Consider the following 57,671-nt stretch of genomic DNA (forward strand, 5'->3'; position numbering starts at 1 on the left):
ATCGGTTTCTGTTGGTGCTATTTAACAGGTGAATGGCAACATGATCGAAAAAAAGCGATAAAAATAAAGAAGCATGGACGACTTTCAGTCAGTTTATTTCGATACGGTTTAGACTATGTTCAGATGGCTATTCTACGTTTGATTGGTTTTGGAAAAAAAGAAGAATTTAAGAAAGTGCTCGCAATTTTAAGAAAGAAAAAGCCTGATAGGACAAGGGCTCTATGAAATTTGTCGTGTACAGAGTCAAATTTATTATTTTTATGTCCATATTGACTTACTTATGGATTGTTCATTTTATATGGACACTTATGGAGTATCGATAAGAGTAAAACCTTTTTGCATTGATTTCATAACATTTCTCCAATGATATAAATTTTTATGAGCCTTTATTCAGCTACTTTGTATTTAGCATGTTCTATGCCAATCTTTAGCTTAGCCAATTTTAACTCAAAAAAACAGAGACTTAAAAGAATATTATTGTAGATTATTTTTAACGCAATTATCACCCTTTATGGCAATAAATGACAAAAAAAGTCACCTTTCACGACTTATTTTCAAATCTTGTATGCATTAAGCATGATTTCTATCGAAGAGGCGTAAAATTGAGCGAAACAAATCACATAAAAAATATGAATGTTTACATGACCGTTTATCGGAAGATAAAAAAAATTTTAAGAAATAGCCTTTTATAGAGCTATTTACTTGATAAGCGTGCTCTAGATGTGTCCAAAAAGATCATAAAACTATTAAATCGTTCAATTTAGAATGATAGGCTCGTTTGGCAATTCATTTTTGTTATCTATCTTCGAATTAGAATAATAATGATCTAATACTTGACCAATCTCTTTAATTCCGTTTTTGAGGGCTTCTAAATGTTGTTTTTGAGCAAGTTGATAGACAATACGCTGACAAATCTGATTCCAAATCTCAGTTTGAGTCGCATTTTTAAGACCACGATCAATCACAATCTCAACTTTGCGCTCACATAGGTTCAAATAAAGCAAAACTCCACTATTCAATTCAGTATCCCATACACCTAATTCGGCAAATAGCTGCTGAGCACGTAGCCGTGTGTTTTGATGATAAGCCTGTGAACAGGGTATATGGCCTTCTATTACCACTTGAATTTCACCGACATGCCCTTTCTCGGCTTGCTGAACAGCTTGCGCAATCTCTAAGCGGTCTTTTTTATTAAAAAAATGATGTGCAGAAGAAATATAGAAAAAATGTTTGAACCAGCGCTTTAAGCTTGGTTGAACCTGCTCATTCAGCTTAGGCTGGGTAATAATCTGTGTTGTATCTGTCTTTGTTACCATGAGCCTGATGCTCCTCCCCCGCCAAAGCTGCCACCACCGCCACTATAACCACCTCCACTGCCACCACCAAAGCTTCCTCTACCACCCCCTCGTCCACCACCCGACAAAAAGGCTTGAAAAATAAGCTGTGCCAATGAAGTAATCAGTAGAAAGAAAATTCCGATGCCTAATAACAGGCTCATCACAAGACCAGCACCATTGACTAGTCCCGCAACAGTTGCAGCTACTGCCGCAGTGGAGGCACTTAAACGGTTACCAACAATGAATGAACCGACAACACCAGCAATCAGGATGAATAGCGCCATAGTTAGCGTATTATCTTTCGATTGTTGCTCACGTAAAGCTTGTTCATGACGGTCTTTTAATTCTTGGGCAGCCTGTTGAGCAATTTCTGGATCTTGATTCACAATACGGCTAATTTCATCCAAACCTGATGAGATTCCTTGTGCATACTGACCTTGTTTAAAAGAGGGTGTGATCTGATTACGAATAATGCGGCTCAGTACCACATCAGGTAAAACACCTTCGAGACCATAGCCTGTTAGAATCTGAATTTTGCGATCATTGACTGCAATTGCCATCAACAAACCATTATCACGTTTAGCAGAACCTAATTGCCATTTTTCAGCTGTACGTAAAGCAAAATCAAAAATAGCTTGCTGTCCAGTGGTTGGTACAATAATCACCCCAATCTGAGCTTTACCCTGCTGATACAAGGTCAGTATTTTTTGATTGAGTTGCTGTACTTCAGCCTCGTTCAATATCTTAGCCTGATCAATCACAGGTTGGTTTAAAGTCGGTAAACCACGTATGGATTCACTCTCAGCCATATCATTGGCAACTTTCGGTAAAATAGGTGCGTGTTGTGCTGTAGTGTTTGGCTGTGATTGATTTTGTTGTGGCTGCTGAATCATTTTACCTGCAACAACTAAATCAGTTTCATCTGTTGCAGTTGCAACCTCAGCCCAAACTGTATGTTGAAAAAATAGTGTTACAAAAACAATCATGAGAACAGCCGAAAGCTGCTTAAGTTTCTGTGTAATTTCTTCCAACATATGGCAACTCCAAACCCATCAAGAACAATTTCAAATCTTAATTAAATGAAACTGTTGGCGCTTGTTGCGCAGATTGCTCTGCTTTAAAGTTCTCTTTGGTTTTCATACCAATGACTTTTGCTGTCATTGCTTGTGGGAACTGACGCACATATGAATTGTAATCTTGCACGGTCGTAATATAGCGATTACGAGCAACCGCAATTCGATTTTCTGTACCTTCCAATTGTGCTTGTAAATCACGGAATTGTTCATTGGCTTTTAAATCTGGATAATTTTCTGAAACCGCAATTAAACGAGATAATGCACCTGTCAATTGACTTTGTGCTTGTTGATATTTTTCGAATAGTGCTGGGTCTTCTAAAACTTCTTTATCTACTTTTAAACCTGCCACATTGGAACGAGCTTGCGTAACCTCTGTGAGGACTTGTTCTTCATGTTTAGCATAGCCCTTAACCACATTTACAAGATTGGGAACAAGGTCAGCACGTCGCTGATACTGGTTTTGCACCTCAGACCATGAAGCACTCACAGCTTCATCTTTCACTTGTAAAGTATTATATCCACAACCTGTGAATAACAATGTGCTTGCCAATACGGTTGCCAAAGCGGTGTGTTTGATCATTTTCATAAAAATTTATCCTCAAGTTTTTCTTTATATTTTTTGCAATAATTCATTGTAATGTGATTTTTTGTTCGCTGTGTAACATTTATTAAAGTTACTTTATACGTATTTAAATAAAAAAGACATTACTGAATGACCTTGAGTAATGCCTTGTTAAGCACAACATTTATGTTTGTAAAAAATGAATTAACTATATAATTTTGAAAATTTTTCTTCTTGAAAACTGACCATACGATACTCATCTACCATACGTGCGTTCCAATAATTCACTAATTTCGTATAGTCATGTTTCGCAGGATGAAAATCTGCTTGATAATAAGACAAGTATTCTGGAATCAGTTGAATAAACATTTTTCCAAGACCAAAAAATAAGATGAAAAAAATAAAGCCTGCTTGAGCAGGCTTTATCGCAATCAAACTATAAAGATGAATTAGACACCTAAATAATCTAAAATACCTTCTGCTGCTTGGCGGCCTTCCCAAATTGCAGTCACAACAAGGTCAGAACCACGCACCATATCTCCGCCAGCGAAGATTTTTGGATTAGATGTTTGGAATTTAAATTCTTGTTGTTCTGCCGCAACGACACGACCTGAACCATCTAAACTTACATTTGCAGAACCAAACCAATCAGCAGGACTTGGACGGAAACCAAATGCAAGTAATACCGCATCTGCTGGTAAAATTTCTTCAGAACCCGGAACAGGTTCAGGGCTACGACGACCACGGCTATCAGGCTCACCCATTTGGGTAGTGACCACTTTAACACCAGTCACTTTTCCATTCTCGCCCACAATCTCGATCGGTTGGCGATTGAATAGGAATTTTACACCCTCTTCATAGGCATTCTTCACTTCGCGCGCAGAACCCGGCATGTTGCTTTCGTCACGACGGTAAGCACATGTCACATCATGCGCACCTTGGCGTAATGAAGTACGGTTACAGTCCATTGCAGTGTCACCACCACCAAGAACAATCACTTTCTTACCATCAACACTGATGTATTCGCTTGGATTTTTTTCCCAACCTTGGCAACGATTGACGTTAGCAATTAAGAAATCTAGGGCATCGTAAACACCATCAAGATCTTCGCCAGGGAAACCACCTTTCATGTAGGTATAAGTTCCCATCCCCATAAATACGGCATCGTATTCAGCAAGGAGTTGTTCAATCGTTACATCAACACCGATTTCAGTATTTAAGCGGAATTCGATACCCATCCCCGTGAAGATTTCACGACGACGTTTCATCACATCTTTTTCCATTTTAAATTCTGGAATACCAAATGTAAGTAAACCACCAATTTCAGGGCGTTTATCAAATACAACTGGTTTCACACCGCCACGGGCAAGAATATCAGCACAGCCTAAACCTGCTGGACCCGCACCAATAATGGCCACTTTTTTATTCGTCCATTTCACGCCAGACATATCTGGACGCCAGCCTAAAGCAAAGGCAGTATCGTTGATATATTTTTCAGCATTACCAATCGTTACTGCACCAAAGCCATCATTTAAAGTACAAGCACCTTCGCATAAACGGTCTTGTGGACATACACGACCACAAACCTCTGGCAATGTATTGGTCTGGTGGCAAAGTTCAGCTGCTTGAAAAATTTGACCTTCAGCAATCAGTTTTAACCAGTTTGGAATGTAGTTATGTACAGGACATTTCCATTCACAATATGGGTTACCACACCCTAAACAACGATGAGTCTGGTTTGCAGCCACTTCCGCTGTAAAAGGTTTATAAATTTCCACAAACTCTGCTTTGCGGACAGTAATATCTTTTTTCTCTGGATCTTGACGTGGTACATCCAGAAATTGAAAGTCATTATTGAGGCGTTCTGCCATGTCTCTCTCCGTGGGTAGGTGCAGTGGTGTCCTTCACCTCTGCACCTGCCTATGTCTTTGCAGTCGTGGAATTATTGTGGATCAGCTTGGGTTGTTTTCAAAAGCGATTGCAAATTAGCAGCTTTTGGTTTTACAAGCCAGAACTTACGACTATAGAAGTCGAACTCATTACGGATTTTGTATGCCCAAGCACTACCTGTTTCTTTGATATGTTCATCAAGGATACGCAGTAGATTTTCTTTGTGATCTTCCATCGACTCGGTAGAGATACGATTTAGGTCAATCAACTCATGGTTGTAGTAGTCTACAAAGTCATTATCAAGGTCAAGGACATAAGCGAAACCGCCTGTCATACCCGCACCAAAGTTATGACCAACTTTACCTAAGACAGTTACCACACCACCTGTCATATATTCACAGCAGTGATCGCCAGCACCTTCAATGACCGCAAAAGCACCTGAGTTACGAACAGCGAAACGTTCACCCGCAGTACCCGCAGCAAATAACTTACCGCCAGTCGCACCATACAAACAAGTGTTACCGATGATTGCAGTATTTTGTGTTTGGAACGGTGAACCTTTTGGTGGGAAGATCGACACACGACCACCCGCCATACCTTTACCCACGTAATCGTTTGCATCACCTTCAAGTTTGATATGCAAACCACCAGCGTTCCAAACACCAAGTGACTGACCAGCAGTACCTACAAGATTCATGACTACTGGACTGTTTTCCATACCCAAGTTGCCATAACGACGTGCAATTTCACCAGAAATACGCGCACCAATCGAACGGTCACAGTTACCGACAGTGAAGTTAAACGAACCACCTGTACCTGCTTCAATTGCTGGTAACATCTCAGCCACCATTTTCTCAGCTAAAACACCTTTATCAAATGGTGCATTACCTTGAACTTGGCAATACTGAGCTTTGCCTTCAGCAGCAGGATGTGATGTCAATAATGCACTGAGATCAAGATGCGCATGCTTTTCAGTTTCGCCTGGTAAAACCTCAAGCAAATCAACACGACCAATCAAATCTTTGAGTGATGCAACACCTAAAGCAGCCAACCATTCACGTGTTTCTTCAGCAATAAACTTGAAGAAGTTGATTAGCATTTCTGGTTCGCCAATATAATGCTCTTGACGTAAATGGTCTTGCTGTGTTGCGACACCAGTTGCACAGTTATTCAAGTGACAGATACGTAGGTATTTACAACCTAACGCGATCATTGGCGTAGAACCAAAACCAAAGCTTTCAGCACCTAAAATTGCAGCTTTAATAACATCTAAACCTGTTTTTAAACCACCATCCGTTTGAACACGAACCTTACCACGCAAGTCATTGACACGAAGTGCTTGATGCGCTTCACTTAAACCAAGTTCCCAAGGCGAGCCCGCATGGTGAATCGATGAAAGTGGAGATGCTGCTGTACCACCGTCATAACCTGAAATGGTAATAAAGTCAGCGTATGCTTTTGCCACACCCGCCGCAATCGTTCCAACACCTGGCTCTGATACTAGTTTTACCGATACCATCGCTTGAGGATTGACTTGCTTCAAGTCAAAGATCAATTGTGACAAATCTTCAATTGAGTAAATGTCATGATGCGGAGGCGGAGAAATCAAAGTCACACCCGGTACTGAGTAACGTAAACGTGCAATTAAGCCATTCACTTTACCACCTGGTAACTGACCACCTTCACCTGGTTTCGCGCCCTGTGCCACTTTAATCTGCAACACTTCAGCAGAGGTTAAGTACGCAGGAGTTACACCAAAACGACCTGATGCAATCTGTTTGATTTTCGAGTTACGAATCGTACCGTAACGTGCAGGATCTTCACCGCCCTCACCAGAGTTCGAACGACCACCAATCGTATTCATCGCAATTGCAATTGCTTCATGTGCTTCTGGAGATAATGCACCCAAAGACATTCCCGCAGAATCAAAACGCGGTAGAATCTCTTCAATCGTTTCAACTTGATCAATCGCAATCGAATCGGTTGTTTTTAACTTGAATAAGTCACGAATCGTAGCAACTGGACGGTTATTTACTAGCTCAGCGTATTCTTTAAAGTCTTGATATTGACCTGAACGAACCGCTTTATGCAATGAGTTAATCACATCAGGGTTGAACGCATGGTACTCTTTACCAAATACGAATTTGAGTAAACCACCCTGATCAATTGGCTTGCGATTTGACCAAGCTGTGCTTGCCAATTTTTTCTGGTCATTTTCTAAATCAGCGAAAGTCGCACCTTGGATACGGCTTGGTACACCAAGGAAACATTTATCCACGACTTCAGATGACAAACCTACTGCTTCAAACAGTTGGCCGCCACGATAAGAAGCAACTGTCGAGATCCCCATTTTAGAAAGAACTTTTAATAGACCTTTCTCAATCCCTTTACGGAAGTTTGCTTGCGCATAAATCGGGTCACCCAATAATTCGCCTTTCGCAACCAAATCATTAATCACATCATAAGCTAAATACGGGTAAATTGCTGTCGCACCAAAACCTAGTAGTACTGCAAATTGATGTGGATCACGTGCGAAACCTGTCTCAACCAAAATATTTGCATCAGTACGTAAACCAACTTGAATTAAGTAATGATGTACTGCACCAGTTACCAATACTGAGTTTGCTGGCAAGAAACCTTCGCGAATATTTTTATCGGTCAAAACGATTAAAGTTTTACCATCACGAACAGCTTGTGCAGCTTCTTCACAAATACGTGCAACTGCGGCTTGTAAACCTTCGGTTTCTGCATAATTCAGATTGATATCAGCAACAGCATAACCCGCACGTTCTTTTTCAACATCACGAAGCTGCTGCATTTTTGAATGTGACAATACAGGGCTTGAAATAATGATGCGGTCAGCGTGTTCAGGACCCTGTTCAAACACATTTTGCTCACGACCCAAACATGTTTCCAATGACATTACGATCGATTCACGTAATGGATCGATTGGTGGGTTAGTCACTTGCGCAAACTGTTGACGGAAATAGTCTGATACATGGCGAACTTGACGAGACAAGACTGCCATTGGCGTATCATCACCCATTGAACCAACAGCTTCCTGACCACTTTCTGCGATTGGACGCAAAATCTGATCACGCTCTTCAAATGTCACCATAAACATTTTTTGAGCCGCTTTTAATGCATCACCAGTTAAACCCTGATCACTCAATTGTTCTTCAAGCTGAGGATCTGCTTTCAAACGAATCGCATGGTCACGCAACCATTCACGATACGGACGCATGTTTTTAAGGTGATTGCTGACATCTTTCGTATCAAGCACTTTGCCTGTCAAAGTATCTACAACTAAAATTTGACCAGGACCAACACGACCTTTAGACACAACATCTTCTGGTTCATAACCCCATACACCAATCTCTGATGCAAGCGTGATGTAATCATTTTTGGTGATCACCCAACGTGCAGGGCGTAAACCATTACGATCCAACATACAAATCGCGTGACGACCATCTTGGATCACAAGACCTGCTGGACCATCCCAAGCTTCCATATGCTTAGAGTTAAATTCATAGAATGCACGTAGATCAGCATCTAAAGTTTCAACATTCTGCCATGCTGGTGGAACCAACATACGAAGTGCACGGAATAAGTCCATTCCGCCACCAACAAGAATTTCAAGCATATTGTCTAGGCTTGATGAATCCGAACCAGTACGGTTTACAATCGGATTTAACTCAGTTAAACCCGGCAGTAATGGATTTTCAAACTTTGGCGTACGAGCCAATGCCCAGTTACGGTTTGCTGTAATGGTGTTAATTTCACCATTATGCGCAAGATAACGGAATGGCTGAGCCAATGGCCAACGTGGCAAAGTATTGGTTGAGAAACGCTGATGGAATACCACAATATGCGATTTTAGACGTTCATCAGCCAAGTCGGTATAGAAGTCAGCAATTGCTGCTGGCATCATCAAACCTTTATAGCTGATGACAGTTGTTGCAAGTGTGGTCACATAGAATAATGGGTCGTTTTGTAATTGTTGTTCTGCACGGCGACGAGCTAAAAATAACTTGCGGTTAAATTCAACTTCAGTCAAACCCATTGGGCAGTTAACTAAAATTTGTTCAAATGCTGGGAGTGATTGTAATGCAATTTCACCTAAAGCATCATTATTTGTTGGTACAACACGCCACGCAGCAACCGTTAAACCTTCTGCTGCAATTTCTTTATTTAAAATATTCTTTGCATTTTGAGCTAAAGCAGGGTCAATATTCAAAAATACTGTGCCTGCAGCAAAAATCTCAGTTAGATTACTGCCTAGCTTCTGAGCTTCTTCACGGAAAAATTGTTTTGGCATTGCCAATAACAATCCGCAACCATCTCCTGTTTTACCATCCGCGGCAATACCACCACGGTGCGTCATGCAACTTAAACTGTGAATCGCAGTTTCGACCAGATGATGGCTTGATTCACCCTTCATATGGGCAATCAGACCAAAACCACAGTTATCCTTAAACTCATCAGGCTGATATAAGCCTTGAGCGGGAGCTACAGTATTAGGCGATGGCATGTGCATAGCGTACCCTTCTTTCAACATGGCTCTTTCGAGCAACAAACAATCAATTCATTTTCTGCGATATTGCCGATCAACTCATATAAAGTTCAATGCTTCGCAAAAACATTTTTCCTGGCGGATTTGCAATATACGCCTTTCTTTAAGAAGAAACAGCGTACTCAAGCATATAAAGTGTTTTCAGTTATTACACCTTCACCAATATTTGTAAAGCACAAAAACTTTCCATTTCACTAAATTAATTGGGTGTTTAGTGTAAAAAAGTGCAATGAGCAGATAAATTAGCACCACAAGGAAGCAAAAAACATACCAATTAATTGTAAATTTACTAAATCATTAAAAAAATTAAAATAACCTTAATTTATAATAGGCTAAAGCTATATATTATTAGGTTTTTTTGCACCAAAATAAGTCATTTCGCCTTAAAAAAGCGCCAATGATGCTCAAAATTAGTGCAATACTAGTTGAATGGATCTACCACATCGCGTTTAGAAGAATCTGAATTTTCTTTCAATTTTTCAGGGTTTTGTGTTGAAGATTGGCTTTGTTTGACGTTTACCACGTTACCTTGAGCATCACGCTGTGTGACTGTTGTCTGAGTTGCTATTGCAGGATCAACTGCTGGCTTTTCTGAACTAACACCCAAACTACCTTGTGAAACCACCGCCCCTGCAGCCAACAAACTCTCGTCCACTTTAGGTAGTGCTGCGGGTTTTAACTGAATATCATAAAGCTGATTTGTCGCTGTTTTTAACTCATCAAACCCTAAATCATTCACAAACTCTGCATATTTTGATAATTGCTGGGCTTTAGGTTGCACGGATTGCGGAAGTACCAAATTCAATTGAGCAAACTGACGATTTGCTTCCTCCATATTCGGCGACATTCCATAAGCAAGAACATATTGTTCTGCCTGATCCTCACCAGTTAAGCGGAAATAAATAAACTTTTTCCGATCTAATCGACTCAACAAAAAATTTTTAACAATTGCTTCATCTGAACTACGAAAAATTTCCATCGTCCATTTTTGCTGATTTTCTTTAATAAATTTAGTGCCACGAAATTCTGGTGCATGCTCATTAGAAACAACAACTCTGGTTGTTAAATCTAGCGGCTTCACCTCATTAGAAAAGGCACCTAGATGAGCAGTTGCAGTCACTTTCTCAGGTTGAATTTGAACTTCAGTTTTAGCTGGTTGATCTACCTCAACCAAAGCATCGCCATCGGTAATTCCCCAAAAGACCAATGCAGCAATCAAGCATACAATTGCAAGCGTGAGCCAGCTGTATTGTTGAATATTTTGCCAGATTGATCTAGAAATAAGCATATTTTTCTCAATATATTGATTATAAAGATTGGTTCGCAAGAATCATTTGCTTCATTAAATCCACATCAAAATCTTTGGTAATTATCGCTTGGCCTAACTTTTTAAGTAAAACCAAACGTAATTGGCCATCGAGCACTTTTTTATCATGCGACATATAAGCCAAAAATTCGTCGAGTGGAATCTGTGGACATGATATCGGTAAATGGGCACGTAGAATAATTCTTTTTGTACGCTCAACATCTTCAGCAGATATCCAACCTAGACGGTGTGACAAATCTGCCGCCATGACCATACCTGTTGCAACCGCTTCACCATGTAACCATACCCCATAACCTAGATAGGATTCGATTGCATGCCCAAAAGTATGCCCTAAATTTAGAAGTGCACGCTCACCCTGCTCTTTTTCATCATTAGCCACAATTCTAGCTTTATGTGCGCATGAGCGATAGACTGCTTCTGCGAGTAAATTCGCATCACGTGCAACAAGCGCATCCATGTTCTGTTCTAACCATACTAGAAAATCCACATCACCTAGTAATGCATATTTAATCACTTCAGCCAAACCAGCAGAAAGTTCACGGTCTGGTAAAGTATCAAGCTGTGCCATATCCGCTAATACAACTTGAGGTTGCTGAAACGCACCCAACATGTTTTTACCTAAAGGATGATTGATTCCTGTCTTCCCACCCACACTTGAATCAACTTGAGATAATAATGTAGTTGGTACTTGAATAAAATTCACTCCGCGCTGGAAACAAGCTGATGCAAAACCAGCCATATCACCAATGACTCCACCACCTAATGCAAGCACTGTGCAATCACGATTAAAACCTGATTCCAAAAGCGCATCAAAAATTAAATTCAAATGTTCAATGTCTTTAAATTGCTCACCGTCGGGTAAAATACATTGTGCAATCTGTTTATCTAACTGGCGTAATCCATCAGCATAATGTTGCAAATATAATGGTGCGACGGTTGTATTGGAAACCAACATCACTTGTCGACCATGAATATATGGCGCTAGCAAATCACTGGGATTTAAATTACTTCCAATAAAAATAGGATAGCGACGATCACCCAATTCAACATGTAGTGTTTGCATAAAATTAGACCAACAAGAAAATTACTAAATTTGTTTAGATAAAATAAGCTGTAGAATTTTTTGCGCTAAATCTCGCGCTGCACCCTGATTTGTTTCAACAATGAAATGCGCAACCTCACGATAAAGTGGATCTCGCACAGTTAACAAATCTCTTAATTTCTTTTCTGGGTTTTCTACTTGCAACAATGGACGATTCTTATCGCGATGAGTTCGCTGTAGCTGAAGCTCTACAGGAGTATATAGATAAACAACGATACCTCGCTGTTTTAAAAACTTTCGATTTTCCGATTGTGTTACCGCACCACCACCAGTCGCCAAAACAAGGGCAGAACGTGCAGTTAGGTCATTTAACACATTAGTTTCACGTGCTCGAAAACCAGATTCACCCTCTTTTTCAAAAATCCAAGGGATTGTAGCACCTGTTTTACGCTCAATTTCATGATCACTATCAATGAATTCACGCCCCAACAATTCTGCTAAATGTCGACCAACTGTTGTTTTCCCTGCCCCCATTGGCCCTACCAAATAAATATTTGGTAGGGTTTCAAACGCTTTGCCTTGCAACGCGCCACCTATATTAATTGCGATTATTCGAAATATATTAATGATTTCTAGTCAAAGTGTCATTAACAATTCTTGGTGTCACAAAAATAAGTAATTCGCGTTTCGTATCAGTCTTTCTATCATTTCGGAAAAATTTACCCAAATAAGGTAAATCGCCTAAAAAAGGGACTTTAGTTTGCGAGTTAATATTTTCTTGTTCAAAAATACCACCCAACACAACCGTTTCACCATTATCGACCAATACATTAGTATTTATTTCATTTTTATTAATGGTCAATTGACCTGTTGGAGTAGGGTTACTCTGCGAGTCTTTAGTAATATTCAGCTTCAACATAACTTTACCGTCTGGGGTAATACTAGGTGTTACATCTAAACTCAATACCGCATCAACAAATTCGGTTTTTGGTCCATTATTCCCACTAGATGTTGCATAAGGGATACGTTTACCAGAGGAAATTTTAGCTGACTGCTTATCAGCTGTCATAACTTTTGGCGTAGATATCACTTCGCCATAGCCATCAGCTTGAACTGCGGACAACTCCAAATCCAACATAAAATCAGATAAACTAATCAAACCGAATGCAATCCGGCTTGCACCAGGTGTTACAGCCCCCAAATCTACATTCAAGTTATCCGGGCGTTCGATCTCATATTTCCAACCACCAGTGTCACTATCTTTAGTAGGCTTTCTTAAGTTCCATAAAGTAGTATCACTACCACCTACTAACAAATCATTATTACTGGTAATACCTTGCGATAGAATCCCCCATTTAACACCCATTTCTTTCGTAAAATCGGTACTTGCACTTACAATACGCGCCTCTATCATAACTTGTTTTACTGACACATCTAACAAATCAATCAATTTTCTAATCTTGTCAATATTTAAAGCAGTATCATTAACAATTAAAGTATTTGTACGTGTATCTGCGACAGCACTCCCGCGTGAGCTCAATAGGCTTTCTAAAGCTAAAGAATCTGAATTAGTTGTTCGGTTTGAACCCGCCCCTTTACTATCGCGAGAGTCCTCTATAAGTTTTAAGATATCCGCAGCTTTTGCATAACTTAATTTAATATATTCTGTTTGAATTGGAGCCAGTTTAATGCTTTGTGCGATTGCTTTAGCTTCCTCTTCTTCAGATTTTATTAATTCTGAGACTGGGGCAATCCACATTACATTGCCATTACGGCGCTTATCCAAATTCTTGGTTTTTAATACAATATCCAGAGCTTGATCCCAAGGCACATCTTTCAACCGCAGCGTAATATTACCTTGTACGGTATCAGCTGCCACCATATTTATACTGGTAAAATCAGCCAACAGCTGCAGAACTCGACGCACCTCAATATCTTGAAAATCTAATGAAATTTTATTCCCAGTATAGACTTGGGCTTTAGCTTTCGGAGAAGATTTATCTTCTGGGCGCTTAAGACTAATCGTTAATTTATTTTGCGCTTGATAAGCCATATATTCATAACTACCAGCAGACTGAATGGTGATCACACCATTTCCTTTGTCATTATAGGCGTCAACACTTGCTACAGGGGTGGCAAAATCATTGGTATTTAGACGACGCGCCAAATGGGCTGGAATTTTGTTCCCCATTGTTCGCACCACAATCTTACTACCTTGCTGCTGTACATCGACAGGTGTGTTATTTCCCAACAGGTCAATAACAACCAACCCCTCGCCATCCTTACCGCGCTGGAAACCAATATTTGATACACCTTGCTGTGGTTGTCTGACAACCGTAGCATTACGAACAGCGTTTACTGGTTGAACTGCATTTATTTTAAGAATAAACGTGTTCCCTTCAACACGTGTCGTAAATGCTCCTGCTTCCTTTAAATTAATAACTAGACGTGAACGCTGATCATCAGCTGCAACATCAATTGTTGATGCTTCATTAGTTGATACTGGTATTGATGCCTGTTTCAAATTTTGTTGCGTTTTATCAAAATCTAAAATCAATCGAGAAGGTTTTTCCAATTGATATGCCTGCGGTTGTGGAGGCAATCCATTAAACATCACACGAATTTCTGTACCTTGATCAGCCAAACTCATTGGAACAATATTCGTCATACTCACTTGTGCAGATGCAGCTTGCATAATTGCAATCGCGACTGCACCCATTGAAAATTGACGGAATGCATGGCTCATAGTCTTGACTTCCCCAAATAAAGAATTTTTAAACTGTTTTTTCATTGTTATTCCCTTAATCCTAAGATATTGGCCCAATTAAAACGAGCGTCCGTGGTCTTTCAACATAACCCTCTCGCCCATCTGGCACAATCTCCACTAAATCAATTTGAGTCGGGTTGATCTTAATGATTCGCCCTTGGTTCATACCCAAATAACTACCAACCTGTACACGCTCAATCTGACCATCTGGTGTTTGAATCAAGGCGATCGTGTCATTTTGCTTACCACGCATACTACCTTTCATATTCAAGGCCTCAAGAGCATAACTCTCTAATGGCTGTGGCTGACGATTAAAATTAGGATAAACACGCTTACCTGCCATAATCTTAAGTTCAGCAGCCAGAGAACTTGGCATAAACGGGCTTTTTAACTGATGTGCCGCATAGTTAAATAATGGTACAGGTGTAAATATAGGTGCAGGTTCAATCGGTAAAGGTGGCTGATTGCGAATTTCTGCCATCTGCTGATTGACTGCATCAATACGGGAATCACACCCGACCAATCCAACAGCGAATATCAATCCCAGGAAAATTTTATAATTATTCATTAATGTTGCCCCCCTTGTGCAGGTGGAGTACTTGTAGAATTGGTTACACTTGTAGATGGATTGGCATCTGCTTGCTCATCCGCACCGACATAGCGATAAGTTTTTGCTTTTACCGTATAATTAATGACTGGAATATCAGATTTTTTCTGAGTATCTTCTTTTGCTTCAACCGTAAAATCATGCAGGGTCACAATACGTGGCAGGGCGGCAATACCTGTCGTAAATGCACCAAAAGCATGATAATCCCCCGTAGCTTCAATACTAATGGGCTGCTCTATGAAGAACTCCTGCTTCACTTCATCTTCTAGTCTAATATTTTTAAATTTCAGCCCTGAATTGACACCAGTTAAATTGATATCTTCGACTAAACTTGGAATTTCAGTTTCTTTCGGTAATTGTTCAAGTTGCTGATTAAAATTTGCTTCCATTTCTTGTAGCTGAGCTTGGTATTGCTGCAAATTACGTAACTTAGAATCCTTTTCCCTAAACTCATTTAACAAACTTTGCTCTTGTGCTTGAGCATTTGCAATATCATCAAGTTGACCTCTAATTACGACAAAATACCCTAGAGCGAGCACTACCAAAAAAACAAAAATCCAACAGGTAATTTTTACAGAAAGTGGCCACCCTCCATAATTATTCATATCCAATGTATTAAATTGTTGAAAAAATTGCTCTAATGTCATTTTTTTCTTTTTCGAAGCAACAATCTCTTGATCAAATTCGTTTAAATCTTCTTGGCTCATTTCACCACCCCTGATCCTGATGCAACTGCTTCTAAAGTTGGGTCAGCCTCAACTGTTGTGCCTATTTCCCCCAAATCAACAGTTACCACAAAACTTCCATAGTTTTCTTCAACACGTGGCACAAGAGATGCTGCTGTTTTATCTTTTTTCTCTTCAGCTGCCAGAAATGAATTCATAAAGGCATTGCGATACCAAGGTGATGCCTCAAGATTACGCAACAGTTCAGCCACTGTATTTGGACTTTCTGCTTTACCCTCAATGCTAAATTTATCACCTGTACGGGTAAATTTTGTCAAATACATTGTAGGTGGTGTTACTCGCACTAGCTCATCAACTAAACGTACTGTAATAGGACGCTGTCCTTGTAAGCCTTGAATCAACTTCATACGCTCAATGATTGCATTACGTCGTTCTTGCAAACCATCTAATGACTTAAGTTGAGTATCTAAATTCTGGTTAGTACTTACAATTAGCTGATTTGCCTGTTCTTGATCATTCAACTTATGGTCAAAGTACATCCACCCAGAAAAAACTGATACTACGCCTAATGCTGCTACCCCAGCACAAAATGCAACAAACTGTTTCTTTTTTTGTTCTCTTAGCTCATCACGCCAAGGGAGTAAGTTAATCTTTGCCATTAATCAAAACTCCTCAATGCTAAACCACATGCAACCATCAATGAGGAAGCATCATTTTCAATTTTTTTAATATCAATCTGCGGAGAAAAGCCCATTTGTAAGAATGGATTGGAAATAGTGACGCGATAACCTAGTTTTTGTTGTAACAACTTGGCTAAACCAGGAATATTGGCATTACCACCTGCCAATAAAATATGGTCAATCTCATTGAACTGTGATGATGAAAAGAAAAACTGAAGTGAGCGAGCTGCCTGTTGAACTACGGCATCTAAAAAAGGTTCGAGCACTTCCGTATCATAGTCGTCAGGCAGTGTTCTTTCTTTTTTCGCACGCCCAGCCTCTTCAAAAGACAAACCGTAACGGCTCTGAACATCCTGGGTTAGCTGTCGACCACCAAATACCTGTTCACGTGTATAGATAATTTTACCTTTCTGCATGACAGATAAGGTGGTCATAGTATGACCAATATCTAAAATACCAACTGTGTTTGCACCCATTGGCAAAGTATCTGCGAATACACTGAAAGCACGTTCCATGGCATAACTTTCAACATCAGCAATTTTTGCAGATAAATTAGCCAGCTCAAGAACTTCTACACGTGTGTCAACATTTTCTGTACGCGTTGCCACTAACAATACATTTACACGATTTGGGTTTGCTAATTTGTCAGATAAGACTTCAAAATCTAGACTTACTTCATCCAATGGGAACGGAATGTATTGCTCAGCATCCATACGAATTTGAACTTCTCGTTCATCGGCTGTCATATCCGCATCCATTTCAATGATTTTATTAATCACCATTGAAGTTGGCACAGCTATAGCCACATTCCTCGTATGCGGATTAGCAAGGTTAACGACTCTTTCAAGCGCGTCACCAACTGCTTCTGGATTGAGAATGCTTTTTTCTACGACACTGTTTTCAGGCAGTGGCATCACAGCATAGCTTTCAACCCAATATCTACCGTTCTTTACAGAGAGCTCCAATAACTTAACAGTTGTCGAACTAATATCGACACCCACTAACCCCTTAATTGGTTTACGATATAACCTGAGCACAGTACATTCCTATTTATTTTTTTATCCCCAAAAATACAACTCACTAATTTGTTTTGGTCTTTAATTGATACGGATACAATATCTCATCTAACAATCCGTAAGGCTAAAGGATATACTGACCATAATTAGTTTGCCATTCGCTCTTATTAAAACTTACTTATTATGAAAAAGCTATCCAGTTCTGGTATTGTTCGTCCATTTTTTTTGATGCTTATTATTATATTAGTCTCACTTCCAATGGGATTTTATGGCATGTATCTCTATCTAGCACCCTCTTTGCCTGATATGAGTTCATTAAAAAAGGCACCTTTACTAAAACCATTGCAAGTTTACACGGCAGATAATAAGTTAATTGCAGAATATGGCGGCAAACTTTCCATTCCAGTGAAATACGAACAGATTCCACCAGCGTTTATCCATGCATTTCTAGCAGCAGAAGATTCGTCATTTTTTGAACATAATGGGATTAGTTTTAAGGGCTTGGGGCGAGCACTAACAGAATCTATTACAGGGTCAGATGTACAAACTGGTGGTTCAACCATTACCATGCAGGTAGCAAAAAACTATTATTTGAGTCCAGAACGAACACTTAAACGCAAACTAACTGAAGTTTTTCTCGCTCGCAAAATCGAGCAAAATCTCACCAAACAAGAAATTCTAAGCTCATACGTCAATAAGATCTTCTTAGGCAAAAATGCTTACGGAATTGCTGCAGCTGCACAAATCTATTACAACAAAAATATTAATCAACTTACCATTGCGCAAATGGCAATGATTGCAGGATTACCGAAAGCACCATCAAAATACAACCCTGTCGTCAATCCTGAACGCGCACTTGAACGCCGAAATTGGATTTTAGGGCGTATGCTACAACTTGGCTATATTAATCAGAGTCAATATCAAAAAGCTGTTGCTGAGCCAATCAACCTGAATATGATTGATCGCTCTGTCAGTAATGTTTTCCCGTACGTTGGCGAAATGGTTCGTTCAGAATTGGTTGAAAACTTTGGCGAGCAAGCAATTGATTCAGGATATAAGGTATATACAACGATTGATAGTAACCGTCAACATTACGCTGAAGAATCAATTCAAGACGGTTTAGAAGCCTATGATCGCCGCCATGGTTGGCGTGGACCAGAAGCACATGACAAACCTCTTAACCAGTTTGTCCCATATGCAAATACCTATCCAGCACAAGTCATAAAAGTGCATAACAATTCTTTTGATGCTTTGATGCAAGATGGCTCAACAGTTACGGTAAATTGGGCAGGAATGTCATGGGTTCGCCCTTATCGGAATGCGAACAGTGTAGGCGGCGCTATGTCGAATGCTTCACAAATCGTTAAAGTGAAAGATATTATTCGATTACGCCCCAATGAAAACAAAACCGTTTGGTCTTTAGTACAGGTTCCTAAAGTTCAAGGTCAATTGATTGCATTGAATCCAAATGATGGCTCCATAGAAGCTGTTGTTGGCGGCTATAGTTTTTATCAATCGAAGTTTAACCGTGCGTTACAAGGGTGGAGACAACCAGGTTCAACTATTAAACCATTTGTTTATGCATTGGCACTTGAACGTGGCATGACACCTTATAGCATGGTGAATGATAGCCCCATCAGTATTGGTAAATGGTCTCCAAAAAACTCCGATGGACGTTACTTAGGCATGATTCCTTTACGTCGTGCATTATATTTGTCAAGGAATACGGTTTCTGTCCGTTTATTACAAACTGTGGGAATTGAACGCACACGCCAACTATTTATGGATTTTGGATTACAAGAAGATCAAATTCCTCGTAACTACACAATCGCATTAGGAACACCTCAAGTACTCCCTGTGCAAATGGCAACAGGCTATGCCACTTTTGCAAATGGCGGTTATCGCATTCAGCCCCATTTTATTAAACGAATAGAAGATGCTTCAGGCAAAGTAATTTATGAAGCAAATCCAGAATATGCTTGTATCCCATGTATTAGTGATCCAAATGCCTATGCAACAGCCGATGCTATTCAAGAGCAAGATGCTGTAAATGAAATCACCAATGAAACTTTAGATGATGTATCTGCCGCATCTAAAACTGTTACATCTAACTCTCAAACAGCCGCAACGACAAATAGTAATTATCGCCAAGCGCAACGCATTTTAAAATCTAGCTCAGCTTATGATATGGCTAATATTTTACGCGATGTGATTCAGCATGGTACGGGACGAGCAGCACTTAAAATCGGTCGTAACGATTTAGGTGGAAAAACAGGAACAACCAATGATGCCAAAGATGCATGGTTTGCAGGGTTTAATGGAAAATTAGTTGCAATCGCTTGGGTTGGTTTTGATCAACCTCGTACACTCGGTCGACGTGAATATGGCGGCGTTGCTGCTTTACCAATTTGGACGAATTTCATGGCGAATTCGCTTAAAGATACGCCATCAGCTTGGGTACATTTCGATAAAGACGCGAAAGATCCAATTTCATTCGACAAATTACAACTGGAGAAAAATGAAGGGCAAAAAGAATATCGTGCTTCCCCACCGTTGGCACGCCCACTTTATCGTCCTGCTCCTGTTGCACCAACTCGCTCCGCGCAAACTGACTTCTCAGATTTACCAGATACAGCACCATCTGATGAAGAGCAAATTATTGTTCCAGCGATGGAAACAGCATCACCCCAAAAAGAACATGATGGTATTGAAAATTTAATTAATAATATTCAATAAGTAAATTTAAAAGAAGCCATTAAATTGATGGCTTCTTTCTTTTTTGGAATACATAAATAGGACTTACGCACTATTATTTATAGATTCTCTGTGGTAGGAGATGATTTTTATCGAGAATAAAGTCATCAATGAAGTCTTTGATGATTGGTCTAAATAATTTCTTCTGCCAACGATATACATTTTCAAAGATCCGCTCAAACTGGTTCTTTTGTATCTCGACGTAGGCCATCAAGGCTGCAAAAATATGATTCAAAATCAGTTTAGATCGTCTTACTTGAAACTTTTCAATATGACAAACCTGTTTAATCACTCGGTGATATTGCTCTATTTTCCAATGACTTGAATGTAATTCATGAAAACCCTCAAAGGACAATAAATCATCTTCATCTTGATGCACAATATAAAACCTCTGCTGTTCTTTTAACTGAGTCTTAAATAATTGTACAAAGCCAAAATCTTTGAGCCAGACCACTTGACCCTGATGAAAATCTGGCAATAAACGCAGTTGAAACCATTGTCCTTTTTCTGGGGAAACCTTACGGTTACAGTCGATACCAAACATAAATCGAATACCATATTTTCTTATGGTTTTTAGATTTCCAGTCGATGAATACCAACTATCACCTGTAATAAATTGAATCTTTGCACCCCAACTAAGTACTTCACTTAACATATCCATAAAGTAATCATTCTTGGTTTTACCCTCAGATTTGTCATAAATTCGGAAATTAATTGGAATATTTTGACCATTCTGATCTGTCGCATACAGGGTAATGAGATTAATCCCCTTGACGGATCGGTGGTGTTTGCCTGACCAAAAATAGCTAACCAAGTCCATATGTTGACTATATGGTTTATCTAAAACAGTATCATCAATACTGACTATAAGTTTATTATTATCAATATGTTGAATTGCTTCTTGATATAGGTCGTGAGGTGTGTAGTCTTCACGCTCCAGAAAGCGATTTACACTATCATGCGAGATATTATAAGTCTCGGCAAGTTGTGTGCAGCTAATAGAGTTCGGTTCTGTCATGAGAAAGCCCATATAAATGGGTAATGTACAAGTTGCTGTAGAAGCATGTTTAGTTCGTCTGATCACAGATACTTTATAAACTATTTTAATACTTTTTTGAATCCGTCAATGCGTAAGTCCTAATAAATTTGAAAAGCGGCTGTCACTAAGAAATGCTGTTCTTGTTCTAAAATCATTCTTCGTTCAGGATTCGCTTTATAAGCATAAGGTGTCATAGCAATCAAATTTTTTAGCGCTTGTTGATCTAACTCGATTGCACTCTCGACAAGTTGTTGTTGCTGTAATTCAAATTGACCATCTAACTGTTCTAAAAATTTTTCTGGTTCGTGTAAATTTACTTGCTCAAATAAAGCTTCACGCAACCTATAGAGATGTCGAGGTGCAGGTGTCACCACAATCAGATGACCATTCTCTTGAAGAACACGTGTGATCTCTTCTTGTGGAATTGGACTAAATAAACTAGTACATACGTCGATTGAATGATCCTGTACGGGCAATGTTGCACCCGTCCCAACAACCCAAGTGACTTTGGAGTTGAGTTTTGCAGCGCGTTGTACAGCTGTTTTAGCAATATCCACACCTATACAGTGTTGAGTATGTGCTTGCATCGCACTGGTGTAATAACCTTCACCACAACCAATATCTAAAATAGTTTTCGGCCTGAGCCGCTGCAACAGTTCAACAATCGCCTGCTGTAACGGCTGATAAGCACCTGTTTGCAAAAATTCACGACGAGCCAATACCGACTCTGCAGTATCCCCTGGTGTCTTACTATGCTTATGTTGTACGACATGCAGATTGACATAACCTTGTTTGGCGACATCATAATGATGACCTTTTTCACAACGCCAAGAACGCTCAACCAAATTCAATGATTGGCGACAAACAGGACACATCAATAAATTCATCTATTTTCTCCAAACATAAAAAAAGCTGGTGATCACCAGCTTCTTTTTGAATCATGGTTTAACGCAACTTTAAGGTCATTAAGCCTAACACAACAAGGAAAATGGTAATAATCCAAAAACGAATAACAACCTGTGTTTCCTTCCAACCTTGTTTTTCATAATGATGGTGTAACGGTGCCATCAAGAAAACGCGCTTATTCCGCATTCGTAATGAACCAATTTGTAAAAACACAGAAACGGCTTCCATTACAAAGACACCACCCATAATCGCAAAAACGATTTCTTGGCGGACCATAACAGCAATTGTACCTAGCATCGCACCAAGTGCCAAGGCCCCGACATCACCCATGAATACTTGAGCAGGATGCGCATTATACCAAAGGAAAGCCAAACCTGCGCCAACCATGGCTGAACACACCACCACCAGTTCAGAGGTATATTTTACATAGGAAATATGCAAATAATTGGCAAACCGAATATCACCTGATAAATAGGCAAATACACCCAAACCTGCTGCAACCATGACAATTGGCATAATTGCCAATCCATCCAATCCATCCGTCAGATTGACTGCATTTGACGCCCCATTAATCACTAAATAAGTGAAAACAATAAATGCTAAACCAAACGGCACCGCTGAAAGTGGAATGGAGAGATTCTTAAAGAATGGAATCAGCAAATCTAGCATATTTGCAGTATTGATTGGATTATCTTGTTGTTTTGCAATTAGATATAAAGCAATACCAGCACCTAATGATGCTACAGAAGTCCAAAAGAATTTTTTACGTGCAGGTAAACCCGCATTATCTTTATAACGAACTTTAATCCAGTCATCTGCCCAACCAACAGCACCGAAGACCACCATAACACCCAATACAATCCAAACATAAGGGTTTGATAAATCAGCCCATAATAAGGTACTAATACCAATTGAGAGCAGAATTAAGATCCCACCCATCGTTGGTGTTCCCATCTTCTTCGCATGATTTTCAGGAGCAAATGAGCTTACTGCCTGACCATATTTTAAGGCTTGTAATTTACGGATCATCACAGGCCCTAAAGCCAAGCCAATGGTCAAAGCAGTTAATACACTCAACAAAGAGCGTAATGTTAAATAACGAACCACTTGGAAAGAGCTGTTATAGCCTGCCAATTGTTCAAATAACCATAACAACATTTAAATCTTCTCCATCAAGTCAGCCATCAACGTTTCCATATGGGTATAGCGAGAACCTTTAAATAGGAAACTCATGTGCTGGGGTTGATGTGTCTCTACTAAACTCATTAAAAATGACAAAGCTTGCCCCTGATTCAGAAAAGCTTGTAATTTTTTACCGTATTGTGTGCTTCTTGCACCTTCTTGAGTGGCAGGTGAGAATTCACCCACTGCAACTACAAAATGAATACCTTGCATCGAAACCAAATCTCGGCCCAACAAATAATGTTGTTGCGCTGCTGTACTTCCAAGCTCACCAATATCCCCGATTACCATCACTTTAATGCCCGTTTGTTGAGCAAGAACTTCTGCTGCTGCACGCATTGAAGTTGGATTGGCATTATAAGTATCATCAATGAATAAGTGATTTTGGTGTTGAATAAAATTCAGACGCCCTTTGGCACCCTGTGCTTGTTCTAAGCCTTGTACAATATCATCAAGCGCAATCCCAATTGCCAAGGCAAATGCTGTTGCAGCAGTTGCATTTTGCACATTATGAGCACCTGCAAACGGTAGATCTACTGTACGGATACCCTGTGGAGTATGTAAATTAAATTTTGCTGATTGAGGATGTAATTCAACCTCTGTCGCAAACACATCGCCACCATCACCAAAACTCAACATTGAATGAGCTTGAGCATTTTCACGAATAGTCGCCGTAAAGTCATCATCAGCGGGAACAACCGATACTCCGTCAGGCAAAATATGCGAATAGATTTCTGATTTAGCGCGACAAATGCCCTCACGGCCACCAAATTCACCCAAATGCGCTGTACCTATATTCAAAATCCCCGCCACATGCGGTTGCACCAGATTTGAAGTGTAATCAATCTCACCCTGATGACTGGCTCCCAACTCCATGACGGCATATTGATGTTCTGGACGTAATTCCAGCAACATCATCGGCACACCCAAATCATTATTCAGGTTGCCACGCGTGATCAAGGTTGGTGCTAAACGGGATAAAATACTACCCAACATTTCTTTCGTGGTGGTTTTACCACTACTGCCTGTTAAAGCAATCACTTTCAACTGTGGATTTTGCTGACGGCGATACGCTCCAAGATGCCCTAAAGCCAAACGTGTATCTTTAACGACGAGTTGTGCAATATCTGCATCGACAGGATGCTCTACGATGGCAATCTCACAACCTTGCGTCGCCACTTGTGCTACAAAATTATGAGCATCAAAGCGCTCACCTTTTAAAGCAAGAAAAACATCTCCAGCTTCAGCATGACGAGAGTCAGTCAAAATACGCTTAATTTCGCTTTGTGGAATCTTATGATTATGCCATTCACCTTGAGTCGCTTGTTGTAATTGCTCTGCTGTCCAAGGTTCTAGTGGAACGGTGCTGGTTGTTGAAGTATGCATACGCTTTATTTACCTTTTAACCTTAGTGTGCAGGATAAGCTGAATCTACAGAATGTGGCTGAGCATTAATCGCAGATTGCACTTCGACTACATCATCAAACCAGTGACGAACGCCATCTACTTCCTGATAGTTTTCATGACCTTTGCCAGCAATCACGACAATATCTCCAGCTTGAGCTTGAGCGACCACAAATTTAATCGCTTCACGGCGATCATGAATTTCATGTACGCTGTGTTCTGCAAAATCAATTCCCTGCTTCATATCAGCAAAAATCTGTTCAGGGTTTTCAGTTCGTGGATTATCCGAGGTGAGAACTACTGGATTAGCATGATCAAGCGCAGCCTGAGTCATTAAAGGACGCTTACCGCGATCGCGATCACCACCGCAGCCAAATACCACCCATAATTGTCCAGTGACATGACGTTTCAACGTGGTTAACACCTGAATCAATGCATCAGGTGTATGTGCATAATCAACGACAAATAGACGATCCGCATCTTGAATGACTTGCATTCGTCCTGGTGCACCCTTAAGTTGCGGAACAAACTGCACTAAATCAGCAAGCGAAAAACCAGCATATTCTGCTGCAATCAAGCTTGCTAATAAATTTTCTACATTAAAATGTCCAAGCAATGGGCTTTGCACAGCAAATCTACCTGTTGGACTAATCAATGTAAAACTTGCACCACTCAAGCGATATTGCAAATGATCAATATAATAATCCGCAGAAGTTTGAGTCAAAGAATAAGTCAAAACTTTCGGTTTTGATGGATTTTCTTTCGCAGCAGCCAGCATCACGTTTGCATGTGCATCGTCGATGTTAATCACAACGACTTTTAATGTAGTAAATTTAAATAATAGCGCCTTAGCTTCTGCATAAGCCTCTAAAGTACCGTGATAATCCAAATGATCACGACTTAAATTACTATAAACTGCTATCTCAAGATCACAACCATTCAGACGACCTTGTTCCAGACCATGCGAACTCGCCTCAAGTGCAACAAAATTAGCCCCTTGTTTAGCGTAATCATGCAATGCCTGCTGTAAGTGCAGCGCATCTAAAGTGGTGTGGGTTGAAGGGGTCAAGTTTGGCAAGATACCATTGCCTGTTGTCCCCATCACTGCACAGCCTTGCCCTTGCGAACTAATTAACTCTGCAATTAAGCGTGAAATCGTGGTTTTACCATTGGTACCTGTGACTGCAATACCACGTAATGACTCTACAGGATCGACCGCTTGTAAATATTGCTGCTGCCATTCACCCATAAGAAAACGTACTTCAGGGCAAACCCATTCGTTCGCAAGCCCCAAACTTGTTTCACTAATGACCGCCAATGCCCCTGCATTCAGCGCATTTTGTGCAAATTGACGGGTTTTTTCAGGTTGGCTATAACTACTTAAAGCAATAAAAATCTGCCCAACTTCAATCTTACGGCTGTCTAGACAAAAGCCTTGAAAAGGCTGAGTGAACCAAGCCGCATCGATATGAATCGGATATATCTGCTGAAAACTAATCGACATAATCTACCTACGGATTGGATTTTATAGAGGTATCAAGTGGTTTATCTAAAGGTACATTCAGTAATCGTAGCGATTCTTGCATAATTCTCGCAAAAACGGGCGCTGCAACGAGACCACCATAATAACGACCTTGAGGATTTTCAACGACGACAATCATCGCCAGACGAGGATCACTCACTGGAGCAACCCCAGCAAATAAGGCACGATATTCATTACTCGAATAACCTTTACGGTCAGCTCGTAATTTATGTGCCGTACCTGTTTTACCACCCACACGATAACCAGGAATATTGGCCTGTGTAGCTGTACCACCTGGCATAGTAACCTGCTCAAGCATCAATAACACTTGATCTGCAATCTTAGGATCAAGAACTTGCTTACCTTGGGGTGCTTGATCTAATTTTCTAAGACTTAATGGCATTTCCACACCATGGTTTGCGAGCATCGCATAACCTTGTGCAACTTGGAGAATGGTTGCGTTTAAGCCATAACCATACGCCATCGTACCCAACTGAGAGGGGTTCAACTTATCACCCGAATACAACAGCCCTGCGCTCTCGCCTGGAAATTTCACATCAGAACGATGCCCAAAACCGACACGACGGAAGAATGATGGAATCGCATCTTTAGGTAACGATAACGCAAGTTTGGCTGAACCCACGTTAGATGATTTAACAATAATACCTGTCAGGGTTAATGCACCATAGTTGTGTGTATCACGAATGGTATGCCATCCCAACTTCATTGAACCTGGTGAGGTATTCACGATTGTGTTTGGCGTGTATTTGCCACTTTCTAAGGCAGCTGCAACAGTAAATGGCTTCATCGTCGAACCTGGTTCGAACATATCGATTGCACCACGGTTACGCATTGCATCTTTGTTGGCTAAACCATTTTTATCATTTGGGTTATATGACGGCCAACTGGTCATTGCTAAAATTTCACCAGTTTTTACATCTACAGCAATAGCGGTTGCCGAACGAGCATTATTTGCAACACCAGCAGCGGTCAATTCACGATACATAATATATTGCAAACGTGAGTCGATACTGAGCGTGACATTTTCACCTGACTCGACTTCTTTAATCACTTCTGAGACTTTAAGACGATTACCTTTTTTATCCCGAATAATTTTTTGTTCACCATCGACGCCTGACAACTGTTTATTCAGTTGCATCTCTAAACCTTCAACCCCAACACCTTCACTATTGGTTAAACCAATAATTTGTGCATTCGGCTGTGGTTGCGGATAGTAACGCTTATACGTCTTTTCAGCATAAACCCCTTGAAAGTTTCGCTTGGTAATGAGGTCAGCTTGCTGTGGTGGAATTTCTTTTTGTAGTACCAAATAACGTGAGCGTGGACGAGCTTCCATTTGCTTTTTGAGATCAGCACGGTCTACACCAACCGCATCTGCCAACTCATCCAAATTCAAGTTTTTATCAGGTAATTGACGTTTTAATTTTCGGTTATGTGGATCTTTTTTTAATTCGGCTGTGATTTCATCAAATTGCTGTTTCGTTTCCCAATAATCTCTTGGGTCAATCACAATTTTCATGATCGGTGTACTAATCGCTAAAGGCACTCCGTGGCGATCACTAATCACACCACGCATTGCTTCTAGGCGTTCCGTACGCAAAATATTGGCATTCGCTTTATTTTGTAAAAAGTCTTTATTGACCACTTGCACATAAAATGCACGTGCAATCAATACAATAAAGCACAGCAATACCGTACCCCAAAGCAAATAAAATCGCCACATGTCTAATGCAAGTGTCGGTCTTTCAGAAATAGACTGCTGTTTTTTTCGTATTGGTTTACTTCGCTTATCTGCCATACAGCATGCCTTATTTGTCTTGCTTTGAAGTCATAGGTAAAGAAATCACAACCGTTTGTGCTGCGGGTGGTGAAAACATCCGCAATTGTGTAACAGCACGAGAGCCAATCTGCGCAGTTGCACCAAACGTTTGCTGTTCAATCAGCAAGCGCCCCCATTCTGCATTCAGATCGTCTCTTTCACGCATATAAGCACTTAAATCACGATAATCATGACGATATTCAAACACTTGAAAGACCACCATCATTGCGCTTGTGAATACCATCGCCATCAGCACAGCATACACTACAACTTTTTTCAGTCCTTTCTTGCTGCTAGATATGATCTCATCATCATTCTTTTTATTCATTATCTGCCTTTCTGCTCTAAACGCTCTGCTACACGTAACCATGCACTACGTGAACGAGGATTTGCTTTTACTTCTGCTTCACTCGCACGAATACGAGACACTTTCTTTAAACGTCGCGTATCAACCTGTGCTTGATGCATTCCCCAACCATGATCTTCCGCTAAAGTTGATTCTTTTTGAATAAATTGTTTAATCAAACGATCTTCCAAAGAGTGGAAGCTAATCACAGCTAACTGTCCTTGTACTTTCAACAATTCTACAGCTTGCGGTAAAAACGTTTCAATATCATCAAGCTCTTTGTTAATTGCAATACGAATCGCTTGGAAAGTACGCGTTGCAGGATGTTTATGCTTTTCCCATTTCGGATGAGCAACTTTGACAATTTCTGCAAGTTGAGCAGTTGTCGTAATTTCACCCGCCAATTTAATCGCTTTGGCAATACGACGGCTATAACGCTCTTCGCCATATTGGAAAATAATATTGGCTAATTTTTCTTCTTCAATTTCAAGTAACCATTCCGCCGCAGTTAAACCTTGAGAATTATCCATACGCATGTCCAGTGGGCCATCTTGCATAAAGCTAAACCCACGTTCTGCTTGGTCAAGTTGTGGTGAAGACACACCCAAATCGGCCATAATGCCGTCAACTTCGGTAATACCAATATTTATTAATTCCGCCTGAATATCGGCAAAACTGGCATGAATAATTTTAAACCGCGAATCTTCTTGTTCTAATTGTGCGGCAACTTCAAGTGCCTGAGGATCTTTGTCAAAGGCGTAAACACGTGCATTTTGATCCAATTTGGAAAGTAAGAGCTTGGTATGCCCTCCTCGACCAAACGTTGCATCGACAAAAATACCAGTATCGCGACCTGCCAATACGCCATCAACGGTTTCATGAAGTAAGACAGAAATATGCGACATAACAGTAGGATCAATAGCTAAAAATGTAACTGCACATTATCACCTTGTTTTATCCCAGTACCAAACGACTTTTTGTAGAGAATTCTTAACTTTTCATAGATAAAACCGTTTTCTTATCATTTTTTATGCAACAAAAAAGCAAATACTCGGTGTATTTGCTTTCCCATATTCAATCACAAATTTTATATATAATTTATTTACTGTTTATCTGCATAAATTTGATCAAAAATCGCACCATTCACAAAGTGGTTTTTTTGCGCTTTTGCCCATCCACCAAATACATCGTTAATGCTGAATAGTTTGATCTTTGGAAATTGTTTCGCATATTTTGCTGCAACTTGCGGATTACGTGGACGGAAATAATGTTTTGCCGCAAGTTCCTGCCCTAAAGGTGAATAAAGAAAATTTAAATAGCCTCGCGCTAAATTGCGATTACCATCTTTATCCACGGTTTTATCTACAATCGCAACTGAAGGCTCAGCCAAAATCGAAATTGATGGATAAACAATATCGTATTTATCTTTACCTAAACCTTGGGTCGCCAATAAAGCTTCATTTTCCCATGACAGTAACACATCGCCTATACCTCGCTCAGCGAATGTAGTTAAAGAACCTCGTGCTCCCGAATCAAGCACTTTGACATTTTGGTCTTTGTACACGACAAAAAAAGACAACTCATTGAAATAATGGCATAATACTTGTTTTCTGACGACGAATATGATGACACATTTCAATGAGTTACATCTCATCTTAAACAAATATCTAAAGTGGAACAAGTCACGTGTAAAATGTTTTACACTGATTATGCTTGCATTAATTGTAAAACAGACATGTAATCTTTCTTCTGCATCTAAAGCCTTACCCATCAAGTGCTTACCACAATCATTTTATCGACGTATACAACGCTTCTTTGCAGATCAGTACTTCGATTATCGTCAAATTTCTCAGTTAATTTTCAATATATTTTCATTCGATAAAGTCCAATTAACTTTGGATAGAACCAACTGGAAATGGGGAAAACGAGATATCAATATCTTGATGTTAGCCATCGTCTATCGTGGAATAGCGATACCTATAGTAAAACCGCTTAATTACCCATACACTCGTTAAAGAAACGACTAAAAAGCTTATCTATTGAGTTAACCAACCATTTTTTCCTTTTTGCTTTAACCCATGCCCACATTTTTTCAATAGGATTAAGGTCAGGACTATAAGGTGGTAACCAAAGTATTTGATGCCCATGTTGGGCTAATAGATCTTGTATATCTTGTCGTTTATGGAAGGCTGCATTGTCCATGACAATTACACTATTCGAGGGTAATTCTGGTAATAAAAACTTATCTACCCAAAAATGAAATACATCCGAATTTACTTTGCTATCAAATAAACCCACTGCAAATAACTTACCCTCATGGATTGCTCCTATTGCATTAGTTTGATTTTTTAATTGCCAATTATATGTTCCATAACAAGGAGTTCCCTGTTTTGAATAACCATGAGGTCTATGTTCATGAGATTTAAATCCACTTTCATCAAGATAGATAATCTGGTGTTGATACCTTAATCGGTTTAAATCTTTTAAATACTGTTCTCTGAGTTCTGTTTTTGCTTTCGGGTGCCGTAAGGTCTTTTTTTAACTGTGATATTTAGACGCTTGAGCGCATCTCCAATTGTAGAAGTACCACAACCAAAACGAGCAGCGCGTTCATATTGATAATCATCAGGATATTGCTCAACATCTGCACGTAAGGCATCATCATCAACTTTAGATGGTTTTCTTGGTCGAGTTCTTTTTATTTCGATTCGCTTTTTCCATTCGACAATTGTATTTTTATTAATTTCGAAGTGCTGAGCAACCGCTCGGATAGATTGACCTTCTTCAAGCTTGGCTAATATTTTCTTTCTAAAATGTATTGGATAACTCATATTGGTATTGTATTGGTTTTTTGACGTGTTGACTATATTGTTTGGACATTGCTCAATAAACGTGGAAATTCAGATACAAAAGAGCGTATTGCTTTGATTCAACGCTTTATCTCCATTTTTGGTAAAGACCGTATTGTGAATGTGTTTGCAGATAGAGAATTTATCGGTGAGAAATGGTTTACATGGTTAATTGAAAATGACATTAACTTCTGTATACGTGTTAAAAAAACTTTATTGTGACCAATCACTTAGCTAAGAATCATAAAATTAGTGATTTATTTCGTCATCTTCAAGTTGGTCAAACAGAATGTCGTAAACGACGTATTTGGGTTGGTCGAGTGAAACTGTATATTAGTGCGTTACGATTAGAAGATGGAGAACTTTTACTTGTTGTTTCTCCTAGGTTTAATGCTTCTGCTATTCGTGATTATGCATTACGCTGGGAAATCGAAACCTTATTTAGTTGTCTCAAAGGACGTGGATTCAATCTTGAAAATACTCGTTTAACAGACCCTAGACGAGTCAAGAAATTGATAGCAGTGCTAGCCATCGGTTTCTGTTGGTGCTATTTAACAGGTGAATGGCAACATGATCGAAAAAAAGCGATAAAAATAAAGAAGCATGGACGACTTTCAGTCAGTTTATTTCGATACGGTTTAGACTATGTTCAGATGGCTATTCTACGTTTGATTGGTTTTGGAAAAAAAGAAGAATTTAAGAAAGTGCTCGCAATTTTAAGAAAGAAAAAGCCTGATAGGACAAGGGCTCTATGAAATTTGTCGTGTACAGAGCATTTTGGTATAATTTTTTTACTAAATCACGGGCTTTAGCATCATTACCACCGGGTTGTTTCAAGGCATAGCCCCATGCCGATAAATAAATCCAACGCGGTGCTCCACCTGTTTTCGGATTTGGGGTAATAATTTCGACACCCTCTTTGGTAAGATCATTCCAATCACGGATATTTTTCGGATTTCCTTTACGGACAAGGAATACAACCGTTGATGTATAAGGTGCAGAATTATTTTTAAATTGTTTTTGCCAATCTTTACGAATGAGACCTGCATTGGCAATTTCATCAATATCATTCGCCAAAGCCAATGTCACAACATCAGCCTGTAAACCATCAATTACCGATCGTGCCTGTTTACCTGAACCGCCATGCGATTGTTTAAAATCGACCTCTTGACCTGTACGCTGTTTCCAATATTGACCAAATGCTTGGTTATATTCTTGATAAAACTCTCGTGTTGGATCATAAGATACATTTAAAAACGTTGTAGCTGCCTGCGCTATGCTATTTAAACCCAAAGCAAGCAATGCTGCGGCGATCACTGTTTTCATTTATTATTCACTCATTTTCTGTATATTTGTGACCACTATATTTATTTAAAAATAATTTACAATCAAATAGTTATATCAATAATTTAGAAATTATTCTTTTTTTTATATATCGTGATATTAAGGATGTATTGCAGTTAAAATGCTAAGTGTTTATTCATGTTATTTTTATTTTGAGAAAAATTATCATTCTCCACTTTTTCTACACATTTGCTTGTTAGATTTGATTTGCAGATATTCTAGCCATCAGGCTTACAATACCCAAAATCGTGTTTATTTATTATTTTTTGTAAAAAGTGTGACATGGTTATATTTTTTATTAAAATTTATGTTTGAATCGTATGATTAAAGCAATACTATAGTCATTTAGTTAGTCTTGTAGACTCGAAGTCATGAAGGGGATGTTACCGTGCAAGCATCAAAACTTAAAAAAACACTATGCTTAAGCTTATTTTTGGTGTTTTCTATTCAAGTTGGACATGCAGCCGCAATTAAAGAAAACAATAATATTAAAATGATAGACAAATCGTCTTCGTTAATTGTGAAAGCGCTTGATCAACAAAAACGTAATACAGCCATGTTGCCTTCAACAGATGACGAATTAAAAATGTTGAATACGATCCGTACAACGCCAACGCAAACGTTCTTTGCAAGCCAACACGAACGTTTTTCACGCTTTGTTCAGACTATTTTTCAACCGCACACATCTTGATCTTTTAAATATGTAACGCTCTAGATGTTTAAATAAGCCTAGTCATGCTGTGACTAGGCTTTTTCGTTATAATAGTTTCAATTTTAATTTAAGCTTCGATAATTTATGAAAGTTCGTACCCGTATTGCGCCTTCTCCTACAGGTTTCCCTCATGTAGGTACTGCTTATATTGCGTTATTTAATTTATGTTTTGCTAAACAGCACGGCGGTGAATTTATTTTACGTATTGAGGATACAGATCAACTCCGTTCAACACCTGAATCAGAAAAGATGATTTTAGATTCTTTACGTTGGTTAGGATTGAACTGGTCAGAAGGTCCAGATGTGGGCGGCCCTCATGCGCCGTATCGTCAATCGGAACGTATGGGGATTTACAAACAATATGCCTTAGATTTGGTTGAAAAAGGACATGCTTTCTATTGTTTCGCAACAGCAGAAGACCTAGACCAAATGCGTGCAGAGCAGCAAGCACGTGGTGAAACGCCAAAATATGATGGGCGTGGCTTAAAACTTTCACAAGAAGAAGTACAACAACGCCTTGCTGCGGGTGAACCACATGTCATTCGAATGAAAGTACCTGAAGATGGTATTTGTAAGATTAATGATTTGCTTCGTGGTGAAGTGGAGATTCCTTGGGCACAAGTTGACATGCAAGTGTTGCTAAAAACGGATGGTTTACCAACTTACCATCTTGCTAATGTCGTAGATGATCATTTGATGGAAATTACCCATGTATTACGCGGGGAAGAATGGCTGCCTTCAGCGCCTAAGCATCAGTTGCTTTACCAATATTTTGGTTGGGAAATGCCAACTTTATGTCATATGCCATTGTTACGTAACCCAGATAAATCAAAACTGTCTAAACGTAAGAACCCAACTTCTATTAACTATTATCGCGACATTGGTGTATTACCAGAAGCATTATTGAATTATTTAGGTCGCATGGGTTGGTCAATGCCTGATGAGCGTGAAGTATTCACATTACAGGACATGGTTGAAAACTTTGATGTACAGCGTGTTTCATTGGGTGGCCCAATCTTTGATGTTGAAAAACTTAATTGGCTGAACGGTCAATGGATCAAAGGCTTAACACCGGGACAACTTCTAGATCGCCTATTAACATGGAAAAGTGACCGTCAAACACTTGAAGACATTGCGGCTGCGATTCAACCTCGTATCAATCTACTCTCAGAAGCTGTGAATTGGGCTGGTTTCTATTTCAATCACATGCCACAGATCAGTAAAGAACAGTTTGAAAGCAAAAAATTGACCGAAGAACAAGTTCGTCAAAGCTTACAATTTGCAATTTGGCGCTTAGAAAGTCAGTTTACGTGGAATAATGATACTGTCAGCCAAACACTGATGGATTTAGCCACTCAAATGGAAGTTAAACTTCGTGACTTTATGCCAGCATTCTTTATTGCGATTGCGGGTTCAACGAGTTCAACGCCTGTGATGCAATCTATGGTAACACTAGGTCCTGATTTGACTTTTGCACGTTTACGTCATGCCTTAGAAATCGTAGGTGGGCCAAGCAAGAAAGAACTTAAAGTTTGGGAAAAATTAAACGAATCACTCAAACTGCCGAAAAATGATGCAAATAGTGAGAATTAATTCAGTTTAATCATTGACGTGTGAGCGCATTCGCCCTAATATTGCGCTCACACAGACTGGGGTCATAGCTCAGTTGGTAGAGCGCTACAATGGCATTGTAGAGGTCAGCAGTTCGATCCTGCTTGGCTCCACCAAACTTCAATTTGTGTTGCCTCAATAAGTCCCTATCGTCTAGAGGCCTAGGACATCGCCCTTTCACGGCGGTAACCGGGGTTCGAATCCCCGTAGGGACGCCATATTTTATGCAAAATAATTAAAATTATAATTTTCAACTAAATATTCATTCATTCAGATTGCACATTTCAAAATTTTACATAAAATACCCGCTTCTCCACGCTTGGACAAATTGTGGTATGCAATCTTCCAACTCAAATGCTACCTCTGAATCAAAAACATTAAAACGTGCAATGAGCACCCGTCACCTAGTGATGCTTTCATTGGGCGGTGCAATTGGTACAGGTTTATTTTTAGGTTCTGGCGAGGTCATCGCTCAAACAGGTCCTATCGGCGCAATTATTGCCTACTTTTTAGGTGGTTTAATTGCCTATATGGTCATGCTCTGTTTAGGTGAGCTCGCAGTACATATGCCTGTGGCTGGATCTTTTGGCGCATACGCTCAAAAATATATTGGCCCAGGAACGGGTTATATGATTTCTTGGCTGTATTGGCTGACATGGACCGCAACGCTTGGTACAGAATTTACTGCCGCAGCCTTACTCATGCAAGAATGGTTCCCTCATATTTCAATGTGGATTTGGACCATTATTTTTGCAATTACAATTTTAGGATTAAATTTAAGTTCAACCCGCATTTTTGCTGAATCAGAATTTTGGCTTGCATTAGTCAAAGTCATTACCGTTATTGTCTTTATCCTTTTAGGTTTATGCGCAATTTTTGGTTTCATTCCATTCCAAGGCACTGAATCAGCACCGTTATTTCATAACTTAACGGCACATGGTTGGTTTCCACAAGGTCTTTTTCCAATTTTCACCACGATGTTAATTGTTAACTTTGCCTTTTCTGGAACTGAACTCATTGGTGTTGCCGCAGGTGAAACCAAAAATCCAGCTGAAAATGTTCCGAAAGCAATTAATGCGGCAATTTGGCGACTATTAATTTTCTTTGTGGGTACGATTGTTGTTATTAGTGCATTACTTCCTTTCCATATAGCTGGCCTAGGCGGTGATGGAGTGAGTAGCAGCCCTTTCGTAACAGTATTTAAATACATCGGTATTCCATATGCCGACGATATTATTCGCTTCGTGATTATTACTGCCTTATTATCCGCTGCAAACTCAGGTCTCTATGCGGCTTCTCGCATGATGTGGTCTTTATCTGATCAACGCCAACTGCCAAGCATATTCTCAAAATTGTCTAAGAGTGGTACGCCTATCATTGCGCTAGTGGTAACCATGTTTGGCGCAATTCCCGGATTGCTATCTGAACATTTTGCCCCAGAGACAATTTTCAAGAATTTACTCGGTGTTGCTGCATTTACCATGGTCATCGTATGGATGAGTATTTGTTGGAGTCAGTTTAACTTTAGACGCCAATGGTACAAGGCTGGACATTCAGCAAAAGATTTAAAATTTGCTGCACCACTTTATCCAATCGTTCCCATCTTAGGTTTTGTTTTCTGTTTAATTACAGGTCTCAGCATGGCATACGATCCTGAAATGCAGGTTGGTTTTATTGGATGCTTACTGTTTATTGCCGCTTGTTATTTAAGTTACTACGTTTTATACCGTGATCGTAAATAAAATGATAATGAATAAAAAATGCAGCTTAGGCTGCATTTTTTATTTAACTTAAATTAACTTGCTTGATAATTTTACTTTAACTTCTTTATTTTGATTATTTATTCTACGATATGTTTTATTTTTAGACACTCACAAGATTTTTTTAGATTTTCTTTGGAAAAATGTTTGACACCCTATCCAATTCACCCTAATATACGCCCACCTCTGAAACGTCCCTATCGTCTAGAGGCCTAGGACATCGCCCTTTCACGGCGGTAACCGGGGTTCGAATCCCCGTAGGGACGCCAATATTTATTATTGTTTTCAGATGTATGCCTCATATAAGTCCCTATCGTCTAGAGGCCTAGGACATCGCCCTTTCACGGCGGTAACCGGGGTTCGAATCCCCGTAGGGACGCCAAATTCTAAAAAGCCACTGCATTGACAGTGGCTTTTTTATTGCTTACTCACTTCCAATTCCAACTTGGACTTCTAAACGTCCAGACTGAACACGTAAGCCTCGGATCTCAAATTGATCAACTAATTGTTGTACCAATTCGCGGCTCTCTTGCAAAATATTAAGTCCTGGCAAAATACTAAAATCAGTCAAGCTTAATAGCTTATCGACCATCCATGAGCGATTATTAATGAAATCAATAAAACCCGCTTCTTCAAGGTCGATATACCATAAACGATGCCCTTCTTTTTGAATCCCTGGCACATCACGAATGAGGTGATTGATCAAAAATGGGATTGGTAAGGAATTAATCACTTCAAAGCTGATATTACCAACACGTCTTGCTGCCCAATTTGTTAAAGTACCACCATGACGAATTTGTAAATCCAGATGCTCATCGACCTGACAAAGACGTAAATATTTTTCCTGCCCAATACGACATTCTAAAACATTGAATTCTAAAGACAGACGATATAGGAAACGGCGATAGTGGCCATCTAATTCAATATGAAAGCGATCATTGCCACATTCAATTTTAATATCATCAATTTCAGAACGATCCATACGTTTCCGAATTTGATTATTGAGCAGCATTTCAGGCAAATATAAGGTGAGGCTACTTTTCCCTAACGATGCACGTGCCATTGCCAACGCAACTTGACGCGCTGCTTCACTGGTTTCTGATACCATATCACGAACAGTATTTCGCATCCCTTCAACACCACGTTTGGTATGATGGGTAACTTGATCTAAGGCATCTAAGGCGGCATCTGCAACACCTGCAATATTACGAGAGGTATCACTCGCAAACTCAACAGCATCTTGTGCGTGCTGTAATGTCTTATTGATTAACCGACGTGATAAAGACGGTTTTTCATCTGATGATTCTATATCTGCAGGCATAATATCGAACATTGCCTTTTTGTCATCTTGTCGATTCAAGATGTTCTCCCTCTTCCCTTTCTCAGCAACTCAATTTTGATATGAGCAACAATCTGTTTTATCAACTTATTGGCTGTTTTTATGTAGATTAGCATGCTATTTAGCGCAATTTGCGTCTTTTTGTTGCACACTTTTAAATTAATTTAATCGTCCATTTTCTAAATATGTTTCATTGGTTTTCAATTAATTTGATAAGTTATGATGTATATAGAATATCTCCATCTGTCTCATGCTGGAATTTCCATTGCTTTGGTAACGAGACTTTAAACAATCTTAAAAAGAAATTTGCACTTAAATCAGGACTCTCCATGCTAACCAACATTAGCTTGTCTTGGGTCGAAAGATGACCTTCTCCCTTTTCGATGCGGGCTAATCGTAATTTTAGAAGTTTGGTAGGCAACATGCGATTCCTTGCGCATTATTCAACACATTCAGTTCACAAATTAGCATGACTGATATTATTTTAGCGAACAGGTTTAGACGAGCTGCGACCGATATGGATTGCTCGAATCAACTTAATATTTTAAAGATAGTACAAAATAAGTAAGTTTATGTATTTGAACAACGTAGGATTTTAGCTTTTGCATAATTTTCGCTAAAATAAGCAAAATACTATAGGAAATCTTTATGCAATATCGTTGCCCTAAATGCCAAAGCGTGAAAATTATGCCTGTCAGTCAAGGTGCCAACAGCCCTCGCCCAAATGTACCTAAAAGCTTGGTACTTTTAGTGCCTGCTATTTTTATTTTACTGGTGCTGGTGTTAATTAGTGTTGGGATGTGGATTTTTGGCAATGGTGCTGGACAAACACTACAAATCGCAACGGTTGCGGTATTTGGTGTTTGTGTGATTGCAGGTGTTCTGTTCTGGCGCGATCTGCCTGATTTCAAAATTTCCATGCAGGCTTTTATGCAAGCGCAAAAGCATTGGAAATGCCGTGACTGTAATCACGAATGGCAAAACTAACACGTTGCTCTAAATTCCGATTCACATCAGCTCAGTGCTGATGTGAATGAGTGTGTTGTTCATCTTCAACATGTTGATGCATATGCTGGCAATTCATTTCAGCATCATCTTCGATCTGCAAAGTCACTTCGACAATACCATGTTCATGCAATAACATTTCAATCGCAGCACGATGCAACTGATTACGGTCAACCTTAGGTGCAAACAGATGTACTGTGAGATGAATATTCTTCGATGTAATTGCCCAAACCTTCAATTGATGGATACTTTCAACGCCATCTAAAGCCAATAGATCAGTGCGTAACTTTTCAATATCAACTTCTTCAGGTACACCCTCTAATAAAATATTGATACTTTGTCTGAGCAAAATCCATGTTCTTGGTAAGACCCAAAAACCGATCGCGACCGCAATAATGGTATCGACCCAATACCAATTGGTGTAATAGATAATCACAGCACCAATAATCACACCGACAGAACCTAATGCATCACTCAGCACTTCTAAATAAGCACCTTTCATGTTCAAACTTTCAGTCGCACTGGACATCAAAATTTTCATGGAAATCAAATTAATGATTAATCCAATTGATGCGACCACCAACATGCCTATACTTTGAATCTCGGGCGGTTGGGTAAAACGTTGATAGGCTTCGTAAAGAATATACATCGCCACAAAAAATAGCATAGATGCATTAAACAATGCCGCCAAAATCTCGAAACGCTGATAACCGAAGGTACGCTTATCATCAGCAGGGCGTTTAGCAATTTTAATCGCAGCTAAAGCAATCGCTAATGCAGCGGCATCAGTAAACATATGTGCAGCATCGGAAAGTAATGCCAAACTCTGTGTGATGATACCTGCAATAAATTCAATGACTAAAAAAGTCGTGGTCAGTATTAGCGCAATCGTTAGTTTTTTTGCATTGCCTTCTGTAACAGCAGCATGACTATGATCATGCCCTTGATGTCCACTCATGTTGGACTCCTTATCATTATCAAAGTAAGACTGTTCAGCCCCACAGTCGATCAAAGCATGAATCATGCTTTGATCGGTTCAGATTCTTCTTAATAAAATGCTTAATTAAGAAGATAACATAAATGGATTAGATTGCGGTTTCCTGACTTTTTGCTTCCTTAGCTTCATTCATCCAGCGATAAACTACAGGCAAAATCAGCAATGTCAGTAAAGTGGAAGAAATAATCCCACCAATCACCACTGTTGCCAATGGACGTTGAACCTCCGCGCCTGTACCTGTGGCAATCGCCATCGGAATAAAGCCCAGTGATGCCACAAAGGCCGTCATCAGAACGGGGCGTAGTCGGAGAATCGCACCCTGCCATGTCGCTTTATGTACATTAAACTGCTCACGCAGCTCTTTGATGAAACTCAGCATCACTAAACCGTTGAGTACTGCGACACCAGAGAGCGCAATGAACCCAACACCTGCTGACATCGACAAGGGGATATCTCGCAACCAAAGTGCGACTAATCCACCTGACAACGCAAATGGCACGCCACTAAATACCAGCAAGCTTTCTTTAAAGTTATTAAACACCGCCATCAACAGAACAAAGATCATCAGCAATGCCAATGGCACCACAATCTGCATTCTGGCTTTTGCCGAGGCCAGATTTTCAAACTGACCGCCATAACCAAGCCAATAACCGCTTGGTAATTTTTGCTGAGATAATTTCTGCTGCATTTCACCCACAAATGAGCCCAAATCACGGTCGCGTACGTTGGTGGTGACTACAACACGGCGCTTGCCATTTTCACGGCTGACTTGCGCCAAGCCTAAAATATTCTCCACTTTTGCCACGTCTTGCAGTTTGATCAAACCACCATTCGGTAGTTGAATCGGTAACATCGCCAATTGCTGCGGCGTACGCATCCCATCATCCAAACGCACCACAAAATCAAAACGACGGTCACCCTGTAAAATCTGCCCAACACTTTGTCCACCAATACTGGCAGCAACCAAATCCTGAATGGATTTCACCGATAAACCATATTGTGCAGCCAGTGCGTGATCGATATCGACATTGAGCAAAGGTAAGCCATCAGTCTGCTCGACTTTGACTTCACTTGCACCAGTAATCGTTCTCAAGGTTTGCGCGACTTTTTCTGCTTCTTGGTTCAGAACCTGCATATCATCACCAAAAATTTTCACCCCAATATCACTACGTACGCCTGAAATCAGTTCGTTGAAACGTAATTCAATCGGCTGAGAAAACTCACTGTTGTTGCCTGGAATTTTCTCAACATAGGCCAACATTTTGGTTCGAAGCTCGTCAATGGTTTCCGATTTATCTGGCCATTGATCACGCGGCTTTAACAAAACGATTGCATCAGAAATATTAGGGGGCATCACATCCGTTGCCACTTCGGCCGTACCTGTACGGGCAAAGATCGCCTTGATTTCTGGAAACTCTGCGAGTAATTGCTTCTCAACACTTTCCTGAATCTTCAGTGATTCTTCAATTCCTGTACTTGGTGCACGCATCAACTGTAAAGCAAAGTCACCTTCACTCAGTTGTGGCGCAAACTCACTACCGACACGCGAACCAATCGCAGCGGTGAGTATCAAAATAGTCACTGCACCGGCCACCACCACATAGCGGAAAGCATAGGCTTTATCCAGCAAGGATTTATAACCGCTTTTTAATGCCGCCATCCAACGGCTTTCTTTCTCTTTGACCTCACCGGTAACAAATAATGCCACCGCAGCAGGGACGAAAGTCACCGATAAAATAATGGCACCGATCAAGGCCAAGACCACGGTCATTGCCATTGGATGGAACATTTTCGCTTCTACACCTGCCAGTGCAAAGATTGGCAAATACACCACCATAATGATGATTTGTCCAAAAATCAGCGGACGTCTTGCCTGTTTTGCCGCCAAAAAGACTTCGGTAAAGCGTTCGGAACGGGTCAGGAGTCGACCTTTATGGTGTTGAGCCTCTGCCAGCCGTCGGATACAGTTTTCGACAATCACCACCGCACCATCGACGATAATCCCAAAGTCCAATGCGCCTAAACTCATCAGGTTGGCACTGATTTTTTGCTCCGCCATCCCTGTCAGGGTAAACAGCATAGATAAAGGAATAATACAGGCAGTAATCAATGCCGCACGGAAGTTACCTAAGAACACAAACAGGATCACAATCACCAAGATTGCACCTTCGATCAGGTTTTTCGCCACCGTCTTAATGGCTTTATCAACCAAGTTACTGCGGTTATATACCGTTTCGACCACCACCCCTTCAGGTAATGAACGTTTGATTTCCTGCATTTTGCTGTCGAGTGCTTGAGCGATGGATTTACTGTTCTCACCCATCATCATCATCGCGATACCCAGTACGGTTTCTTCACCGTTATAGGTGGCACCCCCTGTTCTCAGATCATGTCCAATCGAAACTGTTGCAACATCGGCAACACGGATCGGCAAACCATTCTTGGTGCTGACCGTGACATTCTCAATGTCTTGTACGGTTTTCAACATCCCCGGAATACGTACCGTCAGCTGTTGTCCATTTTCTTCAATAAAACCCGCACCGCGGTTTTCATTATTTTCAGTGAGTACAGTTTGCAAATCGGTTAACGGAATTTGCAGTTGTTGCAAACGTTTCAGGTCTGGAGAAACCACATAGGTCTTGTTATATCCCCCAATGGTATTGATTTCAGCAACACCCGGCACACGCTGTAATTGAGGACGAACAATCCAGTCCTGAATTTCACGAAGATCCATGGCCTCATAAGGTGTACCATCCGCCTTTTTGGCATTCGGTTCAGCCTTGATTACCCATTGATAGATCTCACCCAGACCAGTTGAAATCGGTGACATTTGTGGATCAATATCATCAGGCAAAGCACTCTTGGCTTCCTGTAAACGCTGGTTAATCAGCTGACGCGCCCAATAGATATCGGTACCATCTTTAAAGATCACCGTGACTTGGGATAAGCCGTAACGGGAGATGGAACGGGTTTGCTCCAAGTTCGGAATACCCGACATGGCATTTTCAATCGGATAGGTAATTCGCTGTTCAACCTCAGGTGCGGTAAATCCCCCCGCCTGACTGTTAATTTGTACCTGTACATTGGTAATGTCAGGCACGGCATCAATAGAAAGCTTTTGATAACTATAAATGCCGACCCCGATCCATGCGACGACAAACAGCATGACCCAAATCGCATTACGAATGGAAAATTGAATAATCCGGTCAAATAGGCCTTCCGCGGGTGGAAGCTCTAACTTATCTTTAGTGTCCATGCTCAGCCTCTCCCTTCTCGATCTCAGATTTCAAAAGGAAACTGCCTTGACTGACATATTGTTGCTTTTCAGTCAGACCAGATTGGATTTCCACCCACAGTCCATCACTTGAGTAACTACCCAGTTGTACAGGTGTAGGAGTGAAATGCATTTGGTCTTTCTCTTGCTTAGCGACAAAAACTGTGGCTTTGCCTTCGATCTGCTGAATGGCCGCTTTGGCAACACGTAGCACAGGCTTCTTATCCGTACCATCTAACAGCACATTCACCATCAAATTAGGTCGTAATTCTTTGGCTGGGGTTAACACTTTGGCACGAACCTGCAAACGACCAGTCTGCGTATCTGCCGCTGTAGTTAAGGTCTGGATTTTCGCTTTAAAGCTATTATTGGTTTGTAGCGATTTAAACTCGATCTGCTGATCCGGTTGGACATTGATGTTATTGACGCTCGGTAAAATAAACTCAATCCACAGTTGATCCAATTGATCGATCACAAATAACTGCTTATCTGCGGTAATCTGCTCACCCACCACAATATCTTTCAAACTCACCACACCACTTAAAGGTGCGGTCAACACATAACGCCCCTGACTGCCACTGGATGCACCCAAGGCAGATAAACGGCTACGCGCAGCTTGTACCTGAATCTGTGCCTGACGATAAGCATTATAGGCACGTTGATAATCCTGACGTGCGGAAACACCTTGTTCCCAAAGTTGTTTTTCACGTTGATAGTCTTGCTGTGCAAGGGTTAAAGCTTCTTGTGCAATACTTAAATTGGCTTGCTGATCAACCAAATCTGGAATAAATAAGGTCGCTAAAACTTGTCCTTTTTTTACTTGCTGACCCAGTACGGCATTGACACTTTCCACTCGTCCAGCAAAGGTGGCTGAAACATGCGCTTGCTGATCGGTATTGGTCACCAATTTTGCTGGGTAAGCAAATTGCTGTCCGACTTCACCTACACCGACTTGAGCCAATTTAACACCATATTCAGTCATCTGCTTTGGGCTTAGGTTTAAGCTACCTTCCTCACTTTCCTGACCCTGTCCAGCTTCACCTTCTGTATGTCCTTCCTCACCTTCAGCATGACTATCAGCCGCAGTTGCATCACCGCTGGCTTTGTTCTTGCCAGTGAAAAATAATAACGCGCTGAGAACTAAGCCAATGGCAACAACCAGAATGACCCAAAACCACTGTTTTTTAGATTTATTTGTCGACATTATTCTGCTCCTACTACAGTGGGAAGGTTATTGGTATCTTTCCAAAGGGTTTGATTAATCTGGTTTAAAGCATCACTTGAACTCACCATACTCGGCTCAATTCCCAGTGCTAAACTCTCTGCATCAATTTGCTTTTGCCATGCACTCTTGAGTAACTGCACTTTATTTAAACGTTGATCTTGCAATTGCATGGTTGCTTGCTGCACATCGGTAATGGCATATTTACCGACTTTGAAACCGAGCAACATTTTTTCTTGCACCGTTTCAGACAATGGAATTTGTCGTTGATTGACTAAATCGAACTGTTGTTTCAACCCAGCCAACTCTGCAGTTAAGGTCTGAATGGCATTTAAGTTTTGCTGTTTGTAAAACTGTTGCTGTTTGACCAATAAATCTTGTTTGGCATTGGCAATTCGTAATGAATACTGCTGACGATTAAAAATATTCAAAGGGATATCGATGCCCACTCTGAATTTGTTATCGGTCGAGTTTGTATCAGCGCTTTTACTTTGCACCATACCTAAATTGACCGTCGGATTCGGTCGATTAGAAACTTTTAAATAATCGATATTGGCTTTTTGGCGTACAATATCGAGTTGAATAGCACGCTCAAATAAATTGTTCTGCAAATAATCTTGCAAATCATTTTGTTGTGGCCAGACATTGCTTGCCTGAGTAGAGAAACGGTTATCGGTACTACCCCACAGATTTGCCAATTGACGCTTTGCAGTGGCTAAAGAGAGTTCGGTTTGTTGAAATAACCGTTGATTTTCAATATGCGCCATCAAGGTACGATCTAAATCAACCTGCGCAATGCTGCCCGCTTTGAGTCTTAAGCGCGTTGCATCCAAAGTATCCTGACTGGTTTTTAACTGTGCCTGAACCACATCATGTTCCAGCTCTAGCACCACCACTTGCGACCACAGATATTTAACTGCTAACTCAAGTTGCGCATTGTAGAGCTCCTGATTAAGCCCCACTTGAGATGCTTGTACATCGGCAAGCTTAACCGCAGCACGGCGTTGACCAAAAATGTCTAATTTTTGTGAAACACCAAATTCCAACTCTTTGTCTTTGCCTGACCTAAAGTCGGTTTGCTGAATAGAAATACTTGGATTCGACCATAACCCGGCTTGTTTCACATTGGCCTCAGCGATTCCTTGCTGCGTTTGCCACACCCCTGTGCCTGCCTGATATTGTTTCACATCCTGCAAGATTTGCTCAAAATTCAGATTACGTTGTGCAGCCTTGGTTGCAGGCTGATTTGCATCAAGTAAAGATTCTGCGGCAATGGATGGACTCAAAATAGCAGTGCTTAAGGCAAGTGCCAACACTGACCACTTCAATGACAATTGAGTACGATTTTTTCGCGTATGCTGCTCAACTGCATGAATACGCTGATTTAAACTAGAAGACATATAAAGCCCCTCAAAGTAATAAGAATGCGGTGGGCTATTTTTCGGCTACCCCACCTATAGCGGGGTTGATAAAGGCGGCGGATTTAGCCCTGAAAGATGTGGAGACTGATAGAAGTTGGACCAGTAATATTTTTGTTCTACGTCCTGACTGTGCAACATCGGTTCATTTACACGTTGCTGAACTTCAGCCACCACCACATGAAAACAAGATGGCAGATGGTCATGATGATCTTGCAAGCTTAACGGCATGGGTAAATCAGAAGCATCTTGATCTGCAACTACTGCATGTTTTTCAGAAACATCTAAATTTTCAGGGATATGATGCCCAAAATGATTCAACGTACGATATTCAGTCGGCTGTTCATGCGCACAAAAAGCCGCCGCCACATTCCAAAAACTTTGGAACATGAACAAACTCAGCAAGAGTGTCATAAATACAGCAGAACGTTGCACGTTACACCAACTGTTCAAAATTTGCGTCACTATAGCAAATAAAGTACATGTAATAAAATTACATTAAACGAACTAAAACAAGATCGTCCTGAAATTTAGCTTTATCGCACAATCCTTGATTTGTATTTATAATTTCTGAAAATAAAAAAACCAGCTCGAGAGCTGGTTTTTTTAGACAGGAAATTAACCTGTAATCTTTTTATACTTTGTACGTTTAGTTGCTGCTGCATCCCCTAAACGAGACTGACGGTATGCTTCGTATTCTGCATAGTTACCTGTGTAGAATTCTGGCTGTTCATTCTCAAATGACAAGATGTGCGTTGCAATACGGTCAAGGAACCAACGGTCATGCGATACCACCATCACAGTACCTGGGAATACAAGAATTGCATCCTCAAGCGCACGTAAAGTTTCGATATCCAAGTCGTTCGATGGCTCATCCAGTAAGATAACGTTTGCACCTAACTGTAAGATCTTGGCAAGTTGTAAGCGGTTACGCTCACCACCAGACAATTCACCTACACGTTTTTGCTGATCTTGACCTTTAAAGTTAAAGCGACCGATATAAGCACGTGATGCAATTTCGTAATCACCAATTTTGAGGATATCTAAACCACCAGAAACTTCTTCCCAAACGGTTTTGTTGTTATCCAAGGTGTCACGGATCTGACCCACATAAGCCACTTTAACTGACTCACCTAAAGTCACCGTACCTGTATCAGGTTGCTGTTCGCCAGTCATCATACGGAATAGCGTGGTTTTACCCGCACCGTTTGGACCCACGATACCCACAATCGCTGTAGGAGGTACAGTAAACGTTAAGTTTTCGTAAAGTAAGCGACCATCGAATGATTTACTGATGCCTTCAACTTCTACAACTTTATTTCCTAGGCGTGGACCAGGTGGAATATAAATTTCAGAAGTTTCGTTACGCTGTTGGAATTCACGTGAGTTAAGTTCTTCAAAACGCTCCATACGTGCTTTGTTTTTCTTTTGCTGACCTTTGGCATTTGAACGAACCCATTCAAGTTCTTTTTTCAATGCTTTCGCAAAAGATTCTTCTTGTTTGTTCTCTTGCTCTAGGCGGGCATTCTTTTGTTCCAACCAAGAAGAGTAGTTACCTTGATAAGGAATCCCCATGCCACGGTCAAGTTCAAGAATCCACTCAGCCACATTATCCAAGAAATAACGGTCATGCGTAATCGCAACAATCGTACCAGGGAAATCTTTCAAGAAACGCTCTAACCAAGACACTGATTCAGCATCTAAATGGTTCGTCGGTTCGTCAAGAAGTAACATGTCTGGCTTAGACAGCAACAAACGACATAATGCAACACGACGGCGCTCACCACCTGAAAGCAATGATACATCTGCATCCCAAGCTGGAAGATTCAATGCATCTGCAGCAATTTCAAGCTGATTATTCAGATTATGTGCATCCCAAGCATGGATGATTGATTCTAATTTTTCCTGCTCTTTTGCAAGCGCATCGAAATCTGCATCAGGCTCAGCATATTCTGCAAAAACCTGATCAAGACGCGCTAAAGCATCAAGTGCTTCACGTACACCATCTTCAACGTTACCACGAACATCTTTGGTTGGATCTAATGGCGGCTCTTGTTCTAAGTAACCGATTTTGATTCCTGGTTGTGCACGTGCTTCACCTGAGAAATCTTTATCTACGCCAGCCATAATACGGAGTAAGGTAGATTTACCTGCACCGTTCAAACCAAGCACACCAATTTTTGCGCCTGGGAAAAATGATAAAGAGATGTCTTTTAAGATTTCGCGCTTCGGCGGAACCGTTTTCGACACTCGATTCATCGTATAAATATATTGGGCCACGCAGGACTCCTCAATTGAAAAACCAATAAATCGCAAAAAGCGAAAAATAATCGCACGTATTATACGCTGAAAACGGGATTAACATGAAGTTAAGATCATCTTTGTTTCATCCAATCAAAGGATTTTCTTTTTCAAGACATTACACAATTTTGTCTTCACAATAGAATCATGACTTTCAATCGCTTATTATTTTGTTTATATGAATAAAAACGCAATAAATCGCATAAATTATGCACCATTTAGGAAAGCTTTTCGGCTACACTCGATCAGTATTTAACTCACGTAGATGATGTAATCATGACCTATAAAGATGAAACTTTAGCCATTCATGCGGGATATTCACCAGAAGCCACTACAAAGGCTGTCGCTGTACCTATTTATCAAACCACGTCTTATGCATTTGATAATACACAACATGGTGCTGACTTATTCGATTTAAAAGTTCAGGGCAATATTTACACCCGTATTATGAATCCAACCACCGCCGTACTCGAACAACGCCTCGCAGCGCTTGAAGGTGGTATTGGTGCATTGGCTCTAGCCTCAGGTATGGCAGCGATCACCTATTCGATTCAAACGATTGCTGAAGCCGGTGACAATATTGCATCTGTATCCACTTTATACGGTGGTACTTATAACCTATTTGCGCATACATTGCCGAAACAAGGGATTGAAGTTCGTTTCTTTGATTATCAGAATCCCGAAGCTTTACGTTCTATTATTGATGATAAGACCAAACTGGTCTTTGTTGAGTCGATCGGAAACCCTCTTGGAAATATCATCGACCTAGAAGCGATTGCCAAAATTGCGCATGAATATGGTGTCCCTGTTATTGTAGATAATACTGTTGCAACTCCTGCTTTATTGAAACCATTTGAATTTGGTGCAGATATCGTGGTTCATTCTCTGACGAAATACATTGGCGGACATGGCAACAGTATTGGTGGTGTCATTATTGATAGTGGCAAATTCCCTTGGGGCAAATATCCTGAACGTTTTAAAGCGTTGAATACACCAGATCCAAGCTATCACGGCGTGAATTATGTTGAAGTTCTAGGTGAAGCTGCTTATATCGCACGTGCACGCGTTGTTCCGCTACGCAATACAGGGGCTGCGATTAGTCCGCTGAGTGTGTTTTTGATCTTACAAGGCTTAGAAACTTTAAGCCTTCGTATGGAGCGCCATACGGAGAATGCTCTGAAAGTTGCAAATTATTTGAAACAACATCCAAAAGTAAAATGGGTCAATTATGCAGGTTTAAGTGACCATCCACAGCATCATTTGGCACAAAAGTATGTGAAAGGTAAACCTTCAGCGATTCTTTCTTTTGGCGTACAAGATGGCTTAGAAGGCGGTACTCGTTTTATCGATGCATTACAACTGTTTACACGTCTGGTGAATATTGGTGATGCCAAAAGTCTGGCCTGCCACCCAGCAACCACCACCCACCGCCAGCTCAATGCAGAGGAACTTAAATCGGCAGGGGTCAGTGAAGACCTTGTGCGCTTGTCTATTGGCATTGAGCATATTGATGACCTAGTTGCTGACCTTGAACAGGCGCTTGCTCAGGTTTAAATTCAATGAAATCAATGAGCCCTTAACATAGGGCTTTTTTTCTATGCAAAATTCGAAAAATATAATATCATTTTTAAAATATCGGTTTATTTTTTTAGAGTTTTTACTCTAAAAAGATATTAAATTTCAAACATTTACACTAGACAAACAAAAAATATCGGTTAATATACATACAAAATAAAGTGCAGTGCCTAATCACAACCATGACGGCAATGCAAACAACAGCTTGATTAATGTAGGACACGTACATGAACGCAAAACTTAAAAAACTTTTTCAACAAAAAGTCGACGGTAAAACAATCATTGTTACTGGTGCATCAAGTGGTATTGGTTTAACAGTTTCAAAATATCTTGCTCAAGCTGGCGCTCATGTCTTGTTGCTTGCTCGTACTAAAGAAAAATTAGATGAAGTCAAAGCTGAGATTGAAGCTGAGGGTGGAAAAGCTTCTGTTTTTCCATGTGACCTTAACGACATGGAATCAATTGATGCAGTTTCAAAAGAAATTTTAGCTGCTGTTGATCACATCGATATTTTAGTGAATAACGCAGGTCGTTCAATTCGTCGTGCTGTACATGAGTCTGTTGATCGTTTCCATGATTTCGAACGTACAATGCAATTAAATTACTTCGGTGCAGTACGTTTGGTATTGAATATCTTGCCACACATGATGCAACGTAAAGACGGTCAAATCATTAACATCAGCTCAATTGGCGTACTTGCAAATGCAACTCGCTTCTCAGCTTATGTAGCGTCTAAAGCAGCACTGGATGCATTTAGCCGTTGTTTATCTGCTGAAGTTCACTCACACAAAATTGCAATCACTTCGATTTATATGCCGTTAGTGCGTACCCCAATGATTGCACCAACTAAAATCTATAAATATGTACCGACGCTTTCTCCTGAACAAGCAGCAGACTTGATTGCTTATGCGATTGTGAAACGTCCGAAAAAGATTGCTACCAACTTAGGTCGTCTCGCATCAATTACTTATGCGATTGCACCAGATGTAAATAATATTTTGATGTCTATCGGCTTTAACTTATTCCCAAGCTCTACAGCATCTATCGGTGAGCAAGAGAAATTAAATCTTGTACAACGTGCCTATGCGCGCTTGTTCCCAGGTGAACACTGGTAATCTTGTGATTCCGATTTTAAAAACAGCGTATCTCTAGATACGCTGTTTTTTTATGATTTAAATAATTTGTGTGGATGTTGTTTGTTTCATCCAATCTGTTGTTTTTGTAATGGCATCCGCTAAATCCCCTGTCTGTATATCCCAACGCTGTCTAAATTGTTTAAGCGGTTCTAAATCCAGTTGTTCAGTCCTCAAAAAACTTAACATCTCAGCCGACATTTCTAATTGATTTGCCAACCATGTCCATTTCAAAATTAATCGTAAAATAGCCAGCGGCACATGTTGTTTCGGTGCAGAGACATTGAATTGTTGAGCAATCATTTTCGTCAATTCAGACAAAGGAATGTTCTGCTCTGGGGCAACTAATAAGGACTGGCCCACTAAACCTGAATCTGTTGCAGCTCGCACCATCACTTTGCATAGATCATCTACGCTCACCAAAGGCAGATAATGTTTTGGTGTTGCAGGAATTGCTCTCATTTTAGAGCATAATCTATATGCTCCCAATCTTTTAATTTAACTAATTCAACCAGAACACCAATCCATAAAAACACGCCAAACTCAGAATAATCGTCAACAAGGTATGTCTAACATTATACGCAATCACAATGGTTACAATCGTGGCCAGAAAATACGGATTCAGTAAAGTCGAACGAAATGCCCCCTGCTCATCCATAAACACAATCGGAGTCGCAATTGCCGTCAGTAAACACGGTGCAGAATATTGCAAAGACTGCTGAAACCATTTGGGTAAACGCAAAGGAAGATTAGGTTCAAGCAAGATATAGCGATTCATAAACACCACAATTGCCAGAATAATCAGGAGAAACCAACTCATGCTGTACGCTCCCGAATATTCTGTAGGCAGGTTGCGGTCAACATACCAATTACACCTGCCATGATTGCGGCACTTTTAATGCCCAGACTTAGAAAAACAACGGTTAAAAGCACCGAAACCAGTACACCCACCAACGTATTCAGGTTTTTAATAAAGGGAATCACAATGGCAATAAAGGTTGCAACAATGGAAAAATCGAGATGATATTGATCTAAATTTGGCAGAGAGGAAGCCAACACAATACCGCCTATACTAAACAATACCCAAGCCAAATAGAAAAAACTGCCAGCCCCAAGCAAAAAATAAATATAATATTCACGCTTATGAATACCAACAGCAAACAATTCATCAGTCAGCAAAAAACCAAATAACAAACGCTGTTTTAATGGCAGTCTGGCAATTTCTTCACGAAAATATAGAGCATACAAATAATGCTGTGTGGTAATCAAAAATACTGAAATGATAATGGTGAGTGCAGGTGTACCCGCCATAACCAAACCCAGTGTCATCAACTGCGCTGCACCAGCAAAAACCAATGCAGACATTCCTATGGCTTGCCCAGTGGTCAGGCCAGCCTGAATCGCCATTGAGCCTGCCAGCAAGCCCCACGGCAATACCGCGAAACATAGCGGCAGTATTTTGATCACTCCTTGTAAAAAAGCATGCTGGGGGGAAGAAAGATTTTCAGTAGAATCTGGGGACATAAGAACAACAAGTTTGCGTTGGGAACTGAGGAATTATAATAAAGTTCAACATAAAAAGCGGAAAAATCATCTATTTTGAATGTAAAAAACCTCCCCGAAGGAAGGTTTTGTAAGTAGATTAAATTAGGTTATTTAGAACCTTTAATCCCTGCTTGTAATAACAACGCACCTAAACCACCGATTTTTTGCTCTTGTGGTTTTTCAGTTTTTGGCTTGTTATTTTGTGGACGCTTAAAGTCACCTTCTTTACGTGGCGGACGTTGACCTTGAGGCTTACGCTCTGAACGTTCAGTTCGTTCTTGCTGTGGGCGCTGTTGTTGGCGTGGCGCTTTAGCAGGTGCAGAACCTTCTGCACGCATACTTAAGTTCACACGATTACGTTCCACATCAACTTGCATCACACGTACTTGCACAATTTGACCTGGTTTCACCACTTTATGTGGATCAGAAACAAATTCATTTGCAAGTTCAGAGATATGCACTAAACCATCTTGATGCACACCCACATCTACGAACGCGCCAAAGTTGGTCACATTGGTCACTACACCTTCGAGCTGCATGCCTTCAGTGAGTTGCGCAACTTCCGTAATATCTTCACGGAACTTGGCAGTACGAAACTCTGGACGTGGATCACGAGCAGGCTTTTCAAGTTCAGCTAAAATATCTTGAATCGTTGGCAAACCAAACTTGTCATCGACAAACTCATCTGCTTTGACTTGGCGAATAATTTCAGTATTACCAATAATGTCTTTTACTGTTGTGGCTTTTGCTGCAACAATCTTTTCAACCACGCCATAACTTTCTGGGTGAACCGCTGATGCATCCAATGGCTCAGAACCATTTTGAACACGTAAGAAGCCTGCTGATTGTTCAAAAGTACGCTCACCTAAACGTGGCACTTTTTTCAAGGCTTGACGGTTATCGAAACGACCATGTTCTTTACGATATTCAACGATTTGCTGCGCAATCGATTTATTTAAACCTGCAATATATGCCAAGATCGCTGGAGATGCGGTATTTACATCTACGCCAACTGCATTCACACAGTCTTCAACCACAGCATCTAATGTTTTTGCTAAACCAGTTTGATTCACATCATGCTGATATTGACCCACACCAATGGATTTCGGATCAATCTTCACAAGTTCAGCCAATGGATCTTGTAAACGGCGCGCAATTGAAACCGCGCCACGAATTGAAACATCAAGCTCTGGTAATTCTTGAGAAGCAAGTTCACTTGCAGAATAAACAGATGCGCCTGCTTCACTTACAGTGATACGTGTTAATTTCAGATCCGTATTTGCCGCCATCATTTCAGCAACAACAGCTTCTGTTTCACGGCTTGCTGTTCCATTACCAATCGCAATAAGTTCCACGTGGAACTCTCTGCATAAACGAGCTAACTCAGCAATTGAACCTTGTTTATCTTCTTTCGGTGCAAACGGGTAAATCGTACTATGTGCTAGAACATCGCCTGCATCACTCACAACCGCAAGCTTTACGCCTGTACGGATACCAGGATCAACACCTAAAGTAACACGTCCACCTGCTGGTGCAGAAAGGAGTAAATGACGTAAATTTTCAGCAAACACATCCATTGCTTCAGCTTCAGCAGCTAAGCGCTTATCAGTCAATAACGAATGTTCGATTTGCGGACGAATCTTACCAAGCCAAAATAATTTTGCAGTTTGTTTTAAATAATCTTGACGGCTTTGAGGCTGAATTTGATCAAGATTATATTCAGTTTCAATACGAGCTAACGGCGTATCATCTTCGCCGTCTACTTTTAAACCCAATACATTTTCTTGACGACCACGTAACATCGCCAATAAACGATGCGAAGGTAATTTATTTAGGTTTTCAGAAAACTCAAAATAATCACGGAATTTTTTACCGACTTCTTTTTTCTCTTCAGAAGCAACTGCGCTCTTAAGAACTGCTGTTTTAGAGAAAATTTGTTTTAATTCAGTAGTTAATCCAATATTTTGTGCCCAGTCATCAATCAAGATGTGCTGAATTGCATCAAGTTGGCTTTCGACATCTGGATAATCTTCATGGCTGAAGCCTGATAATGCTTCAGTCGGATCAACTTGTTCAGCAAAAATCTTTTCTGCAATCGGCCCTAAACCTGCTTCTTTCGCTTTTAAAGATTTGCTTGTGCGTTTTGGACGGTACGGTGCATAAATTTCTTCTAATGCATTTTTAGTTTCTGCTGCATTCACACGCGCCAATAAATCATCACTTAATTTATCTTGTTCTTGTAAAGATTGAATCACCTTTTCACGACGCTCGTATAAATCACGTAGATAAGTTAAACGTGTGTCGAGTTGGCGTAATTGCGTATCGTCTAAGCCCTGCGTGACTTCTTTACGGTAACGTGCAATAAAAGGAACGCTAGCGCCTTCATCAATTAAACGAATAGCAGCTTCTACTTGGTTTGGACGTACGGCAAGTTCATTTGCCAACTGCTGAACTAAGTCAGTCATCGTGATTGATTCCACAAGGGTTAAGTCTAAAAGCACTGATTATAAAGTCCGTGACTATAAAATCCACTATTGTTTTTTTGAATATTTTTAGAGTAGATTATGCTAATTGATAAATACTTATAAAATACTAAGAATTTTTCGCCTAAATATTGAAAAATAGATCGATTGTCATAATTTTACCTGTATACATTTGGTATCTATCTCTTGATTTTATTGGCAATATTTGTTGCTTTATAACATAGCCAAAACTGTGCAATGAATCGTATACTCAAAGGTCTATTGATATTTCACAATCGCATTGCATAAAGACGATGACAATAAACGATAAAGGAGCACATCATGAGTTTAGTTGTACCTGCCGAATCGACGGAAACTGTACACCATGAGACAGACCGGGTCGAACGCATCTTAGTGGTCGATGATGATGTGCGTCTGCGTACCCTATTACAACGCTTTTTAGAAGATAAAGGCTTTGTGGTAAAAACTGCCCATGATGCAACCCAAATGGACCGTTTACTGCAACGTGAATTGTTCTCGCTGATCGTGCTCGATTTTATGCTCCCAGTAGAAGATGGTTTAAGTATTTGCCGTCGTTTACGTCAATCTAATATCGATACACCCATTATTATGCTGACAGCGCGTGGTAGCGATTCTGACCGTATTGCGGGCCTTGAAGCGGGTGCAGATGATTATTTACCAAAACCATTCAACCCAAATGAGCTATTAGCACGAATTCGTGCCGTTTTACGTCGCCAAGTCCGTGAAGTACCAGGTGCGCCAAGCCAACAAGTGGAAGTGGTGAGCTTTGGTCCTTGGTCGCTCGACCTTTCTACACGCACTTTAACGCGTGAAGGTCAGGTGGTCACGTTAACGACAGGTGAATTTGCAGTATTAAAAGCTTTGGTTCAGCACCCTCGCGAACCTTTAACTCGTGATAAATTGATGAATTTGGCACGTGGTCGTGAATGGGGTGCTATGGAGCGCTCGATTGATGTCCAAGTCTCTCGTTTACGTCGTTTAATCGAAGATAATCCTGCGCGTGCCCGTTATATTCAAACGGTTTGGGGTGTAGGTTACGTATTTGTTCCAGATGGTGCAGAGTAATCTTAGGAAATTCTTCATTGAAACTTGAACCAATTGATCCACAAGCATTTACAGATTTCGCGACCTATTCAGAAAGACCGCGAACAAAATGGGAACGTTTTTTAGATAAAATTAAACCACGTTCTGCGGCCATGCGTACCACGATCTTGGTATTGTTCACGGTCGTTTTTAGCTTGTTTATGTCCTTGTGGTTCTTTTGGCGAACTTTATATTTACCAGAATTACAACAACATGCGCGTTATCTCGCCATTGAGCTGGAACTGGTCAACAATCCTGACATTCGCATCCTACACCGCGATACCGAAGTCGATATCGACACATGGCTTAAAAACCGTATTGGTATTGAATACATCACTGACCCCAAAGAATTTCCAAAAATTGAAGATAAATTCTTAGCCGAGTTATTTACCAACCAAATCGAAACCAAACTTGCGAAAGAACTAGGAGTCGATAACGCTGATAACGTTACTGTATATTTTAAATTCAAACCGATACCACGTATTTGGATTCAAACGCCTGAGATGCATGGCAACTGGGTCAGGGAACCCCTCAAGACCTACACCAACTACAGTGTTGAACTGATTGCAGCATGGCTATTTGGTGTGCCGATCCTGTCCTCCATTATTATCCTGATTCTGGTGCGGCAGATGAACCGTCCCTTGCGCCGCCTACAGAATGCCGCCAACAACTACAGTAAAACGGGCAAGGCCCCCTATCTGGACACCAACCACGGGCCACTGGAAATCCGTCAGGTCAATCAAGCCTTTAACCATATGGTGTATACACTGGAACAAACCGAACGTGATCGCCAAATCATGTTGGCAGGTATTTCACACGACTTACGCACGCCACTGACGCGTATCCGCCTGACCGCAGAAATGCTCCCAGATGAGTTTTTCCGCGAAGGTCTAATTTATGATGTAGATGATATGGATGCGATCCTGAATCAATTTATTTCGTATATGCGAGATGGATCTGATGAAGAACTATCACAAACCAATATTAATACATTGCTTCAAGAAGTCGCTGTACAATTTAAGCCCTTAGATATTCGTTTTGAAGCACAAGAGTTACCTATCATTCCTGCCCGAAGCCTATCTTTAAAACGTTTGATTGCAAATTTAGTCAACAACGCCAAACGTTATGGCGCAGAACCAATTGAATTATCGGCAAGCCATGTAGATGATCATATTCTGATTACCGTCGCTGATCATGGTGAAGGTATTCCACCCGATCAAGTGGAAGAACTCATGCAACCCTTTGTTCGTGGTAATTCAGCACGCACGATTCAAGGAAGTGGCCTCGGCTTAGCCATTGTAAAACGTATTGTTGACATTCATCAGGGACAGATCAACATCCGCAACCGAGAGCAAGGCGGTTTAGAAGTGGTGATTTCACTTCCACTCAACCATGAAAATCTTGAAGAATCTCAAACGAATGCAATTGATAAAATTAAACAGA

At 40.4% G+C, this 57,671-nt stretch carries 41 protein-coding genes, 4 tRNA genes and 9 pseudogenes (1 of these 54 cut by a window edge); 16 read left to right on the forward strand and 38 right to left on the reverse strand.

Going from position 1 to position 57,671, the window contains the following annotated elements:
- Window positions 1-225, forward strand: a pseudogene (locus tag F908_RS01770) (IS4 family transposase); the annotation flags it as partial.
- A gap of 530 nt (window positions 226-755) precedes the next feature.
- Here the strand turns inward: F908_RS01770 and F908_RS01775 are convergent.
- The 14 genes and pseudogenes from F908_RS01775 to F908_RS01840 form a co-directional block, all read right to left on the reverse strand.
- Complete coding sequence (locus tag F908_RS01775; RefSeq protein WP_005156560.1) at window positions 756-1,316, reverse strand: TPM domain-containing protein; 561 nt, start codon at window positions 1,314-1,316, stop codon at window positions 756-758.
- Complete coding sequence (locus tag F908_RS01780) at window positions 1,310-2,371, reverse strand: TPM domain-containing protein (RefSeq protein ID WP_005156562.1); 1,062 nt, start codon at window positions 2,369-2,371, stop codon at window positions 1,310-1,312. The genes F908_RS01775 and F908_RS01780 overlap by 7 nt, the downstream gene beginning before the upstream one ends.
- Window positions 2,372-2,408: 37 nt before the next feature.
- The gene (locus F908_RS01785) at window positions 2,409-2,999 is read right to left on the reverse strand and encodes a LemA family protein (protein ID WP_005156567.1); all 591 of its coding nucleotides are present in this window, start codon (window positions 2,997-2,999) and stop codon (window positions 2,409-2,411) included.
- 180 nt (window positions 3,000-3,179) lie between these two features.
- Window positions 3,180-3,353, reverse strand: a pseudogene (locus tag F908_RS16050) (metal-dependent hydrolase); the annotation flags it as partial.
- A 71-nt stretch (window positions 3,354-3,424) separates the two neighbouring features.
- Entirely contained in the window at window positions 3,425-4,846 is a 1,422-nt protein-coding gene (locus tag F908_RS01795; protein ID WP_005156573.1) for an FAD-dependent oxidoreductase, read from the reverse strand.
- 71 nt (window positions 4,847-4,917) lie between these two features.
- Complete coding sequence (gene gltB / locus F908_RS01800) at window positions 4,918-9,396, reverse strand: glutamate synthase large subunit (RefSeq protein WP_171063522.1); 4,479 nt, start codon at window positions 9,394-9,396, stop codon at window positions 4,918-4,920.
- Between the two features lie 463 nt (window positions 9,397-9,859).
- Window positions 9,860-10,726, reverse strand: coding sequence for a hypothetical protein (locus F908_RS01805; protein ID WP_004660161.1), 867 nt, complete (start codon window positions 10,724-10,726; stop codon window positions 9,860-9,862).
- Window positions 10,727-10,745: 19 nt separating this feature from the next.
- Window positions 10,746-11,828 (reverse strand): 3-dehydroquinate synthase, encoded by a 1,083-nt coding sequence (gene aroB, locus F908_RS01810; protein ID WP_005156580.1) that lies wholly within the window; start codon window positions 11,826-11,828, stop codon window positions 10,746-10,748.
- A 24-nt stretch (window positions 11,829-11,852) separates the two neighbouring features.
- Window positions 11,853-12,419, reverse strand: a complete 567-nt coding sequence (gene aroK / locus F908_RS16210; protein WP_087535970.1) for a shikimate kinase AroK — start codon at window positions 12,417-12,419, stop codon at window positions 11,853-11,855.
- 10 nt (window positions 12,420-12,429) lie between these two features.
- Entirely contained in the window at window positions 12,430-14,598 is a 2,169-nt protein-coding gene (gene pilQ / locus F908_RS01820) for a type IV pilus secretin PilQ (protein WP_005156583.1), read from the reverse strand.
- A gap of 16 nt (window positions 14,599-14,614) precedes the next feature.
- Entirely contained in the window at window positions 14,615-15,142 is a 528-nt protein-coding gene (locus F908_RS01825; RefSeq protein ID WP_005156586.1) for a pilus assembly protein PilP, read from the reverse strand.
- Window positions 15,142-15,888: a type IV pilus inner membrane component PilO gene (locus F908_RS01830; protein ID WP_005156588.1), complete on the reverse strand. Its 747-nt coding sequence runs from the start codon at window positions 15,886-15,888 to the stop codon at window positions 15,142-15,144. Before F908_RS01830 ends, F908_RS01825 begins: the two co-directional genes overlap by 1 nt.
- The gene (locus tag F908_RS01835) at window positions 15,885-16,526 is read right to left on the reverse strand and encodes a PilN domain-containing protein (protein WP_005156590.1); all 642 of its coding nucleotides are present in this window, start codon (window positions 16,524-16,526) and stop codon (window positions 15,885-15,887) included. Before F908_RS01835 ends, F908_RS01830 begins: the two co-directional genes overlap by 4 nt.
- Complete coding sequence (locus tag F908_RS01840; RefSeq protein ID WP_005156592.1) at window positions 16,526-17,584, reverse strand: pilus assembly protein PilM; 1,059 nt, start codon at window positions 17,582-17,584, stop codon at window positions 16,526-16,528. The genes F908_RS01835 and F908_RS01840 overlap by 1 nt, the downstream gene beginning before the upstream one ends.
- A gap of 162 nt (window positions 17,585-17,746) precedes the next feature.
- Between F908_RS01840 and ponA the strand changes: the two genes are divergently transcribed.
- Window positions 17,747-20,299 carry a penicillin-binding protein PBP1a gene (ponA, locus tag F908_RS01845; protein ID WP_005156594.1) on the forward strand — a complete coding sequence of 851 codons (2,553 nt, stop codon included), beginning with the start codon at window positions 17,747-17,749 and terminating at the stop codon, window positions 20,297-20,299.
- Window positions 20,300-20,372: 73 nt separating this feature from the next.
- On the opposite strand, the gene F908_RS01850 is transcribed toward ponA, so the two are convergent.
- The 9 genes and pseudogenes from F908_RS01850 to F908_RS01890 all read right to left on the reverse strand — a co-directional run.
- Complete coding sequence (locus tag F908_RS01850; protein WP_081399852.1) at window positions 20,373-21,401, reverse strand: IS701 family transposase; 1,029 nt, start codon at window positions 21,399-21,401, stop codon at window positions 20,373-20,375.
- 53 nt (window positions 21,402-21,454) lie between these two features.
- The gene (locus F908_RS01855; RefSeq protein ID WP_005156603.1) at window positions 21,455-22,243 is read right to left on the reverse strand and encodes a methyltransferase; all 789 of its coding nucleotides are present in this window, start codon (window positions 22,241-22,243) and stop codon (window positions 21,455-21,457) included.
- A gap of 58 nt (window positions 22,244-22,301) precedes the next feature.
- Window positions 22,302-23,420 (reverse strand): phospho-N-acetylmuramoyl-pentapeptide-transferase, encoded by a 1,119-nt coding sequence (gene mraY / locus F908_RS01860; protein WP_005156607.1) that lies wholly within the window; start codon window positions 23,418-23,420, stop codon window positions 22,302-22,304.
- Window positions 23,421-24,830: a UDP-N-acetylmuramoyl-tripeptide--D-alanyl-D-alanine ligase gene (locus F908_RS01865; protein WP_005156609.1), complete on the reverse strand. Its 1,410-nt coding sequence runs from the start codon at window positions 24,828-24,830 to the stop codon at window positions 23,421-23,423.
- Between the two features lie 22 nt (window positions 24,831-24,852).
- Window positions 24,853-26,352 carry a UDP-N-acetylmuramoyl-L-alanyl-D-glutamate--2,6-diaminopimelate ligase gene (locus F908_RS01870; protein ID WP_005156610.1) on the reverse strand — a complete coding sequence of 500 codons (1,500 nt, stop codon included), beginning with the start codon at window positions 26,350-26,352 and terminating at the stop codon, window positions 24,853-24,855.
- Between the two features lie 3 nt (window positions 26,353-26,355).
- Window positions 26,356-28,189: pseudogene (gene ftsI, locus F908_RS01875) on the reverse strand (penicillin-binding protein PBP3).
- 10 nt (window positions 28,190-28,199) lie between these two features.
- Complete coding sequence (locus F908_RS01880; protein ID WP_005156612.1) at window positions 28,200-28,538, reverse strand: cell division protein FtsL; 339 nt, start codon at window positions 28,536-28,538, stop codon at window positions 28,200-28,202.
- Window positions 28,538-29,461, reverse strand: coding sequence for a 16S rRNA (cytosine(1402)-N(4))-methyltransferase RsmH (gene rsmH, locus F908_RS01885; protein ID WP_005156613.1), 924 nt, complete (start codon window positions 29,459-29,461; stop codon window positions 28,538-28,540). The genes F908_RS01880 and rsmH overlap by 1 nt, the downstream gene beginning before the upstream one ends.
- A 197-nt stretch (window positions 29,462-29,658) precedes the next feature.
- A pseudogene (locus F908_RS01890) lies at window positions 29,659-30,108 on the reverse strand (sulfate ABC transporter substrate-binding protein); the annotation flags it as partial.
- A gap of 73 nt (window positions 30,109-30,181) precedes the next feature.
- On the opposite strand from F908_RS01890, the pseudogene F908_RS01895 reads away from it, so the two are divergent.
- Window positions 30,182-30,541 (forward strand): annotated as a pseudogene (locus tag F908_RS01895) (IS4 family transposase); the annotation flags it as partial.
- A gap of 7 nt (window positions 30,542-30,548) precedes the next feature.
- Here F908_RS01895 and F908_RS16055 read toward each other — a convergent pair.
- Together F908_RS16055 and F908_RS01905 are read right to left on the reverse strand one after the other, a co-directional pair.
- A pseudogene (locus F908_RS16055) lies at window positions 30,549-31,022 on the reverse strand (IS630 family transposase); the annotation flags it as partial.
- A 17-nt stretch (window positions 31,023-31,039) separates the two neighbouring features.
- Window positions 31,040-31,387 carry an IS630 transposase-related protein gene (locus F908_RS01905; RefSeq protein WP_005156618.1) on the reverse strand — a complete coding sequence of 116 codons (348 nt, stop codon included), beginning with the start codon at window positions 31,385-31,387 and terminating at the stop codon, window positions 31,040-31,042.
- A 36-nt stretch (window positions 31,388-31,423) separates the two neighbouring features.
- On the opposite strand from F908_RS01905, the pseudogene F908_RS01915 reads away from it, so the two are divergent.
- Window positions 31,424-32,160, forward strand: a pseudogene (locus F908_RS01915) (IS4-like element ISAba33 family transposase); the annotation flags it as partial.
- On the opposite strand, the gene F908_RS01920 reads toward F908_RS01915, so the two are convergent.
- Window positions 32,102-32,731: a sulfate ABC transporter substrate-binding protein gene (locus F908_RS01920; protein ID WP_005156626.1), complete on the reverse strand. Its 630-nt coding sequence runs from the start codon at window positions 32,729-32,731 to the stop codon at window positions 32,102-32,104. The pseudogene F908_RS01915 and the gene F908_RS01920 overlap by 59 nt on opposite strands.
- A 463-nt stretch (window positions 32,732-33,194) precedes the next feature.
- On the opposite strand from F908_RS01920, the gene F908_RS01925 reads away from it, so the two are divergent.
- The 7 genes from F908_RS01925 (at window position 33,195) to F908_RS01955 (ending at window position 37,214) form a co-directional block, all read left to right on the forward strand.
- Window positions 33,195-33,440 carry a DUF4179 domain-containing protein gene (locus F908_RS01925; protein WP_372616323.1) on the forward strand — a complete coding sequence of 82 codons (246 nt, stop codon included), beginning with the start codon at window positions 33,195-33,197 and terminating at the stop codon, window positions 33,438-33,440.
- Between the two features lie 105 nt (window positions 33,441-33,545).
- Window positions 33,546-35,054, forward strand: a complete 1,509-nt coding sequence (gltX, locus tag F908_RS01930) for a glutamate--tRNA ligase (RefSeq protein ID WP_005156634.1) — start codon at window positions 33,546-33,548, stop codon at window positions 35,052-35,054.
- Between the two features lie 58 nt (window positions 35,055-35,112).
- Window positions 35,113-35,188, forward strand: a tRNA-Ala gene (locus F908_RS01935).
- Between the two features lie 26 nt (window positions 35,189-35,214).
- Window positions 35,215-35,290, forward strand: a tRNA-Glu gene (locus tag F908_RS01940).
- Window positions 35,291-35,407: 117 nt separating this feature from the next.
- Window positions 35,408-36,814: an amino acid permease gene (locus F908_RS01945; protein ID WP_005156637.1), complete on the forward strand. Its 1,407-nt coding sequence runs from the start codon at window positions 35,408-35,410 to the stop codon at window positions 36,812-36,814.
- A 211-nt stretch (window positions 36,815-37,025) separates the two neighbouring features.
- A tRNA-Glu gene (locus tag F908_RS01950) sits at window positions 37,026-37,101 on the forward strand.
- A 37-nt stretch (window positions 37,102-37,138) separates the two neighbouring features.
- Window positions 37,139-37,214, forward strand: a tRNA-Glu gene (locus F908_RS01955).
- 42 nt (window positions 37,215-37,256) lie between these two features.
- Here F908_RS01955 and F908_RS01960 read toward each other — a convergent pair.
- Together F908_RS01960 and F908_RS01965 are read right to left on the reverse strand one after the other, a co-directional pair.
- Window positions 37,257-38,192 (reverse strand): hypothetical protein, encoded by a 936-nt coding sequence (locus tag F908_RS01960; protein ID WP_004660107.1) that lies wholly within the window; start codon window positions 38,190-38,192, stop codon window positions 37,257-37,259.
- A gap of 199 nt (window positions 38,193-38,391) precedes the next feature.
- Window positions 38,392-38,595, reverse strand: a pseudogene (locus tag F908_RS01965) (hypothetical protein); the annotation flags it as partial.
- A gap of 224 nt (window positions 38,596-38,819) precedes the next feature.
- Between F908_RS01965 and F908_RS01970 the strand changes: the two are divergent.
- A complete protein-coding gene (locus F908_RS01970; RefSeq protein ID WP_005156642.1) occupies window positions 38,820-39,158 on the forward strand; it encodes a zinc-ribbon domain-containing protein in 339 nt (112 codons plus the stop codon).
- Window positions 39,159-39,189: 31 nt separating this feature from the next.
- Here the strand turns inward: F908_RS01970 and F908_RS01975 are convergent, their stop codons facing one another.
- From F908_RS01975 to ettA, 6 genes are all read right to left on the reverse strand, one after another.
- Entirely contained in the window at window positions 39,190-40,134 is a 945-nt protein-coding gene (locus tag F908_RS01975; RefSeq protein WP_005156644.1) for a cation diffusion facilitator family transporter, read from the reverse strand.
- A gap of 127 nt (window positions 40,135-40,261) precedes the next feature.
- Complete coding sequence (locus tag F908_RS01980; protein ID WP_005156645.1) at window positions 40,262-43,429, reverse strand: efflux RND transporter permease subunit; 3,168 nt, start codon at window positions 43,427-43,429, stop codon at window positions 40,262-40,264.
- On the reverse strand, window positions 43,419-44,651 hold the full coding sequence (locus tag F908_RS01985; RefSeq protein ID WP_005156646.1) for an efflux RND transporter periplasmic adaptor subunit: 1,233 nt from the start codon (window positions 44,649-44,651) through the stop codon (window positions 43,419-43,421). The genes F908_RS01980 and F908_RS01985 overlap by 11 nt, the downstream gene beginning before the upstream one ends.
- Window positions 44,651-46,069, reverse strand: a complete 1,419-nt coding sequence (locus tag F908_RS01990; RefSeq protein ID WP_005156647.1) for a TolC family protein — start codon at window positions 46,067-46,069, stop codon at window positions 44,651-44,653. Before F908_RS01990 ends, F908_RS01985 begins: the two co-directional genes overlap by 1 nt.
- 54 nt (window positions 46,070-46,123) lie before the next feature.
- Complete coding sequence (locus F908_RS01995) at window positions 46,124-46,522, reverse strand: cation efflux protein, CzcI-like (protein WP_205666451.1); 399 nt, start codon at window positions 46,520-46,522, stop codon at window positions 46,124-46,126.
- 183 nt (window positions 46,523-46,705) lie between these two features.
- Entirely contained in the window at window positions 46,706-48,367 is a 1,662-nt protein-coding gene (gene ettA, locus F908_RS02000) for an energy-dependent translational throttle protein EttA (protein ID WP_005156650.1), read from the reverse strand.
- Window positions 48,368-48,664: 297 nt separating this feature from the next.
- Here ettA and F908_RS02005 point away from each other — a divergent pair, with 297 nt between their 5' ends.
- Window positions 48,665-49,942, forward strand: coding sequence for an O-acetylhomoserine aminocarboxypropyltransferase/cysteine synthase family protein (locus F908_RS02005; protein WP_005156651.1), 1,278 nt, complete (start codon window positions 48,665-48,667; stop codon window positions 49,940-49,942).
- A 248-nt stretch (window positions 49,943-50,190) separates the two neighbouring features.
- Window positions 50,191-51,078, forward strand: coding sequence for an SDR family NAD(P)-dependent oxidoreductase (locus F908_RS02010; protein WP_005156652.1), 888 nt, complete (start codon window positions 50,191-50,193; stop codon window positions 51,076-51,078).
- A 57-nt stretch (window positions 51,079-51,135) separates the two neighbouring features.
- Here the strand turns inward: F908_RS02010 and F908_RS02015 are convergent.
- The 4 genes and pseudogenes from F908_RS02015 to F908_RS02030 all read right to left on the reverse strand — a co-directional run.
- A pseudogene (locus F908_RS02015) lies at window positions 51,136-51,561 on the reverse strand (NAD-dependent epimerase); the annotation flags it as partial.
- A gap of 37 nt (window positions 51,562-51,598) precedes the next feature.
- Window positions 51,599-51,916, reverse strand: a complete 318-nt coding sequence (locus F908_RS02020) for an AzlD domain-containing protein (protein WP_005156654.1) — start codon at window positions 51,914-51,916, stop codon at window positions 51,599-51,601.
- Window positions 51,913-52,620 (reverse strand): AzlC family ABC transporter permease, encoded by a 708-nt coding sequence (locus F908_RS02025; RefSeq protein ID WP_005156655.1) that lies wholly within the window; start codon window positions 52,618-52,620, stop codon window positions 51,913-51,915. Before F908_RS02025 ends, F908_RS02020 begins: the two co-directional genes overlap by 4 nt.
- Before the next feature lie 128 nt (window positions 52,621-52,748).
- Window positions 52,749-55,106: a Tex family protein gene (locus F908_RS02030; RefSeq protein ID WP_005156657.1), complete on the reverse strand. Its 2,358-nt coding sequence runs from the start codon at window positions 55,104-55,106 to the stop codon at window positions 52,749-52,751.
- A 339-nt stretch (window positions 55,107-55,445) separates the two neighbouring features.
- Between F908_RS02030 and ompR the strand changes: the two genes are divergently transcribed.
- Window positions 55,446-56,210, forward strand: a complete 765-nt coding sequence (ompR, locus tag F908_RS02035) for an osmolarity response regulator transcription factor OmpR (protein ID WP_004657337.1) — start codon at window positions 55,446-55,448, stop codon at window positions 56,208-56,210.
- A 17-nt stretch (window positions 56,211-56,227) separates the two neighbouring features.
- Window positions 56,228-57,671, forward strand: the 5' portion of a protein-coding gene (locus tag F908_RS02040; protein WP_005156660.1) for an ATP-binding protein. Its footprint extends 20 nt past the window's final position; 1,444 of the gene's 1,464 nt are visible here — the first part of the coding sequence; its start codon is at window positions 56,228-56,230; the stop codon falls past the right edge of the window.

Origin of the sequence: Acinetobacter sp. NIPH 284 (genome assembly GCF_000369425.1) — a bacterium.
Classification (GTDB): domain Bacteria; phylum Pseudomonadota; class Gammaproteobacteria; order Pseudomonadales; family Moraxellaceae; genus Acinetobacter.

What these genes read in the sequence shown, in the direction of transcription:
- F908_RS01980 (WP_005156645.1), bottom strand. Translation starts at nt 43,429, where the DNA reads ATGGACACTAAAGATAAGTTAGAGCTTCCACCCGCGGAAGGCCTATTT.
- F908_RS01990 (WP_005156647.1), bottom strand. Translation starts at nt 46,069, where the DNA reads ATGTCTTCTAGTTTAAATCAGCGTATTCATGCAGTTGAGCAGCATACG.
- F908_RS01905 (WP_005156618.1), bottom strand. Translation starts at nt 31,387, where the DNA reads ATGAGTTATCCAATACATTTTAGAAAGAAAATATTAGCCAAGCTTGAA.
- F908_RS01970 (WP_005156642.1), top strand. Translation starts at nt 38,820, where the DNA reads ATGCAATATCGTTGCCCTAAATGCCAAAGCGTGAAAATTATGCCTGTC.
- rsmH (WP_005156613.1), bottom strand. Translation starts at nt 29,461, where the DNA reads ATGTCGCATATTTCTGTCTTACTTCATGAAACCGTTGATGGCGTATTG.
- F908_RS01785 (WP_005156567.1), bottom strand. Translation starts at nt 2,999, where the DNA reads ATGAAAATGATCAAACACACCGCTTTGGCAACCGTATTGGCAAGCACA.
- F908_RS01865 (WP_005156609.1), bottom strand. Translation starts at nt 24,830, where the DNA reads ATGCATACTTCAACAACCAGCACCGTTCCACTAGAACCTTGGACAGCA.
- gltX (WP_005156634.1), top strand. Translation starts at nt 33,546, where the DNA reads ATGAAAGTTCGTACCCGTATTGCGCCTTCTCCTACAGGTTTCCCTCAT.
- F908_RS01855 (WP_005156603.1), bottom strand. Translation starts at nt 22,243, where the DNA reads ATGAATTTATTGATGTGTCCTGTTTGTCGCCAATCATTGAATTTGGTT.
- ponA (WP_005156594.1), top strand. Translation starts at nt 17,747, where the DNA reads ATGAAAAAGCTATCCAGTTCTGGTATTGTTCGTCCATTTTTTTTGATG.
- F908_RS01870 (WP_005156610.1), bottom strand. Translation starts at nt 26,352, where the DNA reads ATGTCGATTAGTTTTCAGCAGATATATCCGATTCATATCGATGCGGCT.
- aroB (WP_005156580.1), bottom strand. Translation starts at nt 11,828, where the DNA reads ATGCAAACACTACATGTTGAATTGGGTGATCGTCGCTATCCTATTTTT.
- F908_RS01795 (WP_005156573.1), bottom strand. Translation starts at nt 4,846, where the DNA reads ATGGCAGAACGCCTCAATAATGACTTTCAATTTCTGGATGTACCACGT.
- F908_RS01945 (WP_005156637.1), top strand. Translation starts at nt 35,408, where the DNA reads ATGCAATCTTCCAACTCAAATGCTACCTCTGAATCAAAAACATTAAAA.
- F908_RS01775 (WP_005156560.1), bottom strand. Translation starts at nt 1,316, where the DNA reads ATGGTAACAAAGACAGATACAACACAGATTATTACCCAGCCTAAGCTG.
- F908_RS01985 (WP_005156646.1), bottom strand. Translation starts at nt 44,651, where the DNA reads ATGTCGACAAATAAATCTAAAAAACAGTGGTTTTGGGTCATTCTGGTT.
- pilQ (WP_005156583.1), bottom strand. Translation starts at nt 14,598, where the DNA reads ATGAAAAAACAGTTTAAAAATTCTTTATTTGGGGAAGTCAAGACTATG.
- F908_RS01920 (WP_005156626.1), bottom strand. Translation starts at nt 32,731, where the DNA reads ATGAAAACAGTGATCGCCGCAGCATTGCTTGCTTTGGGTTTAAATAGC.
- mraY (WP_005156607.1), bottom strand. Translation starts at nt 23,420, where the DNA reads ATGTTGTTATGGTTATTTGAACAATTGGCAGGCTATAACAGCTCTTTC.
- F908_RS01880 (WP_005156612.1), bottom strand. Translation starts at nt 28,538, where the DNA reads ATGAATAAAAAGAATGATGATGAGATCATATCTAGCAGCAAGAAAGGA.
- F908_RS02010 (WP_005156652.1), top strand. Translation starts at nt 50,191, where the DNA reads ATGAACGCAAAACTTAAAAAACTTTTTCAACAAAAAGTCGACGGTAAA.
- gltB (WP_171063522.1), bottom strand. Translation starts at nt 9,396, where the DNA reads ATGCCATCGCCTAATACTGTAGCTCCCGCTCAAGGCTTATATCAGCCT.
- F908_RS01975 (WP_005156644.1), bottom strand. Translation starts at nt 40,134, where the DNA reads ATGAGTGGACATCAAGGGCATGATCATAGTCATGCTGCTGTTACAGAA.
- F908_RS02025 (WP_005156655.1), bottom strand. Translation starts at nt 52,620, where the DNA reads ATGTCCCCAGATTCTACTGAAAATCTTTCTTCCCCCCAGCATGCTTTT.
- F908_RS02005 (WP_005156651.1), top strand. Translation starts at nt 48,665, where the DNA reads ATGACCTATAAAGATGAAACTTTAGCCATTCATGCGGGATATTCACCA.
- F908_RS02020 (WP_005156654.1), bottom strand. Translation starts at nt 51,916, where the DNA reads ATGAGTTGGTTTCTCCTGATTATTCTGGCAATTGTGGTGTTTATGAAT.
- F908_RS01825 (WP_005156586.1), bottom strand. Translation starts at nt 15,142, where the DNA reads ATGAATAATTATAAAATTTTCCTGGGATTGATATTCGCTGTTGGATTG.
- ompR (WP_004657337.1), top strand. Translation starts at nt 55,446, where the DNA reads ATGAGTTTAGTTGTACCTGCCGAATCGACGGAAACTGTACACCATGAG.
- F908_RS01835 (WP_005156590.1), bottom strand. Translation starts at nt 16,526, where the DNA reads ATGGCAAAGATTAACTTACTCCCTTGGCGTGATGAGCTAAGAGAACAA.
- F908_RS01780 (WP_005156562.1), bottom strand. Translation starts at nt 2,371, where the DNA reads ATGTTGGAAGAAATTACACAGAAACTTAAGCAGCTTTCGGCTGTTCTC.
- F908_RS01805 (WP_004660161.1), bottom strand. Translation starts at nt 10,726, where the DNA reads ATGCTTATTTCTAGATCAATCTGGCAAAATATTCAACAATACAGCTGG.
- F908_RS01830 (WP_005156588.1), bottom strand. Translation starts at nt 15,888, where the DNA reads ATGAGCCAAGAAGATTTAAACGAATTTGATCAAGAGATTGTTGCTTCG.
- F908_RS02030 (WP_005156657.1), bottom strand. Translation starts at nt 55,106, where the DNA reads ATGACTGACTTAGTTCAGCAGTTGGCAAATGAACTTGCCGTACGTCCA.